This window comes from Aestuariivivens sp. NBU2969 (assembly GCF_019931125.1).
GTDB classification, from domain to species: domain Bacteria; phylum Bacteroidota; class Bacteroidia; order Flavobacteriales; family Flavobacteriaceae; genus Aestuariivivens; species Aestuariivivens marinum.
This window is the reverse complement of the sequence record NZ_JAIOUU010000001.1, coordinates 288,358-346,028: the sequence shown is the minus strand read 5'-3', so window position 1 is coordinate 346,028 and position 57,671 is coordinate 288,358. Positions and strand designations below refer to the sequence as shown.

Below are 57,671 nucleotides of genomic sequence, written 5' to 3'. Positions count from 1 at the left end.
CTTTTGCATCAAGGCAAAAGATAATGCACAAAAAGAAAACTTTAATTTAAGTTCTACATAGAACAAGTGTATAGAAATTATCGCGTAGCGTAATTTTATACTCTTGTGGCAACTTGACGAGAATCGCGTAAAAATTTTTTTGACGTACATTTTATCATATACGCGAATTTTCATACAATGCAAAAAGTGAAGCTTTTATATGGCGTTGGCAAGCGATGGATAATTGTGTGTAAAATAAATTGTGGTAACAATTTGATTTTATAAAACAATCGAGCGCTTGGTAGCGGCTATTTTACATAACGGCAAATTATAGATACAAATGATTTAACGAAGCGAAGCGTACCGATTAAAAAAGTTTAATGACCCAATCAGTATGTTTCTTTAGTATTCCAAAACTTTATGGGATATTTTACATAATAGAAAATTATAGCTATCAAATGTACATTTGGGATAAACAGCTATACAAACATATTTGTACTATAATTTATATTATGTCAAATAAAATATTGAGCTGGAAGAATTATTGAATTAACATTGGCATATTACTGCTACTCCATTGCATAACCTTAGTCATTGTCCAAACCAATATTATGCTCTTCTTTTTTTAATTTCAAATACCCATTACCTTTAACCTTAAAGGCATTATAGTCTTTCTTGCTATATGACATGAAGTTGGACGAACGTCGATAGACATCCTGAAAATCTGCATGCTTTTTTTTACGGCTTGTGGTGTTATTGGTCTCCATATGTTTAAATATTTAAGAAATTGTTTAATAGAATTAGCAATAATTTATGGAGCATTTTATTGCTAAATTCTTCATAAATATAGTATTTATTATTTAACGTACGTGTATATTTGCCGCTTTAATGCTCCAAAAAATGAAAAACAAAAGTTCCAAATCGCGTTTACAACTCTTACATCAGTATTATAACTATACTGGGTTCTATGGCTTTGTTTGGGATGCCATTAAGAAAACCATACCTGTTATAGCCCTTGTAATACTGGGTGTTGTTATCGTCAATAAGTTTTTTAATATTAATGCCGGTCTGGTACATTTAACCGAAGCTTTAGCTCCCACAGGGGTACTGAGTTTCTTTTTTGCTTCGGAAACCATTTTGGGTCTTGTACCTCCAGAAATATTTATTGCTTGGGCTGGTAAAATGAATTATCCCTGGTTGTTTTTGGGTTTATTGGCTATATTATCCTATGTTGGTGGTTTAATAACTTATGCTATTGGTTATAGCATTACCAAGCTTCCAAAAGTGCATAGCTATATGGAATTGAAATTGGAAAAACAACTAAGACAATCCAGAAAATGGGGCGGTTTTTTAATCATTGTTGGAGCCTTATTGCCACTACCCTTTTCTATTTCCTGTCTTACAGCAGGATTAATAAACTTTCCGTTTAAAAGTGTTACCCTTTATGGATCCTTGCGACTGTTGCGCTTTTTATTGTATGGGCTTGTTATTTTTCAAGTAGTATAAAAAAAAGCTATTCATACAGTTTTTATTGTATCAAATAGCTTTTTTAAAAAACGCTGATTATTTATAAAATTGAATGTGAAATAATAATTACATTCAATTTAAAGCCACTCTCTGAAGAAATCCATCATTTCTTCTTTTAAATCATAATGTAACTTAATATAAGTTCGCATATCATCTTTTAGGGTATTTTGCTCATTTTGTAAGCGGCCATCAATATTTTCGTTGTAATCTGCTTTATAAATATTGGCCAATTTGTTTCTACAGCGGTGCTTCAATTTTGAAATGGCGGCCTTTTCTATCATGATCCTGTTTTGAAAATTTTCAATGGACATGTTAGCCCGTTTATCGAATGTTCGGCCTGCAATTTCTTCCAGTTTTTCTTCAAACGTATCCATTTCATTAAAATGAAACTGCAGTTCCCTTTTCCAGGTGTCTAAATTGAATTTAAGATCACTTAAATAATTTGCTTTTACTATCATGGCATTTATATTAAATTATACTTCTTCTTTTACGAGTTGTTCTTGTATGTTGTTTGGCACCAGTTGGTAAGATGAAAATTTAGAACTAAATGTGGCCTTGCCTTGAGTTAACGACCTTAAATCGGTAGAATAGCCATACAATTCAGCTGCTGGTATGGTACACTTTAGTATTTGGTAATGATCTAAATTATCAAAGCCTTGAATAATGGAACGTCTGGACTGAAGGTCGGTCATGACATTACCTACCATATCTTCTGGCACCTTAACGGTGAGTTCGTTGGTGGGTTCCAATAACTTAGGATTTGCATTTAGAAAGGCTTCTTTAAAAGCATGCGCTCCAGCTATTTTAAAGGATATATCATTAGAATCTACGGGATGCATCTTACCATCATACACCATTACACGAACATCACGGATGTAAGACCCCGTAAGTGGTCCCTCTTCCATCACTTCCATAACACCTTTCATAATGGAGGGTAAATAGCGTAGATCAATAACACCGCCCACAATACAATTGTAAAAAACGAGCTTACCACCCCATGGTAAATCCACTTCTTCTTTTCCTCTTATATTAAAGCCTTCAGGTTCTGGCATACCTTCAAACCAAGGTTCTATTTTTAAATGTACTTGGGCAAATTGTCCAGAACCTCCCGATTGCTTTTTATGGCGGTAATTGGCCGTAGAGGAACGTTGTATGGTTTCCCTATATTTTATTTTTGGTTTGCTATAGGTTGCGTTTATACCATATTCATTTTTTAAGGTCCAATCAATAATGGCTAAATGCAGTTCACCTTGACAACCCAATATTTGCTCTTTAGACTCCTTAGAATAGTTAATAAGTACAGTAGGGTCTTGTTTGTGGATTTTTTTAAGCGCTTCACTAAGTTTTTCATCATCGGCCTTATTGGTCACAGTAATAGCCTTTTGAATACGGGGTTCAGGGTACTGAATGGGTTTAATGGTAATGGGTTTATTACCTGTATACAGTGTATCGTTGGTTTCGGTGAACTTTAGTTTTAGGGTTGCTCCAATATCACCAGTCGACAATTTGTTTACGGGTTCCCTATTTTTTCCATCCATAATAAACAGTTGGTTTATCACTTCGGTTTCACCATTTCTGGAATTGGTGAATTTATCATTTACATTTACCTCTCCCGATTTTACCTTAAAAAAGGTAATTTGCCCCAGGTTGGATTGGTAAAGGGTCTTAAACACAAAAAGTGATGTGGTTGCATCAACTTTAGGGGTTATCTCCTCGCCTTCTATACTTTGTTCTGGCTTTAAGTCGGCTGCAGCTGGAGCTACGTTATCAATAAAGCCCATTAATCGACCAGTACCCATATCCTGAAGTGCAGATACACAAAACACAGGAAACAAATCGTGGTTTAACATCCCCAGCTTAATCCCTTTTCGCATTTCATCCTCACTAAGTGTACCCTTATCAAAGTACAGTTCCATAAGCTCCTCATCATTTTCGGCTGCTTTTTCAACCAATTCGTTGTGTAAATAGTCTGCCTTCTCCTTTTCATACTCTGGAATTGCTATTTTTTCCGGTTTCCCACCATTTGGTCCAAATTTGTAGCACTTCATTTTTAACACGTCGATAATGCAGTGTGAACCATCAAGTTTTATAGGATATTGAATCTGGACAGCATTATTTCCAACTAAGTTTTTAATACTTTTTAAGGCATCATCAAAATGACAATCGGGGTGATCGATTTGATTAATAATAAATAAGGTTGGCTTGTTATATTTATCGGTATAGTTCCAGATAATTTCAGTGCCAACCTCAACGCCATGCCTACCGTTTATAACGGCGGCAACCGTGTCTCCCACCCTGATGGATGAAATGATTTCACCAATAAAATCATCCAAACCGGGAGTGTCAATGATATTGATCTTGTAATTGCGCCACTCAGTATGTAATGGTGTTGCAAATATTGATGCCTGGCGTTCCTGCTCAATATCATGATAGTCGGATGTTGTATTTTTATCCTCTATTGTTCCACGTCTATTAATCAAACCAGCTTCAAATAACATGGTTTCTGCTAAAGTAGTTTTACCACTATCGTGAGCACCCACAAAAACTACATTTTTAATGTGCTTATCGTCAAATACTTTCATACACTTACGGTTTAAATGTTGGTAATAGCCCTTTAATAAAAAAAGATATATTCAGGCTTTAAGATGACCTAAAATTAATTCCTTAATTTACGAAAAAATATGATTAAAATCATTTTATAAATATTCTTAATGTTACCGTAACAAAAATGTATATCAATTCACCTGTATATTACAATGTCTGTCCTATTTTTGCAAAAAAAATAATATGTCGTTTTTAAGTGTTTTTAGAATTATAGCTTTATTGGAAGGTGTGTCTTATATCCTGTTGCTTTTTATTGCCACCCCAATTAAATATACCCTAGACGATCCTCAGTATGTAAAGTTGCTGGGGATGCCCCATGGCCTGCTATTTATAGCCTATATAGCCATAGCAATGCTGCTTAAACCCAGTTTAAACTGGAGTTCCAAAAAATTTAATTATGTGCTTTTAGCCGCTATTGTTCCTTTTGGAACTTTTTATATTGATAGAAAATATTTAAAATAATATGAAAGATATAAGACGTTTACTTTTTGACTATTTGTTAGAAACAGGAATTAATCAAGTTACGGCCAAATATCTAAACATGTTTGCGCTTTTACTGGTTTTATTAATTATCCTTTATATAACTGATTTTCTAATAAGAAAACTGGTACGGGTAACATTTATAAACTTAGCCCGTAAGACTAGAACCCATTTTGATGATTTATTGATTACCAATAAAGTACCAAGAAACATTGCGCATATTATTCCGTTGTTGATTGCATTGAAGTTTATACCGCATGTACTCTTTCAATTTGAATGGTTGGAAAATATTGTTGAGAAAGGGCTTAAAGTATTTGCTATAATACTAACGCTTTGGATTGTTAGAAGTCTTTTAAGCACACTCGAGGATTATTTTAAAACCTTACCGCGGTTAAAGGACAAGCCTGTTGATAGTTATATCCAAGTATTTATGATTTTTGCATGGATATTTGGTGTTTTTGGAGCATTTGCCATTGTTAGTAACATTAAATTTTTAGAGTTTTTGGCTGGAATAGGAACGGCTTCGGCCATTATCCTGTTAATCTTTAAAGACACCATTTTAGGTTTTGTTGCCAGTATACAGGTATCCATTAACGATATGGTACGTATTGGCGATTGGATTACCTTCGAAAAATTTGGAGCCGATGGTGATGTAATAGAGATTAATCTTGCAACCGTTAAGGTGCAAAACTTTGATAAAACCATCACTACTATTCCAACTTATGCCTTAATTTCGGATTCGTTTAAGAATTGGAGAGGCATGGTGAATTCTGATGGCCGACGCATTAAACGTGCTTTAATTATTGAGTTAAACAGTATATCTTATCTATCTAAAAATGAAATAGATAAACTTAAGTCTGTTCAATTAATTTCAGAATACTTAAATACACGTGAAAAGGATATTGGGGCTTATAACGAAAACCATAATATTGACAAGTCCTTATTATTGAATGGCAGAAACTTGACCAATATTGGAGTATTTCGAAAATATGTTGAGTCGTATATAGAACAGCATTCTGCCGTAAATAAAGAGATGATTATTATGACCAGGCAATTAGAGCCTACGACCCAAGGCCTGCCTTTGGAAATTTATTGTTTTAGCAAAGACAAACGTTGGCAAAATTATGAATACATCATGGCTGATATTTTTGATCATCTTATTGCTGCGGTTCCGTATTTCAATTTGAGGCTATACGAATTACCAACCAGTACAGGTTTTGGTACAATACAAAAAAAGAGTCAGTAATTCTGACTCTTTTTTTATTATAATTTGGTTCTGTTTTTTTAGATATTCGCAGCCAACCAGTCCCCTACATCACTAGTGCCGTAAGCTTTTCCTCCATTGGCTAAATCCTCAGTAACAATACCTTCAGCTAGAGCTTTGTTTACCACTTCTCTTATAGCTTTACCTTCTTCATGTAAATTAAAAGCGGTTTCAAACATCATAGCTGCCGATAAAACAGTTGCCATTGGATTGGCGATATTTAATCCTGTTGCTTGTGGATAAGAGCCATGGATAGGTTCAAATAAAGCAATATCCGCACCCATAGAAGCCGATGGCATTAAGCCCATAGATCCGGAAATAACAGAGGCCTCATCGGTTAAAATATCTCCAAATAGGTTTTCAGTAATCAATACATCATAACTGTTTGGCCATTGCACTAAACGCATAGCAACAGCATCAACAAACTCGTAACTTACTTCTACTTCTGGATAGTCCTTTTCCATAGCTTGAACAGTCTCTCTCCATAGACGCGAAGTCTCCAAAACATTGGCTTTATCAACACAACATAGCTTTTTACGACGATTCATGGCTAACTCGAAACCCTTTTTGGCTAAGCGTTGTACTTCGGCGCGTGTATAAACGCAATTATCATAAGCCGTTTCACCTTCATCCCTTCTGCCTTTTTCGCCAAAGTATATACCACCTGTCAATTCGCGTAAAAATACTAAATCGGTACCTTCTATACGCTCTTGTTTTAAGGGCGATTTATCCAATAATGACGGAAATGTAAACGTAGGACGTACATTGGCAAACAAACCTAATTTTTTACGCATTTTCAACAAGCCTTGTTCTGGACGTACGGGAGCCGAAGGGTCATTATCGAATTTTGGATGGCCAATGGCACCAAACAATACCGCATCGGCATTGGCGCAAACGGCATGGGTTTCATCTGGGTAAGGTTCACCGACAGCATCAATAGCTGCTGCTCCTGTTAATGCAGGTTTCCAATTAATCTCATGTCCAAATTTTTTAGCAACTGCATCACTTACTTTTACTGCTTGTTCTATAACTTCTGGTCCAATACCATCTCCAGCTAAAAGAGCTATATTAAATTTCATGTATTTTAATTATTTGTTATTTTTATATTAAATCTATCTGTATTCTTAGCTAACAACTATATTCAGCATTTTTTCAGTCGCTTTAATAGCCGATACTGTTTGATCGGAATCCAAACCACGTGTTTTAAATTCCTTTTCAGAATTTTTCCAAGTAATAGTTGTTTCACATAAGGCATCGGAACGGCTTCCGGGAGGAATTCGTACCGCATAATCTATAAGGTCTGGTAATGCCGTCTTTTTTCTTTTAAATATGCTACGAATTGCATTCATAAAGGCATCAAACTGCCCATCTCCTTGGGCGTTTTCCTCAAACGTATCATCTTCAATGGTTATTGACACCGTTGTTGAAGGCCTAAGACCTTTGGAATGAGTCAACACATACGAGTTTACCTTAACTTTTTCTTCATAGCTGTTATCCAAAACATCTGAAATGATATAAGGCAGATCTTCTTTGGTTACCATTTGCTTCTTATCCCCCAACTCAATAATTCGCTGTGTGACCTTACGCAAATCCTCATCATTCAATTGAAGACCCAACTCCTGTAAATTTTTTTGAATGTTAGCTTTACCGGAGGATTTTCCTAAGGCATATTGTCGTTTTCTACCAAAGCGCTCAGGCATTAAATCGCTAAAATATAGGTTTTTCTTGTTGTCGCCATCAGCATGTATGCCTGCTGTTTGTGTAAAGACGTTAGCCCCAATAATGGGTTTGTTGGCAGGAATCATAACTCCAGTAAAGTTTTCAACCAATTTACTTACAGTATACAGTACTTTTTCGTTTACCCCTATTTTTATTTCAGGTAAAAAGTCATTAATAACAGCAATAGTACTTGCCATAGGGGCATTACCAGCACGTTCGCCCATACCATTAACTGTTAAATGTAAACCATCAATTCCAGCTTTAAGCGCCTCCATAACATTCGACACCCCTAAATCGTAATCGTTATGGGCATGGAAATCAAAATGCAGATTAGGATATATGCTTCGTATTTCGGAAATAAACTCATAAGACTCTCTTGGAGTTAAAATACCCAAGGTATCGGGCAGCATGATACGCTTTACGGGTTGGGTTTCCAAAAAGGCTAAAAACTGCAATACATAATCTCTGGAGTTACGCATACCGTTACTCCAATCCTCTAAATAGATATTGGTTTCTATCCCTAAAGATTTAGCCAGTGTAATAGCTTCTGAAATTTCCTTAAAATGCTGTTCCGGTGTTTTTTTAAGCTGATAGGTTAAATGGTTTAATGAACCCTTGGTGAGCAGATTTTGTACTTTTGCACCCGCTTCAAGCATCCAATCAATAGAGACACCATTATCTACAAAAGTTAATACTTCAATCTTGTCTATAAAACCTTCTTCCTTGGCCCAAGAGGTAATGGCCTTAACGGCTTGAAATTCTCCTTCTGAGACACGTGCTGAAGCAATTTCAATACGGTCAACTTTTAATTCTTCCAATAAAAGTTTAGCTATGGTAAGCTTTTCAGAAGCTGAAAACGACACCCCCGAGGTTTGTTCACCATCGCGCAGTGTCGTATCCATTATTTCAATTCGTTTTGTTGTTGCCATGTATTTATAGCATCAAATCGTTAGCAAATGCTTGTATATCGTCTTTCATATTTTGAAGATAATCAATATCGTCAAAACCGTTTAGTAAATTTTCCTTTTTATAACTGTTGATATCAAACAATTCCTTGGCTCCAGTAGATAAAATGGTAATGGTTTGTTCAGGAAGGTTTACCTCTATTTCCGTTTTAGAATCGTTATAAATAGCTTCAAAAATTTGCTCTGAGAACTCAGGGCTTACCTGTACGGGCAAAACACCTACATTTAAACAATTGTTTCTGAATATATCGGCAAAGAAACTAGACACCACGCAACGAAACCCGTAATCGTAAACTGCCCATGCTGCATGCTCCCTTGAAGAGCCAGAGCCAAAGTTTTTACCTCCTACCAATATTTTACCACCGTACAAAGGATTGTTTAATACAAAACTTTCCTTAGGTGTGTTATCTGAATTATACCTCCAGTCCCTAAATAGGTTATCTCCAAATCCTTTGCGCTCAGTTGCTTTTAAAAAACGAGCTGGAATGATTTGGTCGGTATCTACATTTTCCAATGGTAATGGAACTGCTGTGCTTGTTAGTATATTAAATTTATCGTATGCCATTTTATATTGTTTTTTGTTTAATCACTGATTTGTTTGTCAATTCAATGATTATAATAATTCTCTTGGATCGGTTACTACACCAGTTACTGCAGCTGCAGCGGCAACAAGCGGACTGGCTAACATGGTTCTTGATCCAGGTCCTTGGCGTCCTTCGAAGTTTCTGTTCGAAGTACTTACCGCATATTTACCAGCGGGAATCTTATCGTCGTTCATTGCCAAACAGGCAGAACATCCTGGTTGTCTTAAACTAAATCCGGCTTCGGTAATGATGTCCAAAATTCCTTCTTCCTTAATTTTATCTTCTACTTCATGAGATCCAGGTACCAACCAAGCAGTAATATGATCGGCTTTTTTACGGCCTTTCACGATAGAGGCAAATGCTCTAAAATCTTCAATTCTACCATTAGTACAACTGCCAAGGAATACATAATCAACTTTTTTACCAATCATGGATTCATTTTCACTATAACCCATATAGTCCAAGGATTTTTTATAGGTCGCAATACCACCTTCAACTTCTTCAGCATTTGGAATACTTTTAGAAATACCTATACCCATACCCGGATTAGTTCCATAGGTAATCATAGGTTCTATATCACTAGCATTAAAATGGAACTCTTTATCGAATGAAGCACCATCATCAGTTTTCAATGTTCTCCAGTAGGTAACGGCTTTATCCCAAGCCTCTCCTTTTGGAGACATTGGCTTATCCTTTAAATAAGCAAATGTCGTGTTGTCTGGAGCAATCATACCACCTCTGGCTCCCATTTCTATAGATAGGTTACAAACAGTCATACGGCCTTCCATGGTCATGCTTTCAAAAACATCACCAGCATATTCCACAAAATATCCTGTAGCACCAGAAGTAGTTAATTGTGAAATAATATAAAGCGCAACATCTTTAGGTGTAACACCCTTGCTTAATTGTCCGTTAACGTTAATACGCATTTTTTTAGGCTTTGGCTGCATAATACATTGTGTAGACAACACCATTTCTACTTCTGAAGTACCAATACCAAAAGCAATGGCTCCAAAAGCACCATGGGTGGACGTGTGTGAATCACCACAAACAATTGTAGCGCCCGGAAAAGTAATTCCATTCTCTGGTCCCACTACATGAACAATACCATTTTTTTTATGTCCTAACCCCCAGTGGCTAATTCCATGTTCCTTTGAGTTTTCTTCCAAAGCTTTTAACTGATTGGCAGAAAGAGGATCTTCAACTGGTAAATGCTGATTGATGGTTGGTGTATTGTGATCGGCCGTAGCAAACGTCCGTTCTGGATATAATACCTTCAATCCCCTATTTTTCAAACCTAGAAAAGCTACTGGGCTAGTTACCTCATGAATGAAATGACGATCGATAAAAAATACGTCTGGACCACCTTCAATTTTTCTAACCACATGCGAATCCCAAACTTTATCAAACAATGTATTGCTCATAAATATGTTTATTTACTATAATTTAATTTAATGCTTAAGTTTTGAGCATTATGCTGCAAAAGTCAGCAAAGTTATATCTTATTACAATTAATTAAAACTTTAAGGGGCTTTGTTGTTGAATTTTTATAAAATTACCAACATATACATTAATTATTGCATTTTTTTCAACGGAATAATATAAATGCCAATAATTTTAAAACACTGGATTTTTATAGACAAACCACTAATTAAAACAGCTCTTGTTGGTCATCCTCATTGGGTATTTTTAAATTGTAACCCAACTCAGTATTAATCTTTTTTATGAAGTATGCCGATAATAAGGGAGATTCTTTTTCAATGTTCTGATGGATGAAAAAATCAATTTCCTTAATGCCCTGTAATTTCCAGAGCTTTAAACGCTCTATCCAGTCGTCCAATCGGGTATAATCCGTTACATGGTTTGCCCCCACATATCTTACAAATGCCGTAGGATTGGTCAATCGCATATGAAGTAAATCACGCCTACCTGCTGTATCTACAATAATATTGGAAATATTATGAGTTTCCAATAATTGATATAATTCTTCAGCTACGACCTTATCATTATACCAATCGGTATGCCGAAATTCTATAGCTAAGGGGATTTCTTTTGGCCACTCTTTTACAAAATCAACTACCCGATCAAAATCCTTTGGTGCAAAATTATTGTGCATTTGTAAAAACATGGTGCCTAATTTTTCTTTTAAGTTGGAAGTGTTGTAGATATAATGTTCAACTACTTCTTTTATATTGTTCAAACGCTTCCAATGGCTGATTTCCTGGTTGAGTTTTGGAAAAAACTTAAAATTATCAGGTGTTTTTTTATACCAATTGTAAAATTGCTCCGCAGGAAAGATACGGTAGAAAGTAGCATTAAGCTCTATGGAATTAAACTGTCTTGAGTAATATGTTAATTCATCCTTGGTTCCTTTTGGATAAAACCCTTTAAGGTCTGCTTTGTTCCATTTAGCACAGCCCACATAAATCTCAGGGATACTGTCATCTTTAACCTTTATCAGTACTTTTTTTGTATCTGGATGGTCTTTTGGCAGGGTAAAATCAATAGCTTCAGGATTGTCTATACTTCCAAATTTCATATGTCGTTTGCTGATTTAAATTATTAAACGGTTTAAAGATAAAGATAAGGAAAACCACTATGTTGATAACCTAGTTAATAATTAGAACACTTATGGTCATTACCTGTACCAATAATCTCTATTTTTATTTAAAACACCTAATCATGAACACAAGAGACCTTAACCTAAAGCAGACAAGACCTGAGGTGTTAACTGCTACCATTAATGACAGCATGAGTAGTGATGAGCGTTTTCAGAATTTGGTGCTACGCCCAGTAATTAAACTACAAGAGGAATTGTTTATTGTGGTTTTTAGAAATTATATCGCTAAGCACAAATCGGTATTTTATGGATTAACATTAGAAAAGCGTATTGACTACATTGAAAATGCCATACACAAAGACATGAAATTTAGAAACTCTTTAAAAGGCATGGTCATAGGGCAATTTACATTGGAGGAATACGCTATTTATATTGAAAATTCTTCAGCCTTGAACAAACGCATGATGAACCTGGTTAAGGAGCGCTTATTAAGCAATATTCAATTATTTGAAAAACCTGAGTATTTAACTGCTGTTTAATTTTGTTAAATTAAGGACACTCCGTTCAAATCAGTAGTCAACACCTCGCTCATATAATCAAAATATGGACGAATGGCCTTGAAGGCTTGGTCTACTTCGTTAAGAAAATTAACATCCAATACATCCATGTCGGTAAACTTTTTAACAAATATATATTGCTTCTTTTTTATTAAATCGATGGCTTTATGATCTTTGCTAAATCCTTTTGGTGCAGTCTTTACTTCATCTCCCACAAAGCTCCCCCAAATGGCTTTAAATGATTTTTCATTTATAATTTGCCTAATTTCTTCATCATCCATTTCAAACTCTTTTCGTATACGCAATAAATCGACTGGCTCTGGCTCCCAAAAACCTGTAGCAATAAAACTCTCATTGTTGGGTTGAATATGTAAATAATAACCGCCTCTTAATTTAGGTTTTGATCTGTGAAAGGCCCCACCAAAATGGGTTTTGTATGGTAATTTGTTTTTAGAAAACCTTACATCACGATAGATGCGAAACATTTTAAGCTTATCAATATCATCATGATTATTAAGGCTATCTAACACCGTGTTGTAAACCTGTTTTACTTCTGCTTCAATGACCTTGAATTCTTTTTTATTTTCATTGAACCAGTCACGATTATTGTTTTTTTCTAATTTTTTAAAAAAATCTAATGCCGATTTTGGTACTGTTACGCTCATAAATGAATTTTTTTCTAAAATACAAAAAGTCTATATTTTACTAGGATAATTATGGTTAAGTTAACATTTTGGTTTACAAAAAATCAATGTTCTTAAGTATTAACCCAGAAGCTGGGGCAATGTACTCCATTCTTCTTTTACTATGTGGAAGCAAACTGTTTTCAATATCTTCTATAGTTAGTTTTCCTTTACCTAAGTCAATTAAAGCCCCCATCATTAAACGAATTTGGTTACGCATAAAACCTTGCCCCTTTACACGAAATAGGTATGATTTTTTTGGAAAAAAATTAGCACTGTAAATGGTGTTTTCTAAGAGTTCGGATAATAAAATCTCACGATTATAAACGCCATTATCGGTTGGCTTATAGCAATATGATTTAAAATAATGTTTTCCCTCAAATAATTTAGCTCCTTGTTTCATTATTTCAATATCCAAATAATCTAAAATGGTTGTCATAATTGGCGCACAAAATGGATGACATTTTTCTCCATAAGCAAACAGGTAGTTATATTCCTTAACTTTTGAGTGTTGTATGATATTGAATTTCTCATCAACTTTAGCAATATTCAACGCGCGAATGTCCTGTGGCAAATTGTAATTAAAAAGACCTAGAAAAGCTTCTTGATCTTCGATGGGTTCTTCAAGAAATAATTCAAAAGCAGCACATTCAGCCGAAACCATGGCGTCGGTTCGTCCGGCACAGAGGGTTTTAAAAGGCTTTCCTTCTAAAATGTAGTTAAAGGTTCGGTCTACCATTAAGTGTAGTGTTTTTACATCGGGCTGCTTTTGCCAACCATGGAATCGGTAGCCTAAATATTGAATAGAGATAACGTAAAAATACTTTTTCACTTTGCGTTTTTGATTCACCGAATGTACATTCTTTTATTTATTGAAACAAAAATTTTATAAATTGTAAAACCTTTATCACTAACTAAATATTAATAATTTATGACAGATTCAGCAACGATTAAACCTCCATTTTGGTTTTGGCCAACAACTATTATAGCCCTTGTATGGAATGCCATGGGTGCTATGCAATATGTTGGACAAGCCTATATGACCGATAGTTTTAAAGCTCAATACACAGCAGAAGAGCTTGAGATTTTCACCAATTTACCTGCTTGGTATACAGCAGCCTTTGCATTTGCCGTTTGGGGTGGTGTTTTAGGTTGCATTGGGTTATTACTGAGAAGAAAATGGGCTAAAATTGCTTTTTTAATTTCGCTAATAGGAATTATAGTGCAGATGCTACACAATCTTTTTATTTCTGATTCCTCTATAACTTATGGACCAGCAGTTATAACTATGACCATCATGATTCCCTTTATTGGTGTTTTACTGCTTTTATTGTCAAAAAAAGCCATTGCCAAAGGTTGGATTTCATAGACTATATCTATTTTTTGAAATATAAAAGGCATTACTCCAAATTAGTTTAATGCCTTTTTAGTTTCCTACCAGCTTCTAGCGTTTAGCGTCGATTTGTGTCTACTTTTAAGCTCCGCTTCAATATCTTTTAGCGTAAAGCCTTTGGCTTGAAGCAACATGAGATAATGGAATAACAAATCGGCCGATTCATATAAAAACAATTCGTCATTGTTGTCCTTAGCTTCTATTACAGTCTCTACAGCTTCCTCCCCTACTTTTTGGGCGATTTTATTAATGCCTTTTGCAAACAAACCCGCTACATAAGATTTTTTGGTGTCTTTATTGGCAATGCGTTCGGCTATCACATCTTCTAAAGTTGAGAAAAAACCATAAGAAGAATTGTTTTCTTCACCCCAACAGTTATCTGTACCTGTATGACATGTTGGTCCAACAGGATTGACTTGAATTAAAAGCGTGTCGCTATCACAGTCGTTTTTAATGCTCACCAAATTCAAAACATTACCACTTTCCTCACCTTTTGTCCATAGTCGATTTTTACTTCTACTAAAAAAAGTTACTTGCTTAGTTTCTATGGTTTTTTGGTAGGCTAATTCATTCATATAGCCAAGCATCAACACATTTTTGGTTGTGACATCTTGAATAATGGCTGGAACAAGTCCATTTTCGTCATATTTTATAGTCATGGTTCTTAATTTTTGAGATGCTTAAATAAATTAGGTAAGACGGTTTAATTACAATCTTACTTCTATATTATTCTTTTTTAATTCTTGTTTTAATTTTAGAATAGGTATTTCCCCAAAATGAAAGACACTGGCTGCCAAAGCGGCATCAGCTTTACCCTCTTTAAAGGTATCAATAAAATGCTTAATGTTTCCAGCTCCACCAGAAGCTATAATCGGAATGTTTAATTCTTCTGATAACTTTGCAAGTGCATTATTGGCAAATCCATTTTTAGTACCATCATGATCCATGGATGTAAACAAAATTTCACCCGCACCACGTTCTTCAACTTCTTTGGCCCAATCAAATAAATCTATTTCTGTTGGAATGCTGCCTCCTGCCAAATGTACCTTCCATTTTCCATCAATTTGTTTGGCGTCTATGGCTACAACCACACATTGGCTACCAAACTTATCGGCTAATTCATTTATTAATTCTGGACGTTTTATGGCAGAAGAATTAATAGAGACTTTATCCGCACCACATTTCAATAAAGCATCAACATGCTCTACATTTGAAATACCTCCACCTACTGTAAAAGGAATATTAACCTGTTCGGCAACATGCAAAACCATGTCCAATACAGTAGCTCTTTCTTCCAGAGTAGCCGAAATATCTAAAAACACTAGTTCATCTGCTCCCAAATCAGCATATTGCTTGGCAAGAACAACGGGATCTCCCGCATCTCTCAAATCAACAAAATTGACACCTTTTACGGTACGTCCATCTTTAATATCTAAACAAGGTATGATTCTCTTTGTAAGCAAAACTTCTATATTTTATGGCATTGCAACCCCAATAATAGAGGGCTGTAATCTATTTTTATACTAACTGTTTAAGGATACACTTCCATTGCGCTAATTATTCCATTCCATTTCATATTATGGTTATCTTATATTGTCAAACAAACTTTTCTAATTGCTTTAAACTAATTTTATTTTCATAAATAGCCTTCCCTATTATGGTTCCTTCACAGCCAATCTCTTTTAAAATAGATAATTCATCTATTTTTGAAATACCTCCCGAAGCAATTAACTTAATAGATTGTCCACTACTGCTATTGGTACATTCTGTTATTATTTGCTTATACAAATCGATAGAAGGCCCTTGCAGCATGCCATCTTTAGAAATATCGGTGCAAATTACATATTGAATGCTTTTTGCTTGATAGGTCTTGATAAACGGAATCATATCTTCTTTGCTTCGTTCCTGCCAGCCACTAATGGATACCTTACCCTGATCACTATCTGCACCCAATATAATTTTTACTGAACCGTATTTTGATATCCACCCCTCAAAAGTTTTGGGGTCTTTTACAGCAATACTTCCTCCTGTAATTTGTTTCGCTCCGGAATTAAAGGCAATGTGCAAGTCTTCATTGGTTTTTAATCCACCTCCAAAATCAATTTTTAAATTAGTTTTGGAAGCGATTTGTTCCAAGATCTTGTAATTGATTATATGTTGCGCTTTTGCACCATCTAAATCAACCAAATGCAAATACCGAATCCCTGAATCTTCAAACTGCTTGGCTACTTCCAATGGATTTTCATTATATATTTTTTTGGTGTCATAATCTCCTTTGGTTAGACGTACGCACTTACCTTCTATGATATCTATTGCTGGTATGATTCTCATTGATTAACTTGTTAATAGACCCTAAGATTATTTCAGGGTTTTAATAATATTAATTTATTTTAAAAGATACTGAAACTAGTTAAGTATGTTTCTAGAGTGTTAAAAAATTATCTAAAATCTTCTCTCCTGCCACACTACTCTTTTCTGGATGAAACTGAACTCCATAAAAATTTTCATGTTGCAAAGCCGAAGCGTAATTAATACCATAATCGGTAGCAGCAATGGTTTCATTACAATGTTCGGCATAAAAACTATGTACCAAATACATGTATTCATTTTCCTTGATACCCTTAAACAAATCCGATTTCAACTCCTTAATCACGTTCCATCCCATTTGTGGTACCTTAACGGAATTGGAAAACCGTTTTACCTTAGTTTGAAAAATACCCAAACCTATTGTATCACCCTCCTCAGTATATTGACACATGAGTTGCATTCCCAAGCAAATGCCCAATACAGGTTGCTTAAGGCTTGGTATTAATTCATCCAACTTACTTTCCTTAAGCTTTTTCATGGCAGAATTTGCTTCTCCAACACCTGGAAAAATTATTCTATCGGCGGCTTTGATTTCCTCAGTATTATTGGACAAAAAAGCATCATAACCTAAGCGATTAAAAGCAAATTGTATGCTTTTAATGTTCCCGGCTCCATAATCTATAATAACTAATTTCACTTAATTGCATATTTACGATTTCGGATGCACGATCATTGAAATCGCGCATCGTTAAACTAGGTTTTTAAATATTACAGCATACCTTTTGTACTTGGCAAAAACATCTTATTGGCATCTCTTTTTACGGCCATTTTTATCGCCTTTGCAAAAGCTTTAAAGATAGCTTCAATCTTATGATGTTCATTGATTCCTTCGGCTTTTATATTCAAATTGCACTTGGCTCCATCAGTAAACGATTTAAACAAATGATAAAACATTTCAGTTGGCATATCTCCTATTTTTTCACGCTTAAATTCAGCGTCCCATTCTAACCAATTTCTGCCGCCAAAATCTATGGCTATTTGAGCCAAACAATCGTCCATAGGTAAACAAAAACCATAACGCTCTATACCCAATTTATTACCTAAAGCTTTATGAAATACTTCTCCCAAAGCAATCATGGTATCCTCAATAGTATGGTGTTCATCCACTTCTAAATCTCCATTCACCTTAATGGTTAAATCCATTGCTCCATGACGTCCTATTTGATCCAACATATGATCGAAAAAAGATAATCCGGTACTAATCTCGTTATTTCCAGAACCATCTAAGTTCAGTTTAATATAAATTTGCGTTTCATTTGTATTACGGGTAATTTCCGCAACACGATCCTCTAATTTTAAAAATTCATAAATTTTCTTCCAATCATTAGTTTCAAGAGCAATATAAGTGTCTAGTTCTTCACGCTTAACCGTAATTTCGTTATTTCCCAAATACGTATCATCGTTTATAAATATTCCTCTAGCTCCTAAGTTTTTGGCTAGCTCAATATCAGTAAGTCTATCCCCTATTACGAAAGAGTTTTCCAGATCATATTCATCATTAAAAAACTTAGTCAACAAGCCGGTGTTAGGTTTTCGGGTAGGTGCATTATCCTTGGCATAAGTTTTATCAATATACACTTCCTTAAACCCAATACCTTCACCCTTAAAGGTATCCATTACAAAATTATGAATGGGCCAAAACTTTTCTGCTGGATTTGATAATGTCCCCAAACCATCTTGGTTGGTGACCATAACAATTTCATAATCCAGTTCTTTACATATCTTTCCCAAGTACTGAAATACCATGGGATAGAATATTAACTTTTCGAATGCATCAACCTGTTCGTCTGCTGGTTCTTTTATTAAAGTACCATCTCTATCTATAAAAAGTACACGTTTCATTTATAACAAGTTTAATGTTTTTATTAATGTATTGTTCTCTTGCTTTGTACCAATGGTAAACCGCAAACAATTTTCACAACCAGGTTGTGAAGTTCTATTTCTAACCACTATGCCTTTATCAATCAATTGGTTATAGCGCATAGTTGCGTTATCAACTTTGACGAGTATAAAATTAGCATCGGAAGGATATATTTTGGTAACGAATGAAATTTTACCCAATTCTGAAATCATAAAGTCCCGCTGTTCCAGTATAGACCGTATTTGCTGCTCTGTCTGATCCTTGTTTTGCAATTGTTCAATGGCTTTTTGTTGTGTTAGTTCATTAACATTATATGGAGGCTTAATGGTGTTTAAAACCGAAATGATCTTAGTCGAAGCATAACAAATACCTAATCGGATACCCGCCATACCATAAGCTTTGGAAAGTGTTTGCGTTACAATTAAATTAGGATATTTTTCTAATTTGGTAATCCAACTAGGCTCGGGCGAAAAGTCTATATAAGCCTCGTCTATAACTACAATGCCTCGAAATTCATTTAATAATCGCTCTATTAACTCTGATGAAAAACTGTTAGCAGATGGATTATTAGGCGAACATAAAAATAATAATTTGCTGTTGGTATCGGCGATATCTAAAATTCTATCAACCTGAGGTTGAAAATCATCTGATAATTGAACTTCTTTTATGCCAATTGCATTAATGTTTGCCAATACACTATACATGCCATAGGTTGGTGGCAAATTAATAACATTATCTTGATTAGGCTCACAAAAGGTTCTAAAAATTAAATCCAACACTTCATCGCTGCCATTCCCCAAAAGAATTTGCTCTCGTGGAATTTTTTTGATTTCAGACAACAAGGATTTGACCTTTTTTTGTAACGGATCTGGATAACGGTTTATACCATTTTCAAAAGGATTTTCATTGGCATCCAAAAAAACCATATTATTATTATTCCCTTGAAACTCATCCCTAGCCGATGAATACGGCTTAATGGTTTTTATACTTGGTCGTATTAAATCTAAAACATTCATATCATTAAAGATTAGATTAGATAGATCTGAAAATTTATTTTTATAAATCCTTTAACCGAATGGTTACAGCATTTTTATGAGCTTGCAACCCTTCGGCTTCGGCCATTAATTCTATTGTTTTCCCAATATTTAAAATACCCTCTTTCGTTATTTTTTGAAAGGTCATACTCTTTAAAAAACTATCTAAATTCACTCCAGAGTAAGCCTTACTGAATCCGTTAGTTGGTAAGGTATGGTTAGTTCCCGACGCATAATCACCAGCACTTTCTGGTGTATAATTACCTATAAAAACCGAACCTGCATTAGTAATACCATTTATGTAAAAACCTTCATTACTTGTACAAATAATAAAGTGCTCTGGTCCGTAAGTATTAATTAGTTTTAAAGCTAATTCATCATTTTCGATATAAATAAGCTTTGAGTTTGCAATGGCTTTTTTAGCTATTGCTTTACGTGGAAGAAACTCTAATTGCTTTTCAAGCTCTTTTGAAACATCAAAAATTAAATGTTTGGATGTAGACACCAAAATAACCTGACTATCTGTACCGTGTTCGGCCTGACTTAACAAATCTGAAGCAATATATGATGCGTTGGCTAAGCCATCGGCAACAACCAACAATTCACTTGGTCCAGCAGGCATATCGATGGCTACACCATATTTTGTTGCAAGTTGTTTTGCCACAGTCACAAACTGGTTTCCTGGACCAAAAATTTTATATACTTGAGGTATGGAATCTGTACCAAAAGTTAATGCTGCAATAGCTTGTATACCACCTACCTTAAAAATTTTAGTTACGCCACACAATGATGCTGTGTATAAAATCTCAGGGGCCACTTTGCCCGATTTATTAGGTGGAGAACATAGAACTATTTCTTTACAACCAGCTAATTTCGCAGGAACAGCCAACATTAATACCGTTGAAAATAATGGTGCCGTACCACCTGGAATATATAAACCAACATGCTCAATGGGTCTTTTTTCCTGCCAACATTGCACGCCAATAGTAGTTTCAATTTCTACCTTAGCTGTTTTTTGCGCAGCATGAAAGATTTCAATGTTTTGCTTGGCTTGCTTAATAGCATCCTTTAGTTGTTTTGATACGCTATTGCTAGCTGCTTCAATCTCTTCAACCGAAACCAAATTGTTTTGTATGAACACCCCATCAAACCGCTGGGTGTAATGCTGAATAGCAGAGTCACCATTTTTCTCAACATCCTGAAAAATCTCATTAACAACACCTTCAATATCATTAATTGTTTGTGTAGGACGTTTTAAAATTTCTGACCAACTTGCACGTTTTGGGTTTTCTATTACTTGCATACTACAATACCATTTTTTCTATAGGACAAACTAAGATGCCTTGAGCGCCTTTAGCCTTTAAATCATCAATAACATTCCAAAATTCATTTTTACTAATTACAGAATGAACAGAACTCCAACCTTCTTCTGCCAGTGGTAGAACTGTTGGGCTTTTCATACCCGGAAGCACATTAATAATATCCTGTAACTTATCATTAGGGGCATTTAATAAAACGTACCGTGAATTTCTCCCTTTTAGAACTGATTGTATTCTAAATTGAACTGTTTGTAAAATAGGTTGTTTATCATCACTTAAAAGAGGAGAAACAGCTAAAACGGCTTCAGATTTTAAAATGGTTTCAACCTCTTTAAGGTTGTTTTTAAACAATGTACTTCCACTTGATACAATATCACAAATGGCATCAGCCAAACCAATATTTGGTGCAATTTCAACAGAACCGTTGATAATGTGAAGGTTAGCATCAACCCTCTCTTTTTTCAAAAAGTCCTGAACTGTATTTGGATAGGAAGTTGCAATACGCTTGCCCTCTAAATCTTTTATACTATTGTATTTTACAGATTTTGGAACCGCTATACATACACGACATTTTGAAAACCCCAATTTTTCAGCTATTTCTATGTCTTCTCCTTTTTCTATCAAAACATTTTCACCTATAATGGCAGCATCTACAACGCCATCTTTTAGGTATTGTGGTATATCACTATTTCTTAAATAAAATACTTCTACAGGAAAATTTCTAGCCGAGGCTTTTAACTGGTCTTTACCGTTATCAATAGAAATACCGATATCTTTTAAAATTTGCATCGAATCTTCATTCAATCGACCCGATTTTTGTACTGCAATTCTTAGCTTACTCATTTGTATTTTGTTGAGTTTATATATATTATGAAATCTTCACTTGGGTGAAGACTATTTCAAATTGTAAAACAATAAGAAATAAAAAACCCGTTTGATGGTCTCAAACGGGTTAAAAATATGTTGAATTTATTCAATACATCTTCACTTCGCTTGAGAGCAAATTAGAAAATGATGGTGCACATGAATAAAAGTCATTACATTGATTTATATATACAAATATCAATAATAATAGTAAACAATACCAAATATTATGGATACATTTTTTATTATTTTAAAAATAAGCAATTCTCGATTGTTTTTTTTAGCACTTAAACATTAAATAAGGCCACAAACTAAAAATATTTAAATAAACATATATCTAATAGTTATTTTTAAGGGTTATCAATGAAAATAGTTCATTTAACAAACCTATCAATTATTTAACCTTTTTTACTGCGGTTAACATTAATTCTTCACCATAATTATTTATTGCTTTTCCTTTTAACTTATCCCCTTCTTTCTTCAATTGAACATCGACTGATTCATTTTCTACATTGACATTAAAATAAAAAATGTCATTTTCTACTTTTAATGATTGTGCATTAACGACACTTCCATCTTCATATACAACTTTAACGATGTATTTATTCTCTTTGTGTTCAATTATTAATGTTCCCGATTGGTATCCATAAGGAGCATCGTTACATGTATACACCCATGGGCCTTCAAAATTTTTTAATGACTCTTGGGCATTTGTTTTAAAACAAAAAAGAAATGCTATTACTACTAATACAAAAAGATTTTTTTTCATAATTAATTAAGTTACTATTTTATATTTTATTTCATTATTCCATCCAAAATTATGCAACCAATGTGTTAACACGAAAAAATAGGGACAAAAAAGAATATTATGGGATAAATAGATTCCCTAATACATATGCATTTTAAATTGTGGGATATAATTGGCAGATATAGGGATGACTACGTTACTGTTTTTTACATGAATTAAAAACTTTCCAGAGACTTTTTCTATGAGCTTAATGTTTTTTAGATTAACAATATATGACCTATGACACCTTTTAACAATTGCATTATCCAAAATTATTTCTAGGTTTTTTAGTGTATTTCGAATAAGTTTCTTTTTCACCTTATTGTCGTCAATATAATTGACAGCCACATAATTGTCTGCCGATTCAAAATACAATAAACTGTTTAGAGGTATGGATAGTTTAACAGCATTATTTTCATCTGGAATACCAATTAAATTTGTAATGTTTGACAAATTACTTTTTATGTTTCGCTTTTGCCTTAGCTGAATTACATAAATTATAAGTAGTGCAATTGTATATGGAATTATAATTACTAATGATGCATAATGGAGACATTCAAGAAAAAAAGGCCAAAACACTACTCCGTCATATTGGTAAATAAGCGATAACACAAAAGCCATTAACGTTATTTCAAAAAACACCCAAAACACAAATTCTACTAGACTAAATTTTTTGATTCCAAACAGTTTTCTAAGTACAAATTGTGAGAAAGCTAAAACAGAAATACCAATTGCAGAAAATTTAGAAAGTCTTATAAATTGATCAACGCCCTTATCGTCCTCCCATAAATTAATATTATAAGGCACAAAAACATTCAAAAATAGCACACTAAAAACAAGGCAAAAACTTATCAAGAAAAGTTTTTGCCAGTTTTTGTTCAATAAGGTAAATGAAGTCCACATCATTACTTCCAGGGAATCTCTATCAAATACTAAATAAACACTGATTTGCTTATTGATTCCCTAAAATAATAGGCATCCCTGAATCTCCTGAACCTATAACAATAACTTTGCTATTAGCTGATTCTGATAGTTTTATAGTGGCCTCTATGCCTTTATCCTGTAAAATTTTATCGGTAAGTGATGCACTTAAAATTTTATTGGCATCGGCCTTTCCTTGCGCTTCAATACGTTGTTTTTCAGCTTCTTTTGATGCAGTAACCAATCTAAATTCATATTCTAAAGATTCTTGTTCCTGCTTTAGCTTACGTTCAATAGCCTCTTTAATAGTAGGTGGAAGTGTTACATCTCGAATTAAGATATTGTTAAGTTGAATATATTGGCTTTCTACAATATTCTTGGTTTCTAAAAATATCTCTTCTTGAATGGCGTCACGTTTACTGGAATATAATTGCTCTGGAGTATAACGACCAACAACACTACGTGCCGCACTACGAACAGCAGGTTGTAAAACCCTTTTTAAGTAACTTTCTCCTTTTTCATTATGTAACCTTCCCAAATTCTTGACGTCAGGTTCGTATAGAACAGATGCATCCAATTTAATATCCAAACCATTAGATGAAAGTACAGACATTGCTTCTGGAACTTCTTGTTGACGGGTTTCATAATCAATAACTCTATTCCAAGGAGCAATAATATGAAAACCTGGTCCCAAAGCATCTTTTTCGGGATCTACACCATTACTTAACGTTTCATATAAGACTCCTGCATGTCCAGCATCTATAGTTACAGCAGATTTAGCTAATACTATAATTAAAATGATTGTGCCTATTATAAAAGGTAAGGCAACTTTTGGTAATTTTTCCATTGTATTTATTTTAAATTAATCCGTTATATTTTCTTAAAAACCACTCAGCCGATAAGCACAAGGCTATAATTAAAAGCAAGTATTTCCAATCTATCAAAGGTAAGCTATTTTTATGGCTCTTTTGAACGGGCAAATAACGTGAATCATTTAATAGATCACTATACAAATTAGTTGTTTCATCTATAAAATAAGATATTCCATTGCTATTAGTAGCCAAACGTTGCAACTTTGTTACATTGGCACTTAAGAATTGTTGCTCTACATTGTATTCCAGTATTTGAAAGTTTCCAGATTGTGAAATAGATTCATTTGATGGGCTTACCGTAAAACTGTATTTAGAAGGCGACAAACTACTCAAGTCCACTTGGTAATTGTTATTTTTAATCACAAAGGGAAGTATCTTGGTGTCACCCGAAATATCATCCTTAACAGTAATGTTTAGCGATTGCCTGGCATCAAATTGATAATTCTTATCAAAGTATTGTGCTTTAACAATAATGTTGGTATTGCCATTATAGAATGTTTCATATTCAATATTCAATCGGTTTCGTTGCTTAGTTGATGCCAAATATTGAACCACTTTCCCTAAAAAATCATCGAAAGCACTGAATGATTTTGTATTCATGAAACTTTGGGCACGCCATTTCCAAATATTTTCACCTAACAAAATGGCCTCTCTTTCATTATTGACTTCAATGGTGGCCAACAATGGGTCAATAGTAATATTTCCATTTATAGTTTTGGCTAAAATTGTCTGGAAAGGAACCCTAAAATTTATAGTTCCATAATTGGATTTTAAAGGAGGAAAAGATTCAAAATTTATATCATCCACCAAAAAGGGTGAATAATTCAAATTTAATTTGGTTTGATAATCCTCGAATTGACCAGAAATGTCGTGTTGGTAATTTTTAGACACTTCATTTAAAAAATCTAAATTCGTTTTAGTGCCTACGATAATGAATTTATTCTTTTTGGATTCTTCTAATAATTCGTACAAATCCTTAAACGAATGGGTTGGCTGATATAAAATAACCAATTGAAAATCATCGATTTGATCCAATATTTTTTGTGGATCTAAAAACGTTGCAGACCATTGTTCGTTAATTTCAATACTTTTTTTAAAAACTCCCAAATCTGGATGCAAAAATGCACTTACAATGGCTACTTTTGTTTTTTGGTCTATTACTTCAACCGCAAAAAGCTTTGTATTGTTTATTTTATTTTTTTCATTTTCAATTGGAGTTAATGTCGCTCGGTAGCTACTTACCCCTACAGTTGAAGCTGGTAGCGTAAAGTTAATTATACTAGAATTATTGTCTTTTGAAAAACTAATATTTTTTGAATATACTTCGACATCTCCTTTTTTAACTGCAAATTTTGATTGAACCTTATCATAACCATTATAAACAAGAATGGCTTCAACAGGAAATTGATTTTTTAAAAAGGCATACCTATTTACATTAAATTGTTGGATTTTTAAATCGGTGTGGGCAGTGGTATCCCCCAAAATAATTGGATAAATAGGTTGTTTATATTTTGAAGATGAAAACTCGTAGTCGTTACCATAAGTTTGGTTTCCATCTGTAATAAGTAATGTAGGCGATGTGGTTTGTTTATATAGTTGGGAAAGCTGGTTTATAGCACCATTTATATTTGTCTGTTTTTCAGAAAACGTCAAAGTGTCTGTAGCACTAAAATCTTTTCCAAAGGTGTAAACATCAATATTAAACTTATTTTTTAAAGCCTCATTATCCATAATACTTTGAACTAATTCCCTAACTTTTTCCTCCTGTTTTAGATAAACAATTGAATTTGAATTATCTACAGCTATAATCAAATTAGGCTTTTCAATTGAAATGGTTTCTTGGTGAAACTTAGGATTGATGAGTAATAATAAAATTGAAAAAATAGTAAGAAATCTTAAAAACAAAAAAAGCATGTTTAACTTAGACATACTTTTTTCGTTTTTGTAATATTGAAATCCTGCTATAAATAAAGCAGCTATTCCAGCGAGTATAAAATATAATACGGTTTCGGTCTGCATTATTTAAATTTACGATTTACAATTTTTACATACATTAAAACTTCATCGTCAAATTGTAAATCTTTAATTGCAAATTTTAAGTTAGCATACCACCATCTACATTAAGGGTTTGCCCTGTAATATAGGCGCTCATATCACTAGCTAAGAACACACAAACATTAGCAATATCCTCAGGTGTACCACCACGTTTTAATGGAATAGCATCACGCCAACCCTTCACTACATTTTCGTCTAACTTTGCAGTCATTTCAGTTTCAATAAAACCAGGAGCAACGACATTACTTCTAATATTTCTAGAGCCTAATTCTAAGGCAACAGATTTAGAAAACCCTATGATACCAGCCTTGGAAGCTGCATAATTGGTTTGGCCTGCATTACCTTTAACCCCTACAACCGAACTCATGTTAATAATAGATCCCTTACGTTGTTTTAACATAGTACGCTGGACTGCTTTGGTCATATTGAAAACCGATTTAAGGTTTACTTCAATAACTTTATCAAAATCTTCTTCGCTAATACGCATTAATAAATTATCCTTAGTTATACCTGCGTTATTAACTAAGATATCGATACTTCCAAATTCAGTAACAACATCATTAGCTAATTTTTGGGCTTCTTCAAAGCTAGCTGCATTACTTTGATAGCCTTTAGCTTTGATTCCCTTCTCGTTTAATTCTTCTTCCAAGGCTTTCGCAGCTTCAATCGATGAGCTATAAGTAAAAACCACATTTGCTCCTTGGTCTGCGAAAACTTGGGCAATACCCTTTCCTATACCCCTACTTGCTCCAGTAACGATAGCTGTTTTCCCTTCTAATAATTTCATATCACTAACTTTATTTTTTATAAAATTGTTGAAATTCAAATATACTAATAACAAAATACTATATACTAAAAAACCTCACAAAAAATGTGAGGCCTTTAGTATTAATAAATCATATTTTAAGCCATAACCTCGGCTACTTTTTTACCTATTTCGGCAGGTGAATCCACAACGTGAATACCACATGCCCTCATAATTTTCTTTTTGGCTTGAGCAGTATCATCACTACCTCCAACAATAGCACCTGCATGTCCCATAGTGCGTCCAGCTGGTGCTGTTTCACCAGCAATAAAACCTACAATTGGTTTTTTACTACCACTTTCTTTATACCAATTAGCAGCATCTGCTTCTAATTGCCCACCTATTTCACCTATCATAACAACAGCTTCTGTTTCTGGGTCACCAATAAGAAGTTCTACAGCATCTTTGGTAGTAGTACCAATAATAGGATCACCACCAATACCAATAGCAGTAGTAATCCCCAGTCCTTGCTTCACTACTTGATCGGCCGCTTCATAAGTTAATGTTCCAGATTTTGACACAATACCTACCTTTCCTTTTTTAAACACAAAACCTGGCATGATTCCTACTTTTGCTTCTTCAGGCGTAATTACACCAGGGCAGTTTGGACCAACCAAACGACAGTCTTTGTTTTTAATATAGTTAGAGGCAATTATCATATCGGCAACAGGAATACCTTCTGTAATGGTTATAATAACTTTAATACCGGCATCAGCAGCTTCCATTATGGCATCAGCAGCAAATGCAGGTGGCACAAAAATAATGGTCGTATCGGCACCAACTTGATCTACAGCTTCTTTTACAGTATTAAACACAGGTTTATCCAAATGAATTTGACCTCCTTTTCCTGGAGTGACACCACCAACCACATTGGTTCCATATTCAATCATTTGTCCAGCGTGAAATGTACCTTCACTACCAGTAAATCCTTGCACTATTATTTTTGAATCTTTATTTACTAAAACACTCATGTTTTTAATTTTTTTTAAATCGTTTAAAAAAGTGTGACAAAAGTAATGTATTGCACTGTATAAATAAAGTCTATACTTTGTTTTTTAATTGTTGAATGATATCGGGTATTTTTTTTATTAGGGCAAGTTCTCTAAGCTTAAGTCTTGATTCTTCGGCAGGATATCCAAAATAGGTTTTATGTCCTTCTAAAGATTTACTTATGCCTGACTGGGCCAATATTACAGCTTTCTCCCCAATAGTTATGGCGCTGGTACTACCAACTTGCCCCCAAATAGTTACTTCATCTTCAATAATAACACAACCTGCAATGCCGACCTGTGATGCAATTAGACATTTTCTACCAACAGAGGTGTCATGGCCAATTTGAATTTGGTTATCCAATTTTGAACCTTCACCAATAACTGTGTCGCCAGTAACTCCACGATCTATTGTACATAAAGCACCAATATGAACATTGTTTTTAATGACCACCCTACCCCCAGATAATAGTTGGTCAAAACCATCAGGACGATTTTTGTAGTAAAAAGCACTAGCTCCAAGAACAGTTCCCGCATGAATAATAACATTGTCACCAATAATAGTATCGTCATAAATACAGACATTGGGATGAATAACGCAATTATTGCCTATAATCACATTATTACCTATAAAGCAATTAGGTTGAATAATCGTACCCTCACCAATAATCGCTGAATCTGAAATTAATTTATTCGTTTGCCGAAAGGGCTTAAAAAACTGGGTTAATTTATTAAAATCCCTAAATGGATCATCACTAATTAGCAAAGCTTTGCCTTCTGGACAAGGAACATTTTTATTTATTAGAACAGTAGTTGCTTTTGAATTTAATGCTTTATCATAATACTTAGGGTGATCAACAAACACAATATCTCCTGGTTCAACCACATGAATTTCATTCATTCCTAAAACAGGAAAATCTTCAGTACCAACAAAGTCACAGTCAATTAGACTGGCAATTTCTTTTAAGGTATATTGCTTTGGAAACTTCATATTAAGCAGGTAATTAGCGGTATGTATTAGTAATATTGAAAGTCTTAGCAACTATTGACAATACTATTAGCTGCAAACTTATTTTACTCTTTAATACGTTCTTTATAAGTTCCTTTTTCGGTTTCTATCCTAATTTTATCGCCTTCATTAATAAATAAAGGGACATTTATCTCGGCTCCTGTTTCAACAGTTGCCGGCTTAGTGGCATTAGTAGCTGTATTTCCTTTTACACCAGGTTCTGTGTGGGTAACTTCCAATATAACACTGGCTGGCATTTCAATAGAAAGAGGCATATTATCTTCTGTATTTATTAAAACTGTTACAACTTCACCTTCCTTCATTAAATCGGGTCTGTCCAATACAGCCTCCTGTAATTGAATTTGGGTGTAGTCTTCAGTATTCATAAAATGATAGTATTCACCATCATTATATAGAAATTGGAATTTATGTGTTTCAACACGTACATCTTCTATTTTATGACCAGCCGAAAACGTGTTGTCAATAACTTTTCCTGTAGTAACACTCTTTAATTTCGTTCTTACAAAAGCTGGCCCTTTGCCAGGCTTAACATGTAAAAACTCTATAATTTTATAAATATCGTGGTTATATCTAATACATAACCCGTTTCTAATATCACTTGTACTTGCCATTATAATTAATTTGATTTAAAATATCCTTTCATAATACCACGATGAGAGTTTTTAATGAATTGCAAAATTTCATCACGCTCTGGAGTGGCTTCCATTTCAGCTTCAATGATTTCTGAAGCTTGTGTGTTATTGTAGTTTTTTTGATAAAGTATTCTAAAGATATTCTGTATTTCCCTTATCTTCTCCGAAGTAAACCCCCTTCTTCGCAGTCCAACAGAATTGATACCTACATAAGACAATGGTTCTCTTGCCGCTTTTACATAAGGAGGAACATCTTTTCTAACTAAAGATCCACCTGTTACAAAGGCGTGATTACCAATGGAACAAAATTGATGAACAGCCGTCATACCCGCCAAAACCACATAATCACCAATAGTAATGTGTCCTGCCAATGTACTGTTATTGGAAAAAATACAATTATTACCCACTATACAGTCATGGGCAATATGGCAATAAGCCATGATTAAGCAATTATTACCAATAACTGTTTTCATACGATCTGCAGTTCCCCTATTTATGGTAACACATTCACGTATAGTTACATTATCACCTATTTCAACAGTAGTTTCTTCATCGTTATATTTTAGATCCTGTGGTACAGCAGATATAACAGCTCCAGGGAAAATATTACAATTTTTACCTATGCGAGCACCTTCCATAATAGTAACATTACTGCCAATCCAAGTGCCCTCGCCTATTTTAACATTATTATGTATGGTAGTGAAGGGTTCTATTACTACATTTTTTGCAATTTTTGCTCCAGGGTGTACGTATGCTAAAGGTTGATTCATTTTTGTGTCTTATTTTAATAAATATGTAAATAATGTGCTCTTGGAATATTAGACAATAAAATTCATGTGAGTTCTAAAATTACTCGCTACATAATTTATTTAACTTTAGTGATTTGAGCCATTAGTTCTGCTTCAGCACACAATTTTCCATTAGCATAAGCATAACCTTGCATGTGGCAAATACCCCTACGAATTGGAGTAATTAAAGAGCATTTAAAAATCAAAGTATCACCAGGCATTACTTTTTGCTTGAATTTAACATTATCCATTTTCATGAAAAAGGTTAAATAATTTTCCGGATCAGGTACTGTGTTCAACACCAATATTCCACCTGTTTGAGCCATAGCTTCCACAATCAGTACTCCAGGCATTACCGGAGCTCCTGGAAAATGTCCTTTGAAGAACTCTTCGTTCATAGTGACATTCTTAGTCGCTGTTACATAGTTTTCAGTAAGCTCAAAAACTTTATCAATTAATAAAAAAGGTTGTCTATGAGGCAACATGGCCATAATTTGTGTGACATCCATCAAGGGCGCTTGATTCAAATCTATATTTGGAACATTATTGCGCCTTTCGTTCTTAATAATCTTAGACAGTTTTTTTGCAAATTGGGTATTTACAAAATGTCCTGGTTTATTGGCTATAACCTTGCCTCTTATACGAGTCCCTATTAATGCCAAATCACCAAGTACATCTAATAATTTATGTCGAGCAGCTTCATTAGGATGATGCAAAGTTAAATTATCAAGTATCCCGTTAGGCTTAACAGCAATATTGTCTTTTTTAAAAGCCACTCTTAACTTGTTCATAGTTTCAGGGGATAGAGGTTTGTCTACATAAACAATGGCATTGTTTAAGTCGCCACCTTTTATTAACCCATTTTCCAGCAACATTTCAATCTCATGCAAAAAACTAAATGTTCGAGAGTTTGAAATGTCTTTTTTAAAATCTGAAATGTTATTTAGAGTAGCATTTTGGGTACCCAACACTTTAGTGCCAAAATCTACCATAGTAGTTATTTGATATTCTTTGGCGGGCATGATTAAAATTTCGCTACCTGTATCTTCATCGGTATATGAAACTATTTCAGTAACTACAAACTCTTCCCTAAAAGCATCAAGTTCTATTATACCGGCTTTTTCCAAAGCTTCAACAAAAAACTTAGAAGAACCATCCATGATAGGAGGTTCGGACTCATTAAGCTCAATAATAGCATTGTCTATGTCTAAACCTACTAGTGCTGCCAAAACATGCTCTGATGTTTGTATAGTAACACCGTTTTTCTCCAAACATGTACCGCGTTGCGTATTAGTTACATAACTAGCATTAGCTTCAATAACTGGAGCACCTTCTAAGTCAACGCGCTTAAAGGATAGACCAGAATTCGCAGGAGCAGATTTAAAGGTTAATGTTACCTCCTTTCCAGTATGTAAACCTACCCCTGTTAAGGAAATTTCTTTTTTTATGGTTTTTTGTTTGGTTTCCGTACTAACTATTCCCATTCAATTTTTTATCTATATCATTAATATTTTTTACAATCTTAGGTAAGTTTTTAAAATGAACATACGATTTGTTATAGTCACTATAACCTAGTGCTGGAGACCCCTGAAGTACCTCATTATCTTTTACATTTCGTATAATACCCGATTGTGCTTGAATCTTTACATTATTACCAATCGAAATGTGCCCAACTATTCCAACCTGCCCTCCTATTTGGCAATTTTCACCGATCTTAGTGGAGCCAGCAATTCCTGTTTGGGCTGCAATAACAGTATTTTTTCCAATTTCAACATTATGCGCTATTTGAATTTGGTTGTCCAGTTTGACCCCTCTTCTTATAATAGTAGACCCTAAAGTTGCTCTATCAATAGTTGTAGCAGCCCCAATGTCTACGAAATCTTCTAAAATAACATTACCTGTTTGGGGAACTTTTATATATTCACCATTTTCATTTGGAGAAAAACCAAAACCATCCGCTCCAATTATAGCTCCAGAGTTAATGACACAATGACTTCCTATAACACATTCAGAATAAATTTTAGAACCTGAAAAAATTATAGTATTGTCCCCAACTGTAACATTATCTCCTATATATGCATTGGGGTAAATTTTTACGTTTTCACCTAAAATGACATTATCCCCTATATAAGAAAATGCGCCAATGTATACATTGGCCCCATAACTAGAAGTTTCCGAAATAAAAGATGGTTGTTCAATACCACTTTTATTAAGTTTTACTAAGTTGTAATACTCCAATACCTTTGAAAATGCCGAATATGCATCGTCTACTTTTATAAGAGTAGCGCCAACATTATATTCTGGCTTGAATGTTTTGTTTACGATAGCTATAGATGCTTTGGTAGAATAAATGTATTGTGTATACTTCGGATTTGCTAGAAATGTTAAAGACCCTTCGGTGCCCTCTTCTATTTTAGAAAGTTTAGAAACTTCAACTTCAGCATTTCCTACAACATCTCCTTCTAAAATTTCTGCTATTTGTTGTGCTGTAAATTTCACACGTTTTAGTTTGTTGGTTTTGATTTAATTTCCGCAAAAATATGAAAAATGTAACAAAGTATTGCGTCCTGTTCTAATTGATGAAGTGTAATTGGATAAACAATCTATTCTTTTGGATAGCAAATATAATACTTAGTTACTGTTTTAGATAGTGGTTTTAAATTAAGTTGATCTGATACCATATCAATGTTTTGAATTTTACCAGATTTAAACAAAATATTGATCTTCTTGTTTTTAGGCTCATAAGCTTGATTGGAAACTTCTCCAGTAAAAACAAAATATTCAGCTTCAGCTTCCGAAACTTGATTTGTTTGGGTAAACATTTCTATTTCTTTAGTCAAGGATGGTAATTTAATTGGCTTATTTTTTATCTTAATTTTTAGTAAGTTTCTGTTAATAATCATATTGCATAGTTTACTCAGAACAAAATCATTATGGCCCTGCCATTCCTTCATTGCAGAAATAACATCAAAATCATCTAATTGTGCAAAAACTTGTAAAGTTGAACTGTTAAAATCCTCATGTAGGATATCATTCTCCAAGAAAAATTTTAAGGCTTTACTAGACGGTAATCTTGTCCCTTTTTTTGTCAATTCCTTTGCTCGCTTTAACACCCGAATCAATAATTGTTCCGCCACCAACCCTGTTTTATGTAAATATACTTGCCAATACATAAACCGTCTGGCAATCAAAAATTTTTCAACACTATAAATCCCTTTTTCTTCTACAACAAGTTCATCATTTACAACATTTAACATTGTAATTAATCGTTCACTATTAATGTTGCCTTCTGCAACACCTGTATAAAAACTATCCCGTTTTAGATAATCTGATCTGTCCATATCCAACTGTCCAGAAACCAATTGGCACATAAATTTCCTTGGGTATTCGCCTTTGAATATTTGAATAGCAAGCGTTAAATTTGAGTTAAATTCTTCGTTCAACTCTTGCATAAACATCAAGGAAATACCTTCATGTGAAATGCCATTTACAATACTATGTTCCATAGCATGTGAAAAAGGACCATGACCAATATCATGCAGTAAAATTGCAACATACAAACCTTCTTCCTCATCTTCAGATATTGTAACTCCCTTAAAACGAAGTACATTAACAGCTTTCTGCATGAGGTGCACACAACCAATAGCATGATGAAACCTTGTATGGTGAGCACCAGGATACACCAAATAAGACATTCCCATTTGGGTTATTCGCCTTAACCGTTGAAAGTATTTGTGCTGAATTAAATCAAAGATTAACGAATTTGGTATGGTAATAAATCCGTAAATTGGATCGTTTAATATTTTAAGTTTATTCAAACTTTAAGTTTTTAAATTAACTGTTTACAAATATAAATTAATTAGAAATTGATTATTTGAAATTTCTGATACATTTAAAATATAAATAATATGATAAATATACTTTGGGTGGATGATGAGATTGATTTATTAAAGCCCCATATTTTATTTTTGGAGCAAAAAAATTATAAAGTTTCCAAGTGTAATAGCGGAAGAGAGGCTATTGAAATACTTGATGAGCAAAATTTTGATATCGTTTTCTTAGATGAAAACATGCCTGGGCTTACTGGTTTAGAAACGCTAAATGAGATTAAAGAAAAGCAAGCCAATCTTCCTGTTGTTATGATTACCAAAAGTGAAGAAGAATATATTATGGAGGAAGCTATTGGTAATAAAATAGCAGATTATCTTATCAAGCCAGTAAATCCAAACCAAATATTGTTAAGTCTAAAAAAGAATTTAGATCATTCTAGATTGGTCTCAGAAAAAACGACTTCAAACTATCAACAAGAATTTAGAAAAATCGCCATGGATATGGCCATGGTAAACTCACATAATGCATGGGCAAATTTATATCAAAAGCTAATTTATTGGGAAATTCAATTGGAAGATATTGAAGATGCCAGCATGTTTGAAATATTAGAGTCTCAAAAAACCGAAGCAAACATACAATTCGGTAAGTTTATTGATAAAAATTATGAAAGTTGGTTTCAATCCAATGAAGATTCACCAATAATGTCTCATACACTATTTAAAGAATGTGTCGTCCCTGAAATCAGCAATGAACAGCCGACGCTTCTTATAGTTATTGATAACTTACGCTATGATCAATGGAAAACATTAGAGCCAATTATTGGCAACTATTACAAAAAAGAAAAGGAGGAGGCTTTCTATAGCATTTTACCTACAGCTACCCAATATGCCAGAAATGCTATTTTTTCTGGGTTAATGCCTGAAGATATGGAAAAATTATTTCCAAATTATTGGAAAAACGATACCGATGAAGGTGGAAAAAATTTATTTGAAGCGGAATTTTTACAAACCCAAATGAAACGCCTTGGTTTAAATCACTTAAATTATGAATACTATAAAATAACTAATTTAAAATCGGGAAAACGCTTAGTAGATAACTTTATGTCGCTTAAAAACAATGATTTAACCGTTGTGGTTTACAATTTTGTTGACATGTTATCGCATTCTAAAACCGAAATGGAGGTTGTAAAAGAACTCGCGTCAAATGACAAGGCTTATAGGTCGTTAACCCATAGTTGGTTTAAAAACTCTCCCTTGCTTGAAATGATTCAGTTAGCTCAACAAATTGGTTTTAAACTAATACTAACTACGGACCACGGAACAATTAATGTAAAAAATCCTTCTAAAGTTATAGGTGATCGAGATACTAGTTTAAATTTACGCTATAAAACAGGCAGAAGCCTAACTTATGACACTAAAGATGTATTTGAATCTAAGAACCCTAAAAACATTCATCTCCCTTCTATAAATATGAGTAGCTCATATATTTTTGCAAAAGGCGATTTGTTTTTTGCATATCCAAACAATTACAATCATTACGTGAGTTACTACAAAAATACATACCAGCACGGTGGTGTTTCATTAGAAGAAATGATTATTCCTTTTGTTGTTTTTGAACCTAAATAAATCTATAAAAAGCATATATTACCGGTGAAATACATGTTTTTTTAGGTTTTTTTAAATTTTATTACTAATATTGCATATAAATTTCAGTTTAAATTGGAAATAGTTTATGACCTGAATCAGGTTGAAAATGTTGCTAATGAGCTGTTAAAGCTTACAAATTTTAAGGTATTGCTTTTTCGAGGTGAAATGGGCAGCGGTAAAACAACATTGATAAAATCCTTAGTAAAAGCTTTAGGAAGTAAAGATGAAGTAAGCAGTCCTACATTTTCAATCGTAAATGAATACAAATCAAATAATGAAACAATTTATCATTTTGATTTTTACAGAATTAAAGATATTGAGGAAGCTTATAATTTTGGAATTGAAGATTATCTAAATTCAGACGCTTGGATATTTATTGAATGGCCAGATATAATTAAGGATATTTTACCTGATGGATTTAATACTATTAAGATAAAAATGACATCAAAAAACAAAAGAATTATAAAATTAAATTATTAACCCTAAAATCGTATTGAGCTTTATAAACAACAACTTATGCCCCAGCTTTAAATGATTACGGATTAACCGTAATCAAAAAATGGAAAATTGATGTTTTTAACATTTTTTTAACATTTTGACCAAATTTTAAGAATAGTTAGTGATTACATTTGGGATAATTAATTAATTAATCCCTATTATTATGAAAACAAGAAAGTATGTAATCGCACTTGCTATCTTCGGAGGTATGTTGTTTTTAGCTCAACAAGCTACTCAATATAACTTGGATGGACAACAGACAGCAAAAATCGATAAGAAACCTTTTGAAAAGCCAGCAGCAAACTAGAAAAAGTTTGGTGATGGGAAGTGTAATTGCTACAATCTTAGCAATTACACCTTATCTTTTTTCTTTACATGAAAGTGTTCCAGAAACTAGAGTCTGGAACACTTTTTTGTTTACGTATGATAGTAAAAATTGGGAAGATGCTAATCTGGTTATGTGGATTTTTACAGGAAAAGCAATTCCACTAATGTTATTGTTTATATGGTTTTTCACGTGTAAGCATTGGTGGTATCATGCACTTCTTGTTCCAATAATTATGTATATATATCAAGTTTTTGGATTGTTAAATCAAGATCAAGGATATATAGATGAATTTCAACTAATTTATTTGATACCAGTTATGGCTATAGTTATCCCCTCCATATATTTAATCAGAGCAAGAATTTTTAATAAAATCAACGAAGCTAACAAGTCTTTAGAAGATTTAGAAGAAGAATTCAAGATTTCACCTAAATCCTTTTGGGATAAAATTAAGCAGTATTTTTAGAGGTCTACAACCTATCTCTCTCTTCCAAATCAACATTCCTTTTAGTTTCTTTTAACCTAAAATTTCCAAATTTATAGTTAAAACCCAAGGTTAAAAGCTTGTTTTCCATTTTGGATCTAAAAGATATATCTTGATTTAAGTATTTAGTTGCGGTTGCGAAATTTTGAGTGTTGAAAACATCCTGTACACCAATATTAAAAGACGCCCTATTGTTCCAAAAGGTTTTCCTTAAATTTATATTCAATCCAGACCTAACCCCTACTTTAGTTGGCCCATCTACCAATGGAGATATATAAAGATAGGATACTTCCAAATCTAGACTCTTGTCTTTTAACAAAGTGATATAGTTTATCAAGTTGGCGTAGACGGACCATTGGTCTACAGCAAATAATTGATTGTTACTTTCTATAGCAAAAAACTGGTTTTCATAATAAAACAAGGAGGAAAGCACGTATAAATTCCATCTATTTGTCAATTGGGTATAAGTCATAAAATCCAACCCATAAGAAATACTTTTATCAATATTGGTATTACTGTACTTTAATATGTTTTCTTCATTATCCTGAAAAACAATTTCTAATGTGGGGTCATTTTCAATCCTATAATATATTTCAAAAGTAAAATCTTTAAAAAAAGTATAGCCTAAAGTAAAAGTATCATCAATTTGAGGTTTCAAACTTGGATCTCCAGTTATAAAAGCATTATCATTTAAAAAATATTTAAATGGGTTTAGCTGACTATATCGTGGCCTATAAATACGTTTTTTGTAGTTAAAATAAAGCTCATTATTCTCATTTATTCTATTTAAAAGATAAATTGACGGAAAGATTTTAAAATAATCATTATTGTTGATTTGGTTGGTCGACATAGAATTACCCTTAATATTGGTATATTCTGCCCTAAGCCCTGTTTTTAAACTCCATTCTCTCCAATCCTTGGAATAACTCATATATGCGGCATAATTAAACTCGTCGTATAAAAAAGTATCCGAATTATCCTGATCCTCTTCTTTATTTCCGTTTTTGAATATGTACTGATTTAGAATACTTTCAGAGTTGATATTTGATATTTTGGTTCCTGCCTCAAATTCACAGGTTTCATTTAGTGGTAAGTGATAATCTAATTGACCTGTAAATAATTTAATGACCTGGCTGGAAAATGTTTGAAACCTGTTATTCCTAATCAATGAATTATCAGGAAACCAATAATCAGTATCCACGTTTTGAAAACTCGAAAAATCGTAGTTGGTATGATGAGCGCTGACCGATAGTTTTTCACCTTCTTTTTTAAACTTGTGAATATAATCTAGTGTAAAAGCCAGATTAAAGGTTTCGTCAACCAACCTATTGTCTGTTGTAAAGGACGAGTCTAAGACCTTATTAGCATCAAAAACTTCAGTCGTAGAATTAACTAAAGTTTTTGTACTTTCTCTTGGCGCAATTAACAAATTAGTAGAAAACCCCAAGCTGTTCCGGTCATCAATCTCGTAATCTATATTGGTATTAATCTTTTTGTTCGAAGTTTTACGGATTCTTCTATAGTCTGTTTCCCAATTAGTAGCCTTTTCTCCTTGGCTATTGAAAAAGTTTATAAATTCATTATTATTTCTATATTCCTTTTTTGGGCTATCACTAAAATTGATATAAGTGCTTAACTTTTCTCCCTTAAAAAAATGACTCGTTCCAAACGAATATTTTGGATACTCGCTACCTTGTTTATAGTTGCCAAAAATACTGCCATTGTAGCCGGAAATAATATTTTTACTGGTAACAATATTAATTACCGCACCGCCTTCTGCGTCGTACTTTGCTGGTGGATTGGTAATCACTTCAATAGACTTTAAATTAGTAGCTGTTGTACCTTCCAAAAGCTGCTGGACTTCATTTATCGATAAATGGATTCTTTTATTGTTTATATAGATAACAGGTGTTGAATGCTTTACTGTAATCTTACCATCACTAACAATAACCCCAGGAGTATGTTTTAAAACATCCAAAACATTGTTATTAGAAAGTGTTGAGTTTTCAACATTAAACACCAATCGATCTACTAATCTTTTTACCGAAGGTCTTTTAGCAATAACAGTGACACCTTCTAGTTGATGAGGATCCTCTTTTAGAACAATAGCTTGGAGTGTTGTATCCTTTTTTAATTCCAGACTAACATTTTCAGTCTTATAGCCTAGATAGCTAATCTCTAAACTATAAATACCTGACACTAATTGGTTAAATTTAAAACGACCAGTTTCATCAGTAGTAGTGCCTTCCAAAAAGTTTGTGTTTAATGAAGAAGTTATAACTACGTTTGCAAATGCTATATAATTATTATTTGAGTCTTTAACACTACCTTTTATCTGTAGTTCCTGGGCTTCTCCCCAAAAAATACTAAATAATATAGCAAAGACAAATAACTTTAACTGCATAAAATAGGTTTGTACTACAAACATAAAATAATTAATTCAAAACTATAAAGGGTAAAGCCATAAGACTTTTTGTTTAATTTCCTACATCGTTATAAAAAGCACAAAATCTTTATAATCCTAAGCTACATTAAAAATTTATTTGTAATTTCAATTTTAATTTTAGTCACATATAATGTCAAAATCGTTATCTCCGTTTACTAAGCAACAGCTGTTACCACAAGAGGAAAAACTTGAGATTTTAAAGCGGAAAGGGGAATTATTCATAGGTATTCCTAAAGAAACTGCATATCAGGAAAGTCGTGTCTGTTTGACTCCTGATGCTGTATCTGCCCTAGTAAACAATGGGCACAGGGTACTTTTAGAATCAGGTGCTGGAGATAATGCTAGTTTTAGTGATAAGGAATATAGTGAAGCTGGTGCGGAAATCACAAAGGATAAAACCAAAGTGTTTTCATGTCCAATGATTTTAAAAGTTGAACCCCCCACACTTGAACAAATCGAACTTATTAATCCACAAACTATTTTAATTTCGGCTCTCCAGCTTAAAACACAAACTAAAAAGTATTTTGAAGCTATAGCTTCCAAACGTATAACAGCACTAGCATTTGAATTCATTAGAGATGAAGACGGCACCTATCCAGCAGTAAGGTCTTTGAGCGAAATTGCTGGAACGGCTTCTGTTTTAATTGCTGCGGAGTTATTATCTGATAGAAATGAAGGCAACGGTTTAATGTTTGGCAATATAAGCGGTGTCCCTCCTCTTGAAGTTGTCATTTTAGGGGCTGGTACGGTGGGGCAATATGCGGCCAGAAGCTGTATGGGTTTGGGAGCCAATGTTAAAATTTTCGATAATTCCATAACAAAGCTCAGACGTATACAAAACAATTTAGGTAGATCACTTTACACCTCTACTTTGCAACCTAAAAATTTAACTAAAGCACTAAAGCGTTGCGATGTCGTTATTGGAGCACTTCGTGGCACTAATAGAGCACCTATTGCAGTAACTGAAGCAATGGTAGAGACCATGAAAAAGCGTGCTGTTATTATTGATGTGAGTATTGATATGGGGGGATGTTTCGAAACCAGTGAGGTAACTACACACAAACAGCCAACATTTTTGAAACATGATGTAATACATTATTGTGTACCTAATATTCCAGCAAGATATCCCAAAACATCATCTATTTCAATCAGCAATATTTTTACACCTTATCTCTTAAAAATTGCTGAAGATGGTGGTATAGAAAATTCCCTCAGGTTTGATAGAGGTTTAAAAAATGGATTGTATTTTTACCACGGTATTTTGACCAACAAATCTGTTGGTGAATGGTTTGATCTAAAATATAGTGACATTAATTTACTAATATTTTAAAAGTAGTATTTTTTATCTTTTTACTTATAATCTTATAAATGAAATTAATTCAAAGAATAGGCTATTACCTTGGTGGCTTTGCTATAGGACTCATTATTTTGGCTTTTTTTTTCAACAAAAAAAAGACATCTTGCAGCTATGGTCCTCAAGCTAGAGTGTTAAAAAATATAAATTCAAAAAAAATAGTTTATAGTGAAGCTATAAAAATTAATGATTCTACTTTAGTAAAACAAATACTAAAAAAAGGTGAAATAAATTTTCCCAAAAGTAACGCTAGGAAAAAGCCGTGTGGTTTATATGTAATTGAAAGCAATTATAATAACAATATAATCACTTTAACCCTACAAAACTGCGACAGTGTAGTAAAACTTATTGATTTACAAAAATAATTATATATCCTCTTCTAACTTTCTACGCTTTTTTTCCTTTGTAAGAAGGTTTAGTTCTCTTCCTGTTTGTCCAGCAACAGAAGTATTTTCTTCCGCTCTCCTAATTAAATAGGGCATAACATCCTTTACAGGTCCAAAAGGAATATACTTAGCAACATTATAACCTTTGCTAGCCAAATTAAAGCTTATATGATCGCTCATACCATAAAGCTGTCCAAACCATATTCTTGAATCATTATTAGCAATAGCCTTTTCATGCATTTGTTGCATGATTAAATAAGAGCTATCTTCATTATGCGTGCCTGCGAACATATACATATCATTTAAATGCTCGAACATGTATTTTACAGCGTTATCAAAATTGGTGTCAGTTGCAAACTTATTTTTACAAATTGGTGTTGGGTAGTTTAACTTTTCAGCTCTTTCATTTTCCTTTTCCATATAAGCGCCTCTAACCAATTTATACCCCAAATAAAAGCCTTCTCTCTTTGCCAGTTCATGCTGTTCTTTTAAGAATTGGAGTCGATCATGTCGATACATTTGTAAAGTATTAAATACAACAGCTTTTTCTGTATTATATTTACGCATCATTTTAGTTACTAAATTATCTGAAGCATCCTGCATCCAACTTTCTTCAGCATCAATTAAAACCGAAATATCATTTTCTTTTGCTTTGCTACATACCGCATCAAAGCGCTGTTCTACTTTTTGCCATTCCTCAGATTCAGCTTCAGTTAATGATTCTCCTTTCCCTAACTTTTCAAATAAATAAAACCGTCCAAACCCTGTTGGCTTAAACACGGCAAAGGGCATTGCTTCTCGCTCTCTGGCAAAATCTATTATTTTTAAAACTTTTTCTAAGGCTGCATCAAATTCAAATTCACTCTCTTTTCCTTCAACCGAATAATCCAAAACAGAGCTTACACTCTTTTCATACATTTTATCAATAACCGGCAAACAATCCTTTTCATTAACTCCGCCACAAAAATGATTAAAGACCGTAACTCTAATTAATCCTTCAACTGGCAAACTGGCTTTAATAGCAAAATTAGTTGCTGCAGTACCAATTTTAACTAAAGGTTGAATAGATATCATCTTGAACAGAAAATAAGCACGTTCTAGTTCAGCGTCGCTTTTAAGAGCAAAAGCAACTTTAGTGTTTTCGAAAATAGGATGTGTTATCATCTCAAATATTTAAACAAATATATGACAGTTCTTTATATTTTTATATAAAAACTCCTTAATTTCACAACCTCAAAAAAAGACTCATTTCATGGATCCAATAAAGGCTAATAATTCTATAATTTATTTTGATAATCAAGGGTATATTTCTTTAAATGACTATATTAAGAAAGGGAATTTTTCAAAGATTTTCATTTTAGTAGACGAAAATACCCATGCCCATTGTTTGCCAAGATTTCTCTCAAATTTGCTAACAAATATTGCTATCGAGATAATAGAAATAGAAGCAGGAGAAATACATAAAACTATAGAAACTTGTACTGGAGTATGGAATAGTCTTTCTGATTTAGATGCAGATAGAAAAAGCTTAATGATTAACCTCGGAGGAGGCGTTGTTACTGATTTAGGTGGCTTTGTTGCATGTACCTTTAAAAGAGGAATTAAATATATTAATATTCCCACCACCCTGCTATCTATGGTAGACGCCTCAGTAGGCGGTAAAACAGGTGTAGACTTAGGGCATTTAAAAAATCAGATTGGTGTAATAAGTTCTCCTGATATTATAATTATAGACACAAAGTATTTAGATACTCTTCCACAGAATCAAATGCGCTCAGGGTTAGCTGAAATGCTAAAGCATGGTTTAATAAGCGACAAGCGCTATTGGGATAAATTCAACAACCTAACCAACTTAAAACTTGAAGATTTAGATGGTTTAATTTATGAGTCTGTTTTAATTAAAAAACATGTAGTCGACAAAGATCCTTTTGAACAGAATCTCAGAAAAACTTTAAATTATGGCCATACCATAGGTCACGCTATAGAATCATATTTTTTAAGCAATGCAAACAAGCCTGATTTACTTCACGGCGAAGCCATTGCCATAGGCATGATAATGGCCTCTTATATTTCTACTCAATTGGTTGGATTTTCAGAAAATGATACTAAACATATCAAAGCTTTATTTAAATCTTTTTATGGGCACGTAGATATTTCCAAAGAAGAATATGCTGCCATAATTGATTTACTGAAGTATGACAAGAAGAATGAGCATGGCAATATAAACTTTGTACTTTTAGAGGCTATTGGTAAACCCATAATTGATTGTTTGGTTCCAGAGGATGTAATAATTGATGCTTTTAAATTTTACGCTGCTTAACTTTTCAAATTAATTTTTTTTGTAAATTTATAATTATAACTTTTTCACAAAAAAACTAAAAAGGATCACTTATAACTTGAAACAACAATTTTTGATATTTATGTGTAATTATAGTAGCTTATGAAACGTATAATTGTTGATTATAAAAAACTTAAACCTGAGGTTTTAAAGGCCCTAACAGAAAAGTTTCCTGATGGTTATGGGGATGATGATATCATCACTTTTGATGATCATCACAACCAAACAATAGAAGCTGTAGAAATAAAGACAAAAGATACCATATACCTAGTTAAAGTACATAGTAAGCTGCATTATACGATGACTAATTTTGACAATGACAACTTTGAAGTCGATGACTTAGGACATGTTGTTATCGATGTCGAATCCCAAATTATTTCTGAAGAAGAGGAATAAAAAGACTCTTTTGATTAGCAGAGCCCTTATATTTGTTTTGATTACATGTCGTTAAAAATAGAATGCATCAAACGCTTTTTATCATTTATACTTTCTTCAAGAGAAATCATTGTCTCAGTTCTGTAAACACCTTCTATATCATCTAATCTAAAAATCACTTCCTTAGCATGCTCTGTACTGCGGGCTCTTATTTTACAGAATATATTAAACTTGCCTGTAGTTATATGAGCAACAGTAACATAAGGGATTTCATTTATGCGCTCTAGAACAAACTTAGTTTGAGATGTATTATTTAAAAAAATACCAACATAAGCTATAAAAGAGTAACCCAATTTTTTGTAATCCAAAGTCAAAGAAGAACCTCTAATAATACCTGCTTCTTCCATTTTTTTAACACGAACGTGCACTGTTCCGGCAGAAATAAGTAATTTCTTTGCAATATCGGTAAAAGGAATCCTAGTATTATCGATTAACATGTCAAGAATTTGATGGTCGATTTCGTCTAATTTTATTTTCCCCATAATTAATTATTGTTAAATAAAAAGCAAAATTAACACATTTTTATTAATAATTACGCACAAATCATGCATTTTATTTCATTAATAATGCGATTTTTTCATTATTTATAATTACGAAATCGTTTTCGTCATTAACTTCTAATACTTTATTGTTTTCAGCCAAGACCAAACTGCCATTTGCACAGTACTCTTTGTGTCCGTAAAATTTTGATAAGTCTTCTATTTTCTCAATTTTCGGAATGAAAAGCACTTTATTATCAACCAATCTTTCTTGATACATAATACCTATATCTGCTTTTATTCCATCCTTATTTAATCTACCATTTCTAATAACGATGTCAAAAAACAGCTTTTCATTTTCCGGGATATCAAAGTAAGGTCTATGTATACTTCCATCGGGATTGTTATTAGATATATAAAGCAAAGAGCTGAAAAGTGCTATGTATATATATTTTCTGGTTACGTCTCTAGCATAATCGTTTTTGTAATGTCCAGCTTCAAAAAGTATTGTTGGTATGTTTTTGCTTTGGAACGCATCCCCAACACAATTTAAATTAAAGGCATCATCATACACCCCAACCTGACCCGGTATTTCCTTTTGGAGCATGGTATTCATAGAGACTATAATCTCCATTGCAATTTTACGGTTCGATGTAACTGTACACTTACTGTCTTGTGCTGGAGCTAAAAAGGATACTGTGGCAGGTTTATTGGTGTGTCCGGCACTAAAAATGGTTCGCTGGCCATGAAGATTATAACAAAAATGAGGTTTGAAAGTTTCAAAGACTGATTTTAAAACCAAACTCTCTGGTTGCGTAAGCCTTTGAGCATCTCTATTTAAGTCTATATTGTTTGCATTTACCCTAGTGTAGGCCGCAGCACCATCAGGATTTAAAATAGGTATAACACACAATGTGCAGACAGAAAGAATATTCTGAACCACTTTTTCATTAGACATAAGTGTATTAAAAAGATCGAAAATTGCTTTAGTGGTTGAAGATTCGTTACCGTGCATTTGAGACCAAATTAATAACCTCTTTTTGCCATGGCCAACCTCTAGAGCATAAATAGGTTCATTAAGGACTGATCTTCCGATTGTCTTAATCTTAAAATTCGAACTAAACTTTTTTAATAATGGCACTATATGCCCATTGGTTATATAACGATGCGAGAGGGCTTTTTCTTTATACACATTAAAAAAACCATTAATTAATTCTATCTCCATTTGTTAATTGTTTGCACAAATGTAAACAATTCATGTGTTACATTTGTAAACGATAATCTAAACTATATTACGTTACATTAGTAAACAATTATCAATCGCAAGTTGTATATATATTTAGTGCTTACAGTAAATAAATTAATATTTTATGTTAAATACTGTATATCAATTGTTATAACAATATATATTAAAGTATTTATTTAATTTTATTATAATAAAGACACTTGAAATTTATAAATAATTCACTTATATTGTTTACATTTGTAATAGTAAAATATTAATTAAAGTATTTACAATGGTAAACAGTAAAGAATTTGCGATTAGACTTCAAAAAATAATGGATTATTATAGTGAATCTGCTTCTTCCTTTGCTGAAAAAATTGGCGTACAGCGCTCCAGTATTTCACATATTCTTTCCGAAAGAAACAAACCAAGCTTAGAGTTTGTTCTGAAAATTGTATCGTCATTCCCAGAAGTAGAGCTCTATTGGTTATTAAATGGCAAAGGGATTTTTCCGGTAGATAGCGAGACTAATAATCAAAACTTTTCTGTTATATCAAAACAAACAGCTTCTTATGTAGAAGATAAAAGCCAATCTACAAAAAATATCGAGCGCATTGTTATTTTTTATACAGACGGTACTTTTAAAAATTTTAAAAATTAGCTTGTAAACTCCAAACATTTATTACCCTTTTCTTCTTTATAAATTCTATAAATTTGTTAAAATTTGTTTTATGAGATTTTTATTATATGTCTTTTTGTTTTTTATGATTGGGTGCTACAAACTAGAACGCAATTGCAAAAGCTATAAAACTGGCCGCTTTTATAGTGAAATAGCTATAGATGAAGTAATTTATAAATCGGAGTTTAAACGTGATGATTCTTTACAAATTGAATTATATAATAACCAAATAGACTCTTCTAGGGTTAGATGGATAAATGATTGCGAAGTAGTATTTAGGACTATTAATCCTAAAAGCATGGCAGAGTACAAGGATATTCATTTAAAAATACTCACAACCACAGATTCCTCATATACTTTTGAATATTCGTATGTAGGTGAACCAAAAAAACAAAAGGGAATTGCTTACCTATTAGATTAATCAAAAGGATATAAAAAAGACTCCACTAAATTAAACTCGATTGTTTTGTCTTCGGTCACCCAATATTTTAAAAATATCTCCCCCCAATACTCTCCATCAGAAAAATTGGCTATAATCCATCTGTGATTAAGAATTTTTATCGTGTTAATAAGCATTCTCCTTCCTTCGTTTGAAGCATAAGGAATCAATGGGTGCTCACCTTTAAATTCATTATGATTATATAATTCATCTTTTATATGTGGAATAAGCACAGAAGCATTGTATCCATCGTTTTCAAAATACCCCAATGCATCCTCATTGCCTTCAATATCAAAATTCGATAATTTCATTAATTCACCCCTTAGACTAAGTATAGAATCTTTATACTTAATATTGGCTGATTGATAGTTCTCGAGTTTATTATTCATATCTTCAAATACACGCTTTGAGTTAACATATTGAAACAATATTAGTAATATTGAAAAAATAAATAGGTACATAAAAATCTTTTGTTTCATCTCTATACTTAATTATATCGTTAATTTTAAACCATCATACGCTAAATAAACATTTTCTGGCAACTCCTTTTCTACTTCATCATGAAACCCCATTAAATGACTTATATGGGTTAAATAAGCTTTTTTGGGTTGTACTTGCTTTATAAAATCAAGGGCTTCTTCTAAATTGAAATGGGAAATATGTGGAGTAATCCTTAAAGCGTTAATCACCAACACCTTTACTCCTTTTAACTTTTCAATTTCGTTTGCATTAACCTTTTTCATATCGGTCAGATAGGCAAAATCCCTAAAACGAAAACCAAAAACCTGTACAAAATAATGGTCTCCATCTATTGGTATAACTTCCATTTTAGGGAGCATAAAAGGTTTATTTTTAATAATATTTACAAACACATCTGGTGCTCCAGGATACTTGTTTTTTGTGTAAAAAATATAGTCAAACCGTTTTTTTATAGATTTAATAACACGTTCATGGGCATATATGCTCATACATCCGTTTTTATAACACAAAGCCCTAATATCATCCAACCCAGCTACATGGTCCGAATGCTCGTGGGTAAATATTATTCCGTCTAACTTTGAAATGCTTTCCCGAAGCATTTGTTGCCTAAAATCCGGACCACAGTCAATTACATATTTGTATTCGTCCCACTCAATCAATACAGAAACGCGTAGACGTTTATCTTTAGGGTTGTTACTTAAACACACAGGATGGTCGCTCCCTATTATGGGTATACCCTGTGAAGTTCCCGTGCCCAAAAATGTAATTTTCAAAGTTCCGAATTTTATCACAAAAATAGGGTTATTTTTTTGTTTGCTATAGTTATTTAATACCTTTGTGCAGTGACTAAATAAGTAATAGATCGTATGGAAATTACCATTAAGGGCGACAAGGAATTTGATAACATTCCTTCGCTAAAAACCAAAGCACTTCGTATTAATTTAAACGAAAATATTTATGGTACATTTGCCGAAATTGGTGCTGGACAAGAAACGTGTCGCCATTTCTTTAGAGCTGGAGGTGCATCTGGAACAATAGCTAAAGCGATGTCTGCTTATGATAAAGATTTTAGTGATGCTATTTATGGAGCCGAAGACGATGGCAGATATGTTACCGAAACCCGTCTGCGCAAAATGCTTTCACATGAAATTAACTTGATTGAAAATAGATTGACTCGGGAAAAGAATCCAAACAAGATATTTTTTGCCTATGCCAATACTGTAGCAACAATTGATTTTGCAAAACAGTATAAAGGACATGGATGGGTTGGAATAAAATATCAAATTGAAGCTAAAGGTGAGTATAACGAGATTATTTTACACATTCGCTTTAAGGAAACAGATGCTAGATTACAACAAGAGACGCTTGGTATTTTAGGAACCAATCTAATTTATGGTGCATATTACAAATATAATGAGCCAAAAAAATTACTTCGCTATTTATACGATCATTTAGATAAAGATCAGTTAGAGATTGACACAGTTAATTTTTCTGGTCCAGTTTTTAATGATATAGATAATCGATTAATGAGCTTACAACTTGTTAAAAATGGTATGACCGATGCTGTAATGTTTGGTCCTGACGGTAACAATGTTTTACCTGCAAAGGTGTTTTATAAGAAAAATATTTTAGCTCTTCGTGGTAGCTTTAGACCTGTGACAAAGGTGAATATGGCTATGTTTGAGAAGTCTTACGAAATGTTTATTCAAGAGAATAAGGTTGACAAAAATAAAACTGTAGTGGTTTTTGAAATCACCTTATCCAACCTTAAAACTGATGGGGAAATTGATGAACAGGACTTTATGGATAGAGCCGACCTACTTTGCGCCCTAGGCCAATCGGTTATGATATCTAACTTCCAAGAGTATTACAAAGTAGTAGAATACTTCTCTAAATACACAAAAGCTAGAATGGGTCTTGCTATGGGGGTTAGTAATTTAGTAGATATTTTTGACGAGAAGTATTATCGTCATTTAAGCGGTGGAATACTCGAAGCGTTTGGCAAACTTTTCTTTAAGGACTTAAAAGTTTACTTATACCCTATGCTTGATCCGGAAACAGGAGAACTTTTAAATAGCAACAACTTAAAAGTTTACCCAAGAATGAAGGAATTATATAAATTTTTCAAATATAATGGCAAAGTAGTAGATATTGAAGATTACGATGAAAGCATTATGAATATTTTCTCTAGAGAAATACTTGGCATGATAGAAAATGGTGAGACGGGTTGGGAAGATAAACTTCCTGAAGGCACTGCTGATCTAATAAAAGATTACCGCTTGTTTGGTTATACACGAAAACCATTAAAGCCTTTGTCTATAAAAAAGCGAATAAAGAGTTAAGAGCTTATGTTAAATATTATTCTTTCTTTAATTTTATATGGATAGTAGTTTAGAACATTTTAAAGCTACAATAAATAGAAGGAAGAAAAGTAAAGAAAAAGCTTCGGGGAAGTTCAATTGGAAAAAATTAAAGTATAATAAATCTAACATTAATAACTATTTCCCAAAATTATCTGAAAAGGAACTTTATATCGTTAAAAATAGAATCCGAGAAAAGATTAAAGTTGACAATTTGAAAAAAGTGATATTGTCAGCTTTAATTGCTTTGATTGTGATTGTTATTATTATACTTTTTATTTTAAAACAACTAAAATAATTACTTCTACAACTATTTACAATCTATTAAGTATCTGCCTTGCGTGATCTTTAGTTTTCACCTTATCAATAACACGTTCTATTGCGCCTTCTTCGTTTATTAAAAAGGTTATACGGTGGATTCCGTCAAATTCCCTGCCCATAAACTTTTTAGGCCCCCAAACGCCAAATGCATTAATTACTACTTTATCCTCATCTGCCAGTAACGGATAGGGAAAATCAAACTTTTGCTTAAAATTAGCCTGTTTCTTTTCTGTATCTGCACTAACGCCTAAAATATCGTAACCCTGTGCCTTTAATTCCGCATAATTATCACGTAAATTACAGGCTTCTAAAGTACATCCAGGTGTATTCGCTTTCGGATAAAAGAAAATCACCAACTTTTTCCCTTTGTAATCCGATAATTTTATAATATTCCCTTGTTCATCTTTAGCTTCAAAACTAGGAGCTTTATCCCCTTCTTTTAATGTATTCATATTTATTAACTTTGTTTGCTAAAATACAACTGAATGACCAAAAAAGAAAGTGTAAACTTTATAATTAAAACTTTAAGGGAGCTTTATCCAACTATTCCTACTCCTTTAGACCACAAAGATCCTTATACCTTATTAATTGCAGTACTCCTATCTGCTCAAAGCACAGATTTACGCGTTAATCAAATTACACCATTGCTATTTGAAAAAGCAGATAATCCTTACGACATGATTAAATTAACGGTTAATGACATACAGAAAATTATAAAGCCGGTTGGATTATCGCCTATGAAAAGTAAAGGCATCCATGGTTTATCGCAAATATTGATAGATAAACATCATGGAAGGGTTCCCCAGAATTTTGAAGACCTAGAATCCCTGCCCGCTGTTGGTCACAAAACGGCAAGTGTAGTCATGTCCCAGGCGTTTGGCATACCTGCCTTTCCGGTAGACACTCATATTCATCGCTTAATGTATCGTTGGAACCTTAGTAACGGCAAAAGTGTCGTTCAAACAGAGAAAGATGCAAAGCGCTTATTCCCTAAAGAACTATGGAACGATTTACATTTACAAATTATTTGGTATGGTAGAGAATATTCTCCTGCAAGAGGTTGGAATTTAGACAAGGATATTATTACTAAAACAATTGGCAGAAAATCTGTTATTAATGCTTATTATAAATCAAAAAAGTCCTGATTTTCATCAGGACTTTTTTAAAGTTTAATTGAGAAAAGCTTCAATTTTTAACTCTTTACAATTTATAACACTTAAAGCTTTCGAATAATTTAGAAGAAAATGAACCGTTTCTTCTTTCGGTTTAAGGTCATTAGTATGTTCAATAGATTCTTTAAAGTAAATTTTTGCCATTAATAATAATTTAAGGATTACTTAAACTAATAACGAGGCATTTCATACTTTATTGTATCAATTTGTTAAAACAATATTATGTTTATCTATTACCTTACGTAAATTAATTAGTGCATATCTCATTCTTCCCAAGGCTGTATTAATACTTACACCTGTTACTTCAGATATTTCCTTAAAACTCATATCCTTGTAAATACGCATCAAAAGCACTTCTTTTTGGTCTTCCGGCAACTCATCCACCAATCGTCTAACATCAATTTCAACCTGTTCCTTTATAATACGCTTTTCAGCATTTAAATCATTGTCACTTAATACAGAAAAAATACTAAAATCAGTACTGTTATCAAATTTGGGCATTCTATTGTTTTTTCTAAAATAATCGATAACCAAATTATGTGCTATACGCATAACCCATGGCAAAAACTTACCTTCTTCACTATAAGCTTTTCTTTTCAAGGTACGTATAACCTTAATAAAAGTGTCCTGAAATATATCTTCAGCGACGTCCCTGTCATAAACTTTTGAATATATAAAACTATAGACTTTTTGCTTATGTCTTGTTATAAGTGTTTCAAGAGCAAATTCATTACCATTAACATAATTGTTAACTAGTATGGCATCTGAAATAAAATCGTGTTGCATAACTATTACTTTTTTGCACAGAAGAAGACTTCTCTACTTGGGGTTAATTCTTTAAAAGTAATAGTATATAATAGGCAAGTGCTTTAAAAATTGATTAATAGACAACTCAAATATAGTAATATTCGAATCTAAAAAACAAAAAATATTACATTTTTTTATCTTTTTTTGCTTTAAAACATGATTTTAATAGATGAAATACTTATAGTATCTTTGTAAGATTATTTTTCTCGAATAATCCATGAATAATGATATTTCTGCTGTAGATCCAAAACAATACATCGTCATAAAGGGAGCAAAATTGCATAACCTAAAAAACATTGATGTTGTTATCCCTAGAAACAGGTTAGTAGTCATTACAGGGCTTTCTGGCTCTGGGAAATCAAGTTTGGCGTTCGATACGCTTTATGCTGAAGGACAAAGACGTTATGTAGAAAGCCTATCGAGTTATGCACGTCAGTTTTTGGGACGATTGAATAAGCCAAAGGTCGATTTTATAAAGGGTATAGCTCCAGCGATTGCTATAGAGCAAAAGGTTAATTCAACTAATCCACGATCAACAGTTGGTACTACTACTGAAATTTATGATTATTTAAAACTTTTGTTTGCCAGAATAGGTAAGACCTACTCCCCTATTTCTGGACAAGAAGTAAAAAAAGATACAGTTACTGATGTTTTAAATTACATTAAAAACTTTAATGAAGGTGAAAAAATGCTGCTCTTGGCTCCTATTCACCTAGAAGAAGGAAGAGTCATTTCAGATAAGCTTAACACATTATTGCAACAGGGTTATGCTAGAGTTAAAGTAAAAGATACTGTTGTTAGGATTGATGAAGTCAATGTTATTGGGGAAAATGATTGTATTTTGTTGGTTGTAGATAGAATAATAATTAGAGACGATGAAGACTTTTACAATAGATTGGCTGATGCCATTCAAACTGCTTTTTTTGAAGGTAAAGGTGAATGTTTTGTAGAAACGTTAAAAGATAGTAAACAGCAACATTTTAGTAATAGATTTGAACTGGACGGCATTAATTTTCTTGAACCCAACATTCATTTATTTAGCTTTAATAACCCCTACGGTGCTTGCCCAAAATGTGAGGGATATGGAGATATTATTGGTATAGATGAAGAGTTGGTGATTCCCAATACAGGATTGTCAATATTTGAAGAGGCTATTTTTCCATGGCGTGGTGAAAGCATGAGCTGGTATAAGGATCAACTGGTAAATAATTCACATAAATTCGATTTTCCTATTCATAGACCATATTTTGAACTTACTTCAGAACAGAAACAACTTATTTGGACCGGAAATGAACATTTTGAAGGTCTAAACTCCTTCTTTACTGAGCTGGAAGCTAAAGCATACAAGATACAAAACAGAGTTATGCTTTCTCGTTACAGAGGTAAAACCAAGTGTAAAATTTGTAACGGTAAGCGTTTACGAGTTGAAGCCAATTACGTAAAAGTTGGTAGGGCAACGATAACCGATTTGGTAGAAATGCCATTAAATAGACTTACTAGTTTCTTCAATCAATTAGAGCTCAATGATTATGACACAACAATTGCCAACCGTTTGTTAACGGAAATTAATAACAGACTTAGCTTTTTAAGTAATGTGGGCTTAGATTATTTAACGCTTAATCGAAAGTCAAATACGCTTTCAGGTGGTGAAAGTCAGCGTATCAATTTGGCAACATCTCTAGGGAGTAGTTTGGTGGGGTCTATGTATATCCTTGACGAACCTAGTATAGGATTACATCCAAAGGATACTGAACGATTAATTTCAGTATTGAAATCATTGCGCGATCTAGGAAACACCGTCATTGTTGTAGAACACGATGAAGACATCATGAAGGCAGCCGATAACATTATAGACATTGGTCCAGAAGCTGGTACTTTTGGTGGTAAAGTTGTGGCTAATGGTGATTATAAAACTATTATGAAATCAAATTCATTAACGGCAAACTATTTAAACAAAAACTTAAAAATTGAAGTTCCAAAAACCAGACGTTCTTCAAAATACTATGTGGATATTATAGGGGCTCGAGAAAATAACCTAAAAAATATAAATGCGCGATTCCCTCTAGAGATGTTAACTGTAGTAACAGGCGTTTCTGGTAGTGGTAAAAGTACACTTGTAAAAAAGATTTTATATCCTGCTTTGCAAAAGAAAATAACGGATTTTAGTGACAGACCTGGACAATTTTCAGCCTTAGAAGGTAATTTTAGTAACATTAAACACATCGAGTTTGTGGACCAAAACCCCATTGGAAGATCATCACGATCTAATCCTGTTACCTATATAAAAGCTTACGACGACATAAGAGCACTTTTTGCAAGCCAAAAACTAAGCAAAATTAGAAATTACCAAGCTAAACATTTTTCTTTTAATGTGGATGGCGGACGCTGTGAAACCTGTAAAGGCGAAGGTGAAGTTACCATTGAAATGCAATTTATGGCAGACGTGCATTTGGAATGTGAAACCTGCAAGGGCAAGCGTTTTAAAAAAGAAGTTTTGGAAGTCACTTTTGCAAATGAAAATATCGATGATATTTTAAATTTTACCATTGATGATGCCATTGTTTTTTTTGAAGATAATAAACAAATAAAAATAAAGAATAAGCTACAACCGCTTCAAAATGTTGGTTTGGGTTATGTAACTTTGGGACAAAGCTCATCTACCCTCTCTGGAGGTGAAGCACAGCGTATTAAACTAGCTTCCTTTTTAGGTAAGGGAAATAATACCGATAAGGTACTTTTTATTTTTGATGAACCTACAACAGGGTTACACTTTCATGACATAAAAAAATTATTAAAATCCTTTAATGCACTTATCAGTAAAGGTCATTCCATCATTGTTATAGAACATAATTTGGAATTAATAAAATGTGCCGATTATGTTATTGATTTAGGTCCAAAAGGAGGCGAACAAGGTGGAAACATTGTCGCCCATGGCACCCCAGAAGATATTGTAAAAATTAAAGCTTCAGAAACAGGAAAATATTTAAGGGATAAGCTCAAATAATGTCTTGTCCCTGCTTTCTTTAATAAAACAAAAACGAGGTGATGGAAATCACAATCAAAGCTGCAGGTACAATTAAAGACATATATATGAGCGTCACCACACCTGCCTTTAGCAGTGAAACAAAATACCCTCTATTATAAAAATGTTTTAAACTCAACCACAGGTATAAGAATGTAGACAACATGATGAGCCAATCAATTATATCAGGTAAATCTAAAACCCACTCATTTACAACTATTAAAAATCCTAAAACTATAAATAGAAAGGAAAAAAAATAAAAACTAAATACTAAATGATATGCAAAATCACCTTGTCGCCAATAAAATAACTTAAGTATTAACGCGAATAAGGGCAACATGAAGAAAAGTGCTATGGGGATACTATCAAAGAATGCCTGAACAATTCCTCCCCCACGTTGCTTATAAAACTTTAAGACTTGTTTTACATAGAGACGTTTTAAAAATCCTGATTTATTATCCATTCCTAAAAACTCAAGCTGCTCTTGTACTGAAGCCCCGGTTGCAATTAGTGAATCCAATTTCTTGGGGTTATATCCTAAATCTAAAACCACTTTAGACTCTTCAGTCTTTATTGCCTTATTATTTGATATTTTTTTAAAACCCTGAACATTATTCGATTTCAATATTGAATCTGGAATTATTGCTGCCTGTAAAGAATCTAAATTAATAGATTTATCTATATTCTCACCTTGCAAAACTTCAAATCCTTCGTTAAGAACTTTGTCCACATTGCTATTATATTGTCTAACCTTAAACGAAAAAATAAAAAAGAACACTACCGAAATAAACAAATAAAACTGAGCTGGATGCAAATATTTTAGTCGTTTGCCTTCAACAAAACGTTTGGCAATTAAACCTGGCTTAAATACCAACGGTAAAAAACTTTTAAAAAATCGGGCATCGAATGAAAAGTAATTACTTATAGTGTTATAGAACAGCACGCTAACTGTTAAATCTTCTTTAGCTTGTTGCCCACAATTCGGGCAAAAATTATAACTGTCATCAAATGACTTATCACAGTTTTTACAAGTCTCCTTTGTTTTTTTCATTTTCAAAATTATACTCAATATAAAAATAGGAAATATTTAAGCCAAACCGAAATTTTATAACTATTTGATATACAAATGTTTATTTAAGTTAACTATGTTAATGTTTAGTTAATACAGTATTTCAATAATTTTTTTGGCATGTATCTTGAAAATTGTTGAACATAGCGGAAACCGAAAAGCTAGCAGAGTAGGTAGAAAATAAAATTTATGTATTATGAAAAGAACATTACTATTTTTTACAGTGTTGTTAATTGGGGTAACAACCGTATCAGCTTTAAGCACTCACAATGATGATGTTGGAAAGTTTAATCGATTTACCGAGCCCATTATTTTTATGGAGCGTGGTATTGAATTCTTAATTTTTCCAGATGGTAGTTTTGATTTCGATACCAATGTTTATAATCATTACAATGATGATATCTATTACAAATCTAACATTAATCGTAGTCATGTTAACGTTAGTTATAGAGGCCCAAATATTAGTATTGGCTACTCTTATAACAAAAACAGAAATAATGGTATATACATTTCTAGAGATAGGTATGGAAATGTAAGACGTATAGGCAACGTCTTTATTAATTATGATAGATGGGGCAAAGTAACCCGAGTAGGATCTGTTTTTATTAAATATGGTAGAGGACGAAATGCAACGGTTACACAAGTTGGTGGATTACGCGTTAATTATAACCATTGGGGTGAAATTGTTAATGTAAGAGGTTATGTTAACCGCTATAATGATGATTATTGCAACATTTGTGGTGTAACATCTTGTACAATGTCTCACGGTTATAATGTCCACAAACATGATCATAATGATTGGTACGATAAAACCCATGATGATAGTTATTACTACTACAAACGTAATGGTAAAGTGAAAAAGCAAAAAAAAATGAAGCGTTAATGTGTTTGATTTGGAAATAATAAGCGCCCAAGGATTAGTCCTTGGGCGCTTAACTATTAAAAAATACCAATACGTCTTTTATTCAACAATTTTTAAAGATTGTGTGTTTCTCCATTGGCCTCTAGTAAAATCTGGAAATGTCTGTGGCGCTCCTCCTTGTAAAACAGATTGCTCACTTAAAGGCGAAACAGCACTCCACAAACAACCTTCATAAACATTTTGGTCTAATGGTTCACCATTTCTTAAACATTCTACAATTCTATAAAGCATCATAAAATCCATTCCTCCGTGACCACCCATTTTTCTTGACAATTCACCTAAACGCACATATAATGGATGTTCGTACTTTTCAT

59 protein-coding genes (1 of these 59 running past the window's edge) are annotated in these 57,671 nt (G+C 33.1%); 19 read left to right on the top strand and 40 right to left on the bottom strand.

Features of this window, described 5'->3' with window-relative positions:
- Positions 1 to 566: 566 nt before the first annotated feature.
- Positions 567 to 746: a hypothetical protein gene (locus K7G79_RS01480; RefSeq protein WP_223548453.1), complete on the bottom strand. Its 180-nt coding sequence runs from the start codon at positions 744 to 746 to the stop codon at positions 567 to 569.
- Positions 747 to 879: 133 nt separating this feature from the next.
- Here K7G79_RS01480 and K7G79_RS01475 point away from each other — a divergent pair, with 133 nt between their 5' ends.
- Positions 880 to 1,485, top strand: coding sequence for a YqaA family protein (locus K7G79_RS01475; RefSeq protein WP_223548452.1), 606 nt, complete (start codon positions 880 to 882; stop codon positions 1,483 to 1,485).
- Positions 1,486 to 1,583: 98 nt separating this feature from the next.
- On the opposite strand, the gene K7G79_RS01470 is transcribed toward K7G79_RS01475, so the two are convergent.
- Both K7G79_RS01470 and K7G79_RS01465 read right to left on the bottom strand, forming a co-directional pair.
- A complete protein-coding gene (locus tag K7G79_RS01470; protein ID WP_223548450.1) occupies positions 1,584 to 1,964 on the bottom strand; it encodes a hypothetical protein in 381 nt (126 codons plus the stop codon).
- Positions 1,965 to 1,979: 15 nt separating this feature from the next.
- Positions 1,980 to 4,088, bottom strand: coding sequence for a translation factor GTPase family protein (locus K7G79_RS01465; protein WP_223548448.1), 2,109 nt, complete (start codon positions 4,086 to 4,088; stop codon positions 1,980 to 1,982).
- A 205-nt stretch (positions 4,089 to 4,293) separates the two neighbouring features.
- Here K7G79_RS01465 and K7G79_RS01460 point away from each other — a divergent pair, with 205 nt between their 5' ends.
- Both K7G79_RS01460 and K7G79_RS01455 read left to right on the top strand, forming a co-directional pair.
- Positions 4,294 to 4,572, top strand: coding sequence for a DUF3817 domain-containing protein (locus tag K7G79_RS01460; protein WP_223548446.1), 279 nt, complete (start codon positions 4,294 to 4,296; stop codon positions 4,570 to 4,572).
- A 1-nt stretch (position 4,573) separates the two neighbouring features.
- Complete coding sequence (locus tag K7G79_RS01455) at positions 4,574 to 5,836, top strand: mechanosensitive ion channel family protein (protein WP_223548445.1); 1,263 nt, start codon at positions 4,574 to 4,576, stop codon at positions 5,834 to 5,836.
- Positions 5,837 to 5,874: 38 nt separating this feature from the next.
- On the opposite strand, the gene leuB is transcribed toward K7G79_RS01455, so the two are convergent.
- The 5 genes from leuB to K7G79_RS01430 form a co-directional block, all read right to left on the bottom strand.
- Positions 5,875 to 6,933 (bottom strand): 3-isopropylmalate dehydrogenase, encoded by a 1,059-nt coding sequence (gene leuB / locus K7G79_RS01450; RefSeq protein WP_223548443.1) that lies wholly within the window; start codon positions 6,931 to 6,933, stop codon positions 5,875 to 5,877.
- A gap of 45 nt (positions 6,934 to 6,978) precedes the next feature.
- Positions 6,979 to 8,502, bottom strand: coding sequence for an alpha-isopropylmalate synthase regulatory domain-containing protein (locus K7G79_RS01445; RefSeq protein WP_223548442.1), 1,524 nt, complete (start codon positions 8,500 to 8,502; stop codon positions 6,979 to 6,981).
- Between the two features lie 4 nt (positions 8,503 to 8,506).
- Positions 8,507 to 9,103 carry a 3-isopropylmalate dehydratase small subunit gene (gene leuD / locus K7G79_RS01440; RefSeq protein WP_223548440.1) on the bottom strand — a complete coding sequence of 199 codons (597 nt, stop codon included), beginning with the start codon at positions 9,101 to 9,103 and terminating at the stop codon, positions 8,507 to 8,509.
- A 48-nt stretch (positions 9,104 to 9,151) separates the two neighbouring features.
- Positions 9,152 to 10,546, bottom strand: a complete 1,395-nt coding sequence (gene leuC / locus K7G79_RS01435; RefSeq protein WP_223548439.1) for a 3-isopropylmalate dehydratase large subunit — start codon at positions 10,544 to 10,546, stop codon at positions 9,152 to 9,154.
- A 227-nt stretch (positions 10,547 to 10,773) separates the two neighbouring features.
- Positions 10,774 to 11,661, bottom strand: a complete 888-nt coding sequence (locus K7G79_RS01430) for a DUF72 domain-containing protein (RefSeq protein ID WP_223548437.1) — start codon at positions 11,659 to 11,661, stop codon at positions 10,774 to 10,776.
- A gap of 143 nt (positions 11,662 to 11,804) precedes the next feature.
- Between K7G79_RS01430 and K7G79_RS01425 the strand changes: the two genes are divergently transcribed.
- Positions 11,805 to 12,221 (top strand): glyoxalase, encoded by a 417-nt coding sequence (locus K7G79_RS01425; RefSeq protein WP_223548436.1) that lies wholly within the window; start codon positions 11,805 to 11,807, stop codon positions 12,219 to 12,221.
- 5 nt (positions 12,222 to 12,226) lie between these two features.
- On the opposite strand, the gene K7G79_RS01420 is transcribed toward K7G79_RS01425, so the two are convergent.
- Positions 12,227 to 12,904 carry a DUF2461 domain-containing protein gene (locus tag K7G79_RS01420; protein ID WP_223548434.1) on the bottom strand — a complete coding sequence of 226 codons (678 nt, stop codon included), beginning with the start codon at positions 12,902 to 12,904 and terminating at the stop codon, positions 12,227 to 12,229.
- Positions 12,905 to 12,977: 73 nt separating this feature from the next.
- On the bottom strand, positions 12,978 to 13,754 hold the full coding sequence (locus tag K7G79_RS01415; protein ID WP_223548433.1) for a tRNA pseudouridine(38-40) synthase TruA: 777 nt from the start codon (positions 13,752 to 13,754) through the stop codon (positions 12,978 to 12,980).
- A gap of 99 nt (positions 13,755 to 13,853) precedes the next feature.
- Here K7G79_RS01415 and K7G79_RS01410 point away from each other — a divergent pair, with 99 nt between their 5' ends.
- Positions 13,854 to 14,291, top strand: a complete 438-nt coding sequence (locus K7G79_RS01410) for a hypothetical protein (protein ID WP_223548431.1) — start codon at positions 13,854 to 13,856, stop codon at positions 14,289 to 14,291.
- A gap of 65 nt (positions 14,292 to 14,356) precedes the next feature.
- Here K7G79_RS01410 and hisIE read toward each other — a convergent pair whose 3' ends face one another.
- From hisIE to K7G79_RS01310, 20 genes are all read right to left on the bottom strand, one after another.
- Positions 14,357 to 14,974 (bottom strand): bifunctional phosphoribosyl-AMP cyclohydrolase/phosphoribosyl-ATP diphosphatase HisIE, encoded by a 618-nt coding sequence (hisIE, locus tag K7G79_RS01405; protein ID WP_223548429.1) that lies wholly within the window; start codon positions 14,972 to 14,974, stop codon positions 14,357 to 14,359.
- A 48-nt stretch (positions 14,975 to 15,022) separates the two neighbouring features.
- A complete protein-coding gene (gene hisF, locus K7G79_RS01400; RefSeq protein WP_223548427.1) occupies positions 15,023 to 15,778 on the bottom strand; it encodes an imidazole glycerol phosphate synthase subunit HisF in 756 nt (251 codons plus the stop codon).
- Positions 15,779 to 15,911: 133 nt separating this feature from the next.
- A complete protein-coding gene (gene hisA, locus K7G79_RS01395) occupies positions 15,912 to 16,646 on the bottom strand; it encodes a 1-(5-phosphoribosyl)-5-[(5-phosphoribosylamino)methylideneamino]imidazole-4-carboxamide isomerase (protein WP_223548425.1) in 735 nt (244 codons plus the stop codon).
- Positions 16,647 to 16,737: 91 nt separating this feature from the next.
- Positions 16,738 to 17,319: an imidazole glycerol phosphate synthase subunit HisH gene (gene hisH, locus K7G79_RS01390; protein ID WP_223548423.1), complete on the bottom strand. Its 582-nt coding sequence runs from the start codon at positions 17,317 to 17,319 to the stop codon at positions 16,738 to 16,740.
- 71 nt (positions 17,320 to 17,390) lie between these two features.
- Positions 17,391 to 18,524 carry a bifunctional histidinol-phosphatase/imidazoleglycerol-phosphate dehydratase HisB gene (gene hisB / locus K7G79_RS01385; protein WP_223548421.1) on the bottom strand — a complete coding sequence of 378 codons (1,134 nt, stop codon included), beginning with the start codon at positions 18,522 to 18,524 and terminating at the stop codon, positions 17,391 to 17,393.
- On the bottom strand, positions 18,525 to 19,559 hold the full coding sequence (hisC, locus tag K7G79_RS01380; RefSeq protein ID WP_223548420.1) for a histidinol-phosphate transaminase: 1,035 nt from the start codon (positions 19,557 to 19,559) through the stop codon (positions 18,525 to 18,527).
- 40 nt (positions 19,560 to 19,599) lie between these two features.
- Positions 19,600 to 20,880, bottom strand: coding sequence for a histidinol dehydrogenase (gene hisD / locus K7G79_RS01375; RefSeq protein WP_223548418.1), 1,281 nt, complete (start codon positions 20,878 to 20,880; stop codon positions 19,600 to 19,602).
- A gap of 1 nt (position 20,881) precedes the next feature.
- Positions 20,882 to 21,739, bottom strand: a complete 858-nt coding sequence (hisG, locus tag K7G79_RS01370; protein ID WP_223548417.1) for an ATP phosphoribosyltransferase — start codon at positions 21,737 to 21,739, stop codon at positions 20,882 to 20,884.
- A 415-nt stretch (positions 21,740 to 22,154) separates the two neighbouring features.
- Positions 22,155 to 22,529 (bottom strand): hypothetical protein, encoded by a 375-nt coding sequence (locus K7G79_RS01365; protein ID WP_223548415.1) that lies wholly within the window; start codon positions 22,527 to 22,529, stop codon positions 22,155 to 22,157.
- Positions 22,530 to 22,646: 117 nt separating this feature from the next.
- On the bottom strand, positions 22,647 to 23,354 hold the full coding sequence (locus tag K7G79_RS01360) for a LytTR family DNA-binding domain-containing protein (protein WP_223548414.1): 708 nt from the start codon (positions 23,352 to 23,354) through the stop codon (positions 22,647 to 22,649).
- Positions 23,355 to 23,499: 145 nt separating this feature from the next.
- Positions 23,500 to 24,315 (bottom strand): prohibitin family protein, encoded by an 816-nt coding sequence (locus tag K7G79_RS01355; protein ID WP_223548412.1) that lies wholly within the window; start codon positions 24,313 to 24,315, stop codon positions 23,500 to 23,502.
- 10 nt (positions 24,316 to 24,325) lie between these two features.
- Positions 24,326 to 26,359, bottom strand: coding sequence for a VWA domain-containing protein (locus tag K7G79_RS01350; RefSeq protein WP_223548410.1), 2,034 nt, complete (start codon positions 26,357 to 26,359; stop codon positions 24,326 to 24,328).
- A 76-nt stretch (positions 26,360 to 26,435) separates the two neighbouring features.
- The gene (gene fabG, locus K7G79_RS01345) at positions 26,436 to 27,182 is read right to left on the bottom strand and encodes a 3-oxoacyl-[acyl-carrier-protein] reductase (RefSeq protein WP_223548408.1); all 747 of its coding nucleotides are present in this window, start codon (positions 27,180 to 27,182) and stop codon (positions 26,436 to 26,438) included.
- Positions 27,183 to 27,298: 116 nt separating this feature from the next.
- A complete protein-coding gene (sucD, locus tag K7G79_RS01340; RefSeq protein WP_223548407.1) occupies positions 27,299 to 28,171 on the bottom strand; it encodes a succinate--CoA ligase subunit alpha in 873 nt (290 codons plus the stop codon).
- A 70-nt stretch (positions 28,172 to 28,241) separates the two neighbouring features.
- Entirely contained in the window at positions 28,242 to 29,180 is a 939-nt protein-coding gene (locus tag K7G79_RS01335) for a UDP-3-O-(3-hydroxymyristoyl)glucosamine N-acyltransferase (RefSeq protein ID WP_223548405.1), read from the bottom strand.
- Positions 29,181 to 29,263: 83 nt separating this feature from the next.
- Positions 29,264 to 29,830 (bottom strand): elongation factor P, encoded by a 567-nt coding sequence (gene efp, locus K7G79_RS01330; RefSeq protein WP_223548404.1) that lies wholly within the window; start codon positions 29,828 to 29,830, stop codon positions 29,264 to 29,266.
- A 5-nt stretch (positions 29,831 to 29,835) separates the two neighbouring features.
- Entirely contained in the window at positions 29,836 to 30,621 is a 786-nt protein-coding gene (gene lpxA / locus K7G79_RS01325) for an acyl-ACP--UDP-N-acetylglucosamine O-acyltransferase (protein WP_223548402.1), read from the bottom strand.
- Positions 30,622 to 30,716: 95 nt separating this feature from the next.
- The gene (locus tag K7G79_RS01320; protein ID WP_223548401.1) at positions 30,717 to 32,123 is read right to left on the bottom strand and encodes a bifunctional UDP-3-O-[3-hydroxymyristoyl] N-acetylglucosamine deacetylase/3-hydroxyacyl-ACP dehydratase; all 1,407 of its coding nucleotides are present in this window, start codon (positions 32,121 to 32,123) and stop codon (positions 30,717 to 30,719) included.
- Positions 32,110 to 33,138 (bottom strand): UDP-3-O-(3-hydroxymyristoyl)glucosamine N-acyltransferase, encoded by a 1,029-nt coding sequence (lpxD, locus tag K7G79_RS01315; protein ID WP_223548399.1) that lies wholly within the window; start codon positions 33,136 to 33,138, stop codon positions 32,110 to 32,112. The genes K7G79_RS01320 and lpxD overlap by 14 nt, the downstream gene beginning before the upstream one ends.
- A 104-nt stretch (positions 33,139 to 33,242) precedes the next feature.
- Positions 33,243 to 34,265 (bottom strand): HD domain-containing protein, encoded by a 1,023-nt coding sequence (locus K7G79_RS01310; protein WP_223548398.1) that lies wholly within the window; start codon positions 34,263 to 34,265, stop codon positions 33,243 to 33,245.
- A gap of 282 nt (positions 34,266 to 34,547) precedes the next feature.
- On the opposite strand from K7G79_RS01310, the gene K7G79_RS01300 reads away from it, so the two are divergent.
- The 4 genes from K7G79_RS01300 (at position 34,548) to K7G79_RS01285 (ending at position 37,405) form a co-directional block, all read left to right on the top strand.
- Positions 34,548 to 36,095, top strand: coding sequence for a bifunctional response regulator/alkaline phosphatase family protein (locus K7G79_RS01300; RefSeq protein ID WP_223548397.1), 1,548 nt, complete (start codon positions 34,548 to 34,550; stop codon positions 36,093 to 36,095).
- 93 nt (positions 36,096 to 36,188) lie between these two features.
- Positions 36,189 to 36,596 (top strand): tRNA (adenosine(37)-N6)-threonylcarbamoyltransferase complex ATPase subunit type 1 TsaE, encoded by a 408-nt coding sequence (gene tsaE, locus K7G79_RS01295; protein WP_223548396.1) that lies wholly within the window; start codon positions 36,189 to 36,191, stop codon positions 36,594 to 36,596.
- A gap of 181 nt (positions 36,597 to 36,777) precedes the next feature.
- Positions 36,778 to 36,921 carry a hypothetical protein gene (locus tag K7G79_RS01290; RefSeq protein WP_223548395.1) on the top strand — a complete coding sequence of 48 codons (144 nt, stop codon included), beginning with the start codon at positions 36,778 to 36,780 and terminating at the stop codon, positions 36,919 to 36,921.
- The gene (locus K7G79_RS01285; protein ID WP_223548394.1) at positions 36,899 to 37,405 is read left to right on the top strand and encodes a hypothetical protein; all 507 of its coding nucleotides are present in this window, start codon (positions 36,899 to 36,901) and stop codon (positions 37,403 to 37,405) included. Before K7G79_RS01290 ends, K7G79_RS01285 begins: the two co-directional genes overlap by 23 nt.
- A gap of 4 nt (positions 37,406 to 37,409) precedes the next feature.
- Here K7G79_RS01285 and K7G79_RS01280 read toward each other — a convergent pair whose 3' ends face one another.
- Positions 37,410 to 39,827 carry an outer membrane beta-barrel protein gene (locus K7G79_RS01280; protein WP_223548393.1) on the bottom strand — a complete coding sequence of 806 codons (2,418 nt, stop codon included), beginning with the start codon at positions 39,825 to 39,827 and terminating at the stop codon, positions 37,410 to 37,412.
- A gap of 172 nt (positions 39,828 to 39,999) precedes the next feature.
- Between K7G79_RS01280 and K7G79_RS01275 the strand changes: the two genes are divergently transcribed.
- A complete protein-coding gene (locus K7G79_RS01275) occupies positions 40,000 to 41,199 on the top strand; it encodes an alanine dehydrogenase (RefSeq protein ID WP_223548392.1) in 1,200 nt (399 codons plus the stop codon).
- A gap of 38 nt (positions 41,200 to 41,237) precedes the next feature.
- A complete protein-coding gene (locus K7G79_RS01270) occupies positions 41,238 to 41,588 on the top strand; it encodes a hypothetical protein (RefSeq protein WP_223548391.1) in 351 nt (116 codons plus the stop codon).
- On the opposite strand, the gene K7G79_RS01265 is transcribed toward K7G79_RS01270, so the two are convergent.
- Positions 41,589 to 42,773, bottom strand: coding sequence for a proline dehydrogenase family protein (locus tag K7G79_RS01265; RefSeq protein ID WP_223548390.1), 1,185 nt, complete (start codon positions 42,771 to 42,773; stop codon positions 41,589 to 41,591). It abuts the gene before it with no gap.
- A gap of 88 nt (positions 42,774 to 42,861) precedes the next feature.
- On the opposite strand from K7G79_RS01265, the gene aroB reads away from it, so the two are divergent.
- Entirely contained in the window at positions 42,862 to 43,929 is a 1,068-nt protein-coding gene (gene aroB, locus K7G79_RS01260) for a 3-dehydroquinate synthase (RefSeq protein ID WP_223548389.1), read from the top strand.
- A 120-nt stretch (positions 43,930 to 44,049) separates the two neighbouring features.
- Positions 44,050 to 44,343, top strand: coding sequence for a hypothetical protein (locus K7G79_RS01255; protein WP_223548387.1), 294 nt, complete (start codon positions 44,050 to 44,052; stop codon positions 44,341 to 44,343).
- A 41-nt stretch (positions 44,344 to 44,384) separates the two neighbouring features.
- Here the strand turns inward: K7G79_RS01255 and K7G79_RS01250 are convergent, their stop codons facing one another.
- On the bottom strand, positions 44,385 to 44,864 hold the full coding sequence (locus tag K7G79_RS01250) for an Lrp/AsnC family transcriptional regulator (RefSeq protein ID WP_223548386.1): 480 nt from the start codon (positions 44,862 to 44,864) through the stop codon (positions 44,385 to 44,387).
- 70 nt (positions 44,865 to 44,934) lie between these two features.
- On the bottom strand, positions 44,935 to 46,086 hold the full coding sequence (locus K7G79_RS01245) for a M14 family zinc carboxypeptidase (RefSeq protein ID WP_223548384.1): 1,152 nt from the start codon (positions 46,084 to 46,086) through the stop codon (positions 44,935 to 44,937).
- 292 nt (positions 46,087 to 46,378) lie between these two features.
- On the opposite strand from K7G79_RS01245, the gene K7G79_RS01240 reads away from it, so the two are divergent.
- The gene (locus tag K7G79_RS01240) at positions 46,379 to 46,747 is read left to right on the top strand and encodes a helix-turn-helix transcriptional regulator (protein WP_223548383.1); all 369 of its coding nucleotides are present in this window, start codon (positions 46,379 to 46,381) and stop codon (positions 46,745 to 46,747) included.
- A gap of 70 nt (positions 46,748 to 46,817) precedes the next feature.
- Positions 46,818 to 47,186: a DNA topoisomerase IV gene (locus tag K7G79_RS01235; RefSeq protein ID WP_223548381.1), complete on the top strand. Its 369-nt coding sequence runs from the start codon at positions 46,818 to 46,820 to the stop codon at positions 47,184 to 47,186.
- Here K7G79_RS01235 and K7G79_RS01230 read toward each other — a convergent pair.
- On the bottom strand, positions 47,183 to 47,593 hold the full coding sequence (locus K7G79_RS01230; RefSeq protein ID WP_223548380.1) for a hydrolase: 411 nt from the start codon (positions 47,591 to 47,593) through the stop codon (positions 47,183 to 47,185). The two genes, K7G79_RS01235 and K7G79_RS01230, sit on opposite strands and share 4 nt — an antisense overlap.
- 102 nt (positions 47,594 to 47,695) lie before the next feature.
- On the bottom strand, positions 47,696 to 48,457 hold the full coding sequence (locus tag K7G79_RS01225; RefSeq protein WP_223548378.1) for an MBL fold metallo-hydrolase: 762 nt from the start codon (positions 48,455 to 48,457) through the stop codon (positions 47,696 to 47,698).
- A gap of 93 nt (positions 48,458 to 48,550) precedes the next feature.
- Between K7G79_RS01225 and K7G79_RS01220 the strand changes: the two genes are divergently transcribed.
- Positions 48,551 to 50,026, top strand: coding sequence for a TonB-dependent receptor (locus K7G79_RS01220; RefSeq protein WP_223548376.1), 1,476 nt, complete (start codon positions 48,551 to 48,553; stop codon positions 50,024 to 50,026).
- A gap of 332 nt (positions 50,027 to 50,358) precedes the next feature.
- Here K7G79_RS01220 and bcp read toward each other — a convergent pair whose 3' ends face one another.
- Positions 50,359 to 50,817 (bottom strand): thioredoxin-dependent thiol peroxidase, encoded by a 459-nt coding sequence (bcp, locus tag K7G79_RS01215; RefSeq protein ID WP_223548374.1) that lies wholly within the window; start codon positions 50,815 to 50,817, stop codon positions 50,359 to 50,361.
- Between the two features lie 33 nt (positions 50,818 to 50,850).
- On the opposite strand from bcp, the gene nth reads away from it, so the two are divergent.
- Positions 50,851 to 51,510, top strand: coding sequence for an endonuclease III (gene nth / locus K7G79_RS01210; protein ID WP_223548372.1), 660 nt, complete (start codon positions 50,851 to 50,853; stop codon positions 51,508 to 51,510).
- Positions 51,511 to 51,738: 228 nt separating this feature from the next.
- On the opposite strand, the gene K7G79_RS01205 is transcribed toward nth, so the two are convergent.
- Positions 51,739 to 52,323, bottom strand: a complete 585-nt coding sequence (locus K7G79_RS01205) for an RNA polymerase sigma factor (protein WP_223548371.1) — start codon at positions 52,321 to 52,323, stop codon at positions 51,739 to 51,741.
- Between the two features lie 238 nt (positions 52,324 to 52,561).
- Between K7G79_RS01205 and uvrA the strand changes: the two genes are divergently transcribed.
- Positions 52,562 to 55,348, top strand: coding sequence for an excinuclease ABC subunit UvrA (gene uvrA, locus K7G79_RS01200; protein ID WP_223548369.1), 2,787 nt, complete (start codon positions 52,562 to 52,564; stop codon positions 55,346 to 55,348).
- Positions 55,349 to 55,367: 19 nt separating this feature from the next.
- Here uvrA and K7G79_RS01195 read toward each other — a convergent pair whose 3' ends face one another.
- Positions 55,368 to 56,417 carry a DUF3667 domain-containing protein gene (locus K7G79_RS01195; protein WP_223548367.1) on the bottom strand — a complete coding sequence of 350 codons (1,050 nt, stop codon included), beginning with the start codon at positions 56,415 to 56,417 and terminating at the stop codon, positions 55,368 to 55,370.
- A gap of 214 nt (positions 56,418 to 56,631) precedes the next feature.
- Between K7G79_RS01195 and K7G79_RS01190 the strand changes: the two genes are divergently transcribed.
- The gene (locus K7G79_RS01190; RefSeq protein WP_223548365.1) at positions 56,632 to 57,318 is read left to right on the top strand and encodes a hypothetical protein; all 687 of its coding nucleotides are present in this window, start codon (positions 56,632 to 56,634) and stop codon (positions 57,316 to 57,318) included.
- 78 nt (positions 57,319 to 57,396) lie between these two features.
- Here the strand turns inward: K7G79_RS01190 and K7G79_RS01185 are convergent, their stop codons facing one another.
- A protein-coding gene (locus K7G79_RS01185; RefSeq protein ID WP_223548363.1) for a Gfo/Idh/MocA family protein crosses the window boundary here: on the bottom strand, positions 57,397 to 57,671 show its 3' end. Its footprint extends 1,129 nt past the window's final position; the window shows 275 of its 1,404 coding nt (coding positions 1,130-1,404); the start codon falls outside the window, past its right edge; its stop codon occupies positions 57,397 to 57,399.

Bases quoted from the DNA above. Each gene is read 5' to 3' on its own strand.
- K7G79_RS01480 (WP_223548453.1), bottom strand. From the start codon at position 746: ATGGAGACCAATAACACCACAAGCCGTAAAAAAAAGCATGCAGATTTT.
- K7G79_RS01475 (WP_223548452.1), top strand. From the start codon at position 880: ATGAAAAACAAAAGTTCCAAATCGCGTTTACAACTCTTACATCAGTAT.
- K7G79_RS01470 (WP_223548450.1), bottom strand. From the start codon at position 1,964: ATGATAGTAAAAGCAAATTATTTAAGTGATCTTAAATTCAATTTAGAC.
- K7G79_RS01465 (WP_223548448.1), bottom strand. From the start codon at position 4,088: ATGAAAGTATTTGACGATAAGCACATTAAAAATGTAGTTTTTGTGGGT.
- K7G79_RS01460 (WP_223548446.1), top strand. From the start codon at position 4,294: ATGTCGTTTTTAAGTGTTTTTAGAATTATAGCTTTATTGGAAGGTGTG.
- K7G79_RS01455 (WP_223548445.1), top strand. From the start codon at position 4,574: ATGAAAGATATAAGACGTTTACTTTTTGACTATTTGTTAGAAACAGGA.
- leuB (WP_223548443.1), bottom strand. From the start codon at position 6,933: ATGAAATTTAATATAGCTCTTTTAGCTGGAGATGGTATTGGACCAGAA.
- K7G79_RS01445 (WP_223548442.1), bottom strand. From the start codon at position 8,502: ATGGCAACAACAAAACGAATTGAAATAATGGATACGACACTGCGCGAT.
- leuD (WP_223548440.1), bottom strand. From the start codon at position 9,103: ATGGCATACGATAAATTTAATATACTAACAAGCACAGCAGTTCCATTA.
- leuC (WP_223548439.1), bottom strand. From the start codon at position 10,546: ATGAGCAATACATTGTTTGATAAAGTTTGGGATTCGCATGTGGTTAGA.
- K7G79_RS01430 (WP_223548437.1), bottom strand. From the start codon at position 11,661: ATGAAATTTGGAAGTATAGACAATCCTGAAGCTATTGATTTTACCCTG.
- K7G79_RS01425 (WP_223548436.1), top strand. From the start codon at position 11,805: ATGAACACAAGAGACCTTAACCTAAAGCAGACAAGACCTGAGGTGTTA.
- K7G79_RS01420 (WP_223548434.1), bottom strand. From the start codon at position 12,904: ATGAGCGTAACAGTACCAAAATCGGCATTAGATTTTTTTAAAAAATTA.
- K7G79_RS01410 (WP_223548431.1), top strand. From the start codon at position 13,854: ATGACAGATTCAGCAACGATTAAACCTCCATTTTGGTTTTGGCCAACA.
- hisIE (WP_223548429.1), bottom strand. From the start codon at position 14,974: ATGACTATAAAATATGACGAAAATGGACTTGTTCCAGCCATTATTCAA.
- hisA (WP_223548425.1), bottom strand. From the start codon at position 16,646: ATGAGAATCATACCAGCAATAGATATCATAGAAGGTAAGTGCGTACGT.
- hisB (WP_223548421.1), bottom strand. From the start codon at position 18,524: ATGAAACGTGTACTTTTTATAGATAGAGATGGTACTTTAATAAAAGAA.
- hisC (WP_223548420.1), bottom strand. From the start codon at position 19,559: ATGAATGTTTTAGATTTAATACGACCAAGTATAAAAACCATTAAGCCG.
- hisD (WP_223548418.1), bottom strand. From the start codon at position 20,880: ATGCAAGTAATAGAAAACCCAAAACGTGCAAGTTGGTCAGAAATTTTA.
- hisG (WP_223548417.1), bottom strand. From the start codon at position 21,739: ATGAGTAAGCTAAGAATTGCAGTACAAAAATCGGGTCGATTGAATGAA.
- K7G79_RS01365 (WP_223548415.1), bottom strand. From the start codon at position 22,529: ATGAAAAAAAATCTTTTTGTATTAGTAGTAATAGCATTTCTTTTTTGT.
- K7G79_RS01355 (WP_223548412.1), bottom strand. From the start codon at position 24,315: ATGGAAAAATTACCAAAAGTTGCCTTACCTTTTATAATAGGCACAATC.
- K7G79_RS01350 (WP_223548410.1), bottom strand. From the start codon at position 26,359: ATGCAGACCGAAACCGTATTATATTTTATACTCGCTGGAATAGCTGCT.
- fabG (WP_223548408.1), bottom strand. From the start codon at position 27,182: ATGAAATTATTAGAAGGGAAAACAGCTATCGTTACTGGAGCAAGTAGG.
- sucD (WP_223548407.1), bottom strand. From the start codon at position 28,171: ATGAGTGTTTTAGTAAATAAAGATTCAAAAATAATAGTGCAAGGATTT.
- K7G79_RS01335 (WP_223548405.1), bottom strand. From the start codon at position 29,180: ATGAAGTTTCCAAAGCAATATACCTTAAAAGAAATTGCCAGTCTAATT.
- efp (WP_223548404.1), bottom strand. From the start codon at position 29,830: ATGGCAAGTACAAGTGATATTAGAAACGGGTTATGTATTAGATATAAC.
- lpxA (WP_223548402.1), bottom strand. From the start codon at position 30,621: ATGAATCAACCTTTAGCATACGTACACCCTGGAGCAAAAATTGCAAAA.
- K7G79_RS01320 (WP_223548401.1), bottom strand. From the start codon at position 32,123: ATGGGAATAGTTAGTACGGAAACCAAACAAAAAACCATAAAAAAAGAA.
- K7G79_RS01310 (WP_223548398.1), bottom strand. From the start codon at position 34,265: ATGCAGAAAGCTGTTAATGTACTTCGTTTTAAGGGAGTTACAATATCT.
- K7G79_RS01300 (WP_223548397.1), top strand. From the start codon at position 34,548: ATGATAAATATACTTTGGGTGGATGATGAGATTGATTTATTAAAGCCC.
- K7G79_RS01290 (WP_223548395.1), top strand. From the start codon at position 36,778: ATGAAAACAAGAAAGTATGTAATCGCACTTGCTATCTTCGGAGGTATG.
- K7G79_RS01280 (WP_223548393.1), bottom strand. From the start codon at position 39,827: ATGCAGTTAAAGTTATTTGTCTTTGCTATATTATTTAGTATTTTTTGG.
- K7G79_RS01275 (WP_223548392.1), top strand. From the start codon at position 40,000: ATGTCAAAATCGTTATCTCCGTTTACTAAGCAACAGCTGTTACCACAA.
- K7G79_RS01270 (WP_223548391.1), top strand. From the start codon at position 41,238: ATGAAATTAATTCAAAGAATAGGCTATTACCTTGGTGGCTTTGCTATA.
- K7G79_RS01265 (WP_223548390.1), bottom strand. From the start codon at position 42,773: ATGATAACACATCCTATTTTCGAAAACACTAAAGTTGCTTTTGCTCTT.
- aroB (WP_223548389.1), top strand. From the start codon at position 42,862: ATGGATCCAATAAAGGCTAATAATTCTATAATTTATTTTGATAATCAA.
- K7G79_RS01255 (WP_223548387.1), top strand. From the start codon at position 44,050: ATGAAACGTATAATTGTTGATTATAAAAAACTTAAACCTGAGGTTTTA.
- K7G79_RS01250 (WP_223548386.1), bottom strand. From the start codon at position 44,864: ATGGGGAAAATAAAATTAGACGAAATCGACCATCAAATTCTTGACATG.
- K7G79_RS01245 (WP_223548384.1), bottom strand. From the start codon at position 46,086: ATGGAGATAGAATTAATTAATGGTTTTTTTAATGTGTATAAAGAAAAA.
- K7G79_RS01240 (WP_223548383.1), top strand. From the start codon at position 46,379: ATGGTAAACAGTAAAGAATTTGCGATTAGACTTCAAAAAATAATGGAT.
- K7G79_RS01235 (WP_223548381.1), top strand. From the start codon at position 46,818: ATGAGATTTTTATTATATGTCTTTTTGTTTTTTATGATTGGGTGCTAC.
- K7G79_RS01230 (WP_223548380.1), bottom strand. From the start codon at position 47,593: ATGAATAATAAACTCGAGAACTATCAATCAGCCAATATTAAGTATAAA.
- K7G79_RS01220 (WP_223548376.1), top strand. From the start codon at position 48,551: ATGGAAATTACCATTAAGGGCGACAAGGAATTTGATAACATTCCTTCG.
- bcp (WP_223548374.1), bottom strand. From the start codon at position 50,817: ATGAATACATTAAAAGAAGGGGATAAAGCTCCTAGTTTTGAAGCTAAA.
- nth (WP_223548372.1), top strand. From the start codon at position 50,851: ATGACCAAAAAAGAAAGTGTAAACTTTATAATTAAAACTTTAAGGGAG.
- K7G79_RS01205 (WP_223548371.1), bottom strand. From the start codon at position 52,323: ATGCAACACGATTTTATTTCAGATGCCATACTAGTTAACAATTATGTT.
- uvrA (WP_223548369.1), top strand. From the start codon at position 52,562: ATGAATAATGATATTTCTGCTGTAGATCCAAAACAATACATCGTCATA.
- K7G79_RS01195 (WP_223548367.1), bottom strand. From the start codon at position 56,417: ATGAAAAAAACAAAGGAGACTTGTAAAAACTGTGATAAGTCATTTGAT.
- K7G79_RS01190 (WP_223548365.1), top strand. From the start codon at position 56,632: ATGAAAAGAACATTACTATTTTTTACAGTGTTGTTAATTGGGGTAACA.